The sequence below is a fragment of the Cypionkella sp. genome, assembly GCF_034376685.1.
GTDB lineage: Bacteria > Pseudomonadota > Alphaproteobacteria > Rhodobacterales > Rhodobacteraceae > Cypionkella.
On sequence record NZ_JAXMJJ010000005.1, the window covers coordinates 1 to 56,176 of the forward strand.

At 60.7% G+C, this 56,176-nt stretch carries 54 protein-coding genes and 3 tRNA genes (1 of these 57 cut by a window edge); 29 read left to right on the top strand and 28 right to left on the bottom strand.

Going from position 1 to position 56,176, the window contains the following annotated elements; translation table 11 throughout:
• The first annotated feature begins 2 nt into the window (after positions 1–2).
• The 3 genes from cobT to U1A24_RS01965 are packed head-to-tail and all read left to right on the top strand — an operon-like array spanning position 3 to position 4,116.
• Complete coding sequence (gene cobT / locus U1A24_RS01955; protein WP_322320312.1) at positions 3–1,874, top strand: cobaltochelatase subunit CobT; 1,872 nt, start codon at positions 3–5, stop codon at positions 1,872–1,874.
• Between the two features lie 45 nt (positions 1,875–1,919).
• Positions 1,920–3,725, top strand: coding sequence for an aminopeptidase P family protein (locus tag U1A24_RS01960; RefSeq protein WP_322320313.1), 1,806 nt, complete (start codon positions 1,920–1,922; stop codon positions 3,723–3,725).
• 43 nt (positions 3,726–3,768) lie between these two features.
• Positions 3,769–4,116, top strand: coding sequence for a DUF427 domain-containing protein (locus U1A24_RS01965; protein ID WP_322320314.1), 348 nt, complete (start codon positions 3,769–3,771; stop codon positions 4,114–4,116).
• Here the strand turns inward: U1A24_RS01965 and U1A24_RS01970 are convergent.
• Positions 4,113–4,520, bottom strand: coding sequence for a SufE family protein (locus U1A24_RS01970; protein WP_322320315.1), 408 nt, complete (start codon positions 4,518–4,520; stop codon positions 4,113–4,115). The genes U1A24_RS01965 and U1A24_RS01970 overlap by 4 nt on opposite strands.
• Positions 4,521–4,638: 118 nt before the next feature.
• On the opposite strand from U1A24_RS01970, the gene U1A24_RS01975 reads away from it, so the two are divergent.
• The gene (locus tag U1A24_RS01975; protein ID WP_322320316.1) at positions 4,639–5,088 is read left to right on the top strand and encodes a hypothetical protein; all 450 of its coding nucleotides are present in this window, start codon (positions 4,639–4,641) and stop codon (positions 5,086–5,088) included.
• A 38-nt stretch (positions 5,089–5,126) separates the two neighbouring features.
• Here U1A24_RS01975 and rnd read toward each other — a convergent pair whose 3' ends face one another.
• The 3 genes from rnd to purM all read right to left on the bottom strand — a co-directional run bounded on the left by rnd (position 5,127) and on the right by purM (position 8,237).
• Positions 5,127–6,284, bottom strand: coding sequence for a ribonuclease D (gene rnd / locus U1A24_RS01980; protein WP_322320317.1), 1,158 nt, complete (start codon positions 6,282–6,284; stop codon positions 5,127–5,129).
• Between the two features lie 322 nt (positions 6,285–6,606).
• Positions 6,607–7,194, bottom strand: coding sequence for a phosphoribosylglycinamide formyltransferase (gene purN, locus U1A24_RS01985; protein WP_322320318.1), 588 nt, complete (start codon positions 7,192–7,194; stop codon positions 6,607–6,609).
• Positions 7,191–8,237 carry a phosphoribosylformylglycinamidine cyclo-ligase gene (gene purM, locus U1A24_RS01990; protein WP_322320319.1) on the bottom strand — a complete coding sequence of 349 codons (1,047 nt, stop codon included), beginning with the start codon at positions 8,235–8,237 and terminating at the stop codon, positions 7,191–7,193. The genes purN and purM overlap by 4 nt, the downstream gene beginning before the upstream one ends.
• 143 nt (positions 8,238–8,380) lie before the next feature.
• Between purM and U1A24_RS01995 the strand changes: the two genes are divergently transcribed.
• Positions 8,381–8,456: transfer RNA gene (locus U1A24_RS01995), tRNA-Ile, on the top strand.
• 30 nt (positions 8,457–8,486) lie between these two features.
• Here the strand turns inward: U1A24_RS01995 and U1A24_RS02000 are convergent.
• From U1A24_RS02000 to U1A24_RS02040, 9 genes are all read right to left on the bottom strand, one after another.
• Positions 8,487–8,705 carry a hypothetical protein gene (locus U1A24_RS02000; protein ID WP_322320320.1) on the bottom strand — a complete coding sequence of 73 codons (219 nt, stop codon included), beginning with the start codon at positions 8,703–8,705 and terminating at the stop codon, positions 8,487–8,489.
• Between the two features lie 12 nt (positions 8,706–8,717).
• Positions 8,718–10,712 (bottom strand): RNA polymerase sigma factor RpoD, encoded by a 1,995-nt coding sequence (gene rpoD / locus U1A24_RS02005; RefSeq protein WP_322320321.1) that lies wholly within the window; start codon positions 10,710–10,712, stop codon positions 8,718–8,720.
• A gap of 117 nt (positions 10,713–10,829) precedes the next feature.
• Positions 10,830–12,812, bottom strand: coding sequence for a DNA primase (gene dnaG, locus U1A24_RS02010; protein ID WP_322320322.1), 1,983 nt, complete (start codon positions 12,810–12,812; stop codon positions 10,830–10,832).
• Between the two features lie 183 nt (positions 12,813–12,995).
• Positions 12,996–14,144 carry an amidohydrolase gene (locus tag U1A24_RS02015; RefSeq protein ID WP_322320368.1) on the bottom strand — a complete coding sequence of 383 codons (1,149 nt, stop codon included), beginning with the start codon at positions 14,142–14,144 and terminating at the stop codon, positions 12,996–12,998.
• On the bottom strand, positions 14,144–14,686 hold the full coding sequence (locus tag U1A24_RS02020; RefSeq protein WP_322320323.1) for a sarcosine oxidase subunit gamma: 543 nt from the start codon (positions 14,684–14,686) through the stop codon (positions 14,144–14,146). The genes U1A24_RS02015 and U1A24_RS02020 overlap by 1 nt, the downstream gene beginning before the upstream one ends.
• Positions 14,679–17,600: a sarcosine oxidase subunit alpha family protein gene (locus U1A24_RS02025; protein ID WP_322320324.1), complete on the bottom strand. Its 2,922-nt coding sequence runs from the start codon at positions 17,598–17,600 to the stop codon at positions 14,679–14,681. The genes U1A24_RS02020 and U1A24_RS02025 overlap by 8 nt, the downstream gene beginning before the upstream one ends.
• 1 nt (position 17,601) lies before the next feature.
• Positions 17,602–17,871 (bottom strand): sarcosine oxidase subunit delta, encoded by a 270-nt coding sequence (locus U1A24_RS02030; protein ID WP_322320325.1) that lies wholly within the window; start codon positions 17,869–17,871, stop codon positions 17,602–17,604.
• Positions 17,872–17,883: 12 nt separating this feature from the next.
• Positions 17,884–19,134 (bottom strand): sarcosine oxidase subunit beta family protein, encoded by a 1,251-nt coding sequence (locus U1A24_RS02035; RefSeq protein WP_322320326.1) that lies wholly within the window; start codon positions 19,132–19,134, stop codon positions 17,884–17,886.
• A gap of 212 nt (positions 19,135–19,346) precedes the next feature.
• Entirely contained in the window at positions 19,347–20,780 is a 1,434-nt protein-coding gene (locus U1A24_RS02040) for a Glu/Leu/Phe/Val dehydrogenase (protein WP_322320327.1), read from the bottom strand.
• Positions 20,781–21,145: 365 nt separating this feature from the next.
• Here U1A24_RS02040 and U1A24_RS02045 point away from each other — a divergent pair, with 365 nt between their 5' ends.
• The 5 genes from U1A24_RS02045 to U1A24_RS02065 all read left to right on the top strand — a co-directional run bounded on the left by U1A24_RS02045 (position 21,146) and on the right by U1A24_RS02065 (position 27,021).
• Positions 21,146–22,774 carry a pilus assembly protein TadG-related protein gene (locus U1A24_RS02045; RefSeq protein WP_322320328.1) on the top strand — a complete coding sequence of 543 codons (1,629 nt, stop codon included), beginning with the start codon at positions 21,146–21,148 and terminating at the stop codon, positions 22,772–22,774.
• A gap of 437 nt (positions 22,775–23,211) precedes the next feature.
• The gene (locus tag U1A24_RS02050) at positions 23,212–24,837 is read left to right on the top strand and encodes a pilus assembly protein TadG-related protein (protein WP_322320329.1); all 1,626 of its coding nucleotides are present in this window, start codon (positions 23,212–23,214) and stop codon (positions 24,835–24,837) included.
• Complete coding sequence (locus U1A24_RS02055) at positions 24,834–25,367, top strand: TadE family protein (RefSeq protein ID WP_322320330.1); 534 nt, start codon at positions 24,834–24,836, stop codon at positions 25,365–25,367. The genes U1A24_RS02050 and U1A24_RS02055 overlap by 4 nt, the downstream gene beginning before the upstream one ends.
• A gap of 10 nt (positions 25,368–25,377) precedes the next feature.
• Positions 25,378–25,938, top strand: coding sequence for a TadE/TadG family type IV pilus assembly protein (locus U1A24_RS02060; RefSeq protein ID WP_322320331.1), 561 nt, complete (start codon positions 25,378–25,380; stop codon positions 25,936–25,938).
• A 171-nt stretch (positions 25,939–26,109) separates the two neighbouring features.
• On the top strand, positions 26,110–27,021 hold the full coding sequence (locus tag U1A24_RS02065) for a pirin family protein (protein ID WP_322320332.1): 912 nt from the start codon (positions 26,110–26,112) through the stop codon (positions 27,019–27,021).
• On the opposite strand, the gene U1A24_RS02070 is transcribed toward U1A24_RS02065, so the two are convergent.
• Entirely contained in the window at positions 27,005–27,340 is a 336-nt protein-coding gene (locus U1A24_RS02070; RefSeq protein WP_322320333.1) for a hypothetical protein, read from the bottom strand. The genes U1A24_RS02065 and U1A24_RS02070 overlap by 17 nt on opposite strands.
• A 23-nt stretch (positions 27,341–27,363) precedes the next feature.
• On the opposite strand from U1A24_RS02070, the gene U1A24_RS02075 reads away from it, so the two are divergent.
• The 10 genes from U1A24_RS02075 (at position 27,364) to U1A24_RS02120 (ending at position 36,134) form a co-directional block, all read left to right on the top strand.
• Positions 27,364–28,653, top strand: coding sequence for a homoserine dehydrogenase (locus U1A24_RS02075; protein ID WP_322320334.1), 1,290 nt, complete (start codon positions 27,364–27,366; stop codon positions 28,651–28,653).
• A gap of 222 nt (positions 28,654–28,875) precedes the next feature.
• On the top strand, positions 28,876–29,841 hold the full coding sequence (glpX, locus tag U1A24_RS02080; protein ID WP_054007969.1) for a class II fructose-bisphosphatase: 966 nt from the start codon (positions 28,876–28,878) through the stop codon (positions 29,839–29,841).
• Between the two features lie 89 nt (positions 29,842–29,930).
• Entirely contained in the window at positions 29,931–31,673 is a 1,743-nt protein-coding gene (recJ, locus tag U1A24_RS02085) for a single-stranded-DNA-specific exonuclease RecJ (protein ID WP_322320335.1), read from the top strand.
• 54 nt (positions 31,674–31,727) lie between these two features.
• Positions 31,728–31,802: transfer RNA gene (locus U1A24_RS02090), tRNA-Glu, on the top strand.
• Between the two features lie 102 nt (positions 31,803–31,904).
• Positions 31,905–32,711 carry a lytic murein transglycosylase gene (locus U1A24_RS02095; RefSeq protein WP_322320336.1) on the top strand — a complete coding sequence of 269 codons (807 nt, stop codon included), beginning with the start codon at positions 31,905–31,907 and terminating at the stop codon, positions 32,709–32,711.
• Between the two features lie 54 nt (positions 32,712–32,765).
• A tRNA-Glu gene (locus U1A24_RS02100) sits at positions 32,766–32,840 on the top strand.
• Between the two features lie 121 nt (positions 32,841–32,961).
• On the top strand, positions 32,962–33,852 hold the full coding sequence (locus U1A24_RS02105; protein WP_322320337.1) for a LysR family transcriptional regulator: 891 nt from the start codon (positions 32,962–32,964) through the stop codon (positions 33,850–33,852).
• 90 nt (positions 33,853–33,942) lie between these two features.
• The gene (locus U1A24_RS02110; protein ID WP_322320338.1) at positions 33,943–34,359 is read left to right on the top strand and encodes a DoxX family protein; all 417 of its coding nucleotides are present in this window, start codon (positions 33,943–33,945) and stop codon (positions 34,357–34,359) included.
• Between the two features lie 22 nt (positions 34,360–34,381).
• On the top strand, positions 34,382–35,191 hold the full coding sequence (locus tag U1A24_RS02115; RefSeq protein ID WP_322320339.1) for a VOC family protein: 810 nt from the start codon (positions 34,382–34,384) through the stop codon (positions 35,189–35,191).
• 1 nt (position 35,192) lies between these two features.
• Positions 35,193–36,134, top strand: a complete 942-nt coding sequence (locus U1A24_RS02120) for a glutathione S-transferase family protein (RefSeq protein ID WP_322320340.1) — start codon at positions 35,193–35,195, stop codon at positions 36,132–36,134.
• 36 nt (positions 36,135–36,170) lie between these two features.
• On the opposite strand, the gene U1A24_RS02125 is transcribed toward U1A24_RS02120, so the two are convergent.
• Positions 36,171–36,644 (bottom strand): Lrp/AsnC family transcriptional regulator, encoded by a 474-nt coding sequence (locus tag U1A24_RS02125; RefSeq protein WP_322320341.1) that lies wholly within the window; start codon positions 36,642–36,644, stop codon positions 36,171–36,173.
• 276 nt (positions 36,645–36,920) lie between these two features.
• Between U1A24_RS02125 and U1A24_RS02130 the strand changes: the two genes are divergently transcribed.
• The 5 genes from U1A24_RS02130 to U1A24_RS02150 are packed head-to-tail and all read left to right on the top strand — an operon-like array spanning position 36,921 to position 40,814.
• Complete coding sequence (locus U1A24_RS02130) at positions 36,921–37,145, top strand: hypothetical protein (RefSeq protein WP_322320342.1); 225 nt, start codon at positions 36,921–36,923, stop codon at positions 37,143–37,145.
• Positions 37,142–38,359 (top strand): sulfate ABC transporter substrate-binding protein, encoded by a 1,218-nt coding sequence (locus U1A24_RS02135; RefSeq protein WP_416173447.1) that lies wholly within the window; start codon positions 37,142–37,144, stop codon positions 38,357–38,359. Before U1A24_RS02130 ends, U1A24_RS02135 begins: the two co-directional genes overlap by 4 nt.
• 4 nt (positions 38,360–38,363) lie before the next feature.
• On the top strand, positions 38,364–39,200 hold the full coding sequence (gene cysT, locus U1A24_RS02140) for a sulfate ABC transporter permease subunit CysT (RefSeq protein WP_322320343.1): 837 nt from the start codon (positions 38,364–38,366) through the stop codon (positions 39,198–39,200).
• Positions 39,193–40,083 (top strand): sulfate ABC transporter permease subunit CysW, encoded by an 891-nt coding sequence (gene cysW, locus U1A24_RS02145; protein ID WP_322320344.1) that lies wholly within the window; start codon positions 39,193–39,195, stop codon positions 40,081–40,083. Before cysT ends, cysW begins: the two co-directional genes overlap by 8 nt.
• A gap of 11 nt (positions 40,084–40,094) precedes the next feature.
• The gene (locus U1A24_RS02150) at positions 40,095–40,814 is read left to right on the top strand and encodes a sulfate/molybdate ABC transporter ATP-binding protein (RefSeq protein WP_322320345.1); all 720 of its coding nucleotides are present in this window, start codon (positions 40,095–40,097) and stop codon (positions 40,812–40,814) included.
• 101 nt (positions 40,815–40,915) lie between these two features.
• On the opposite strand, the gene U1A24_RS02155 is transcribed toward U1A24_RS02150, so the two are convergent.
• From U1A24_RS02155 to U1A24_RS02175, 5 genes are all read right to left on the bottom strand, one after another.
• The gene (locus tag U1A24_RS02155; protein WP_322320346.1) at positions 40,916–41,866 is read right to left on the bottom strand and encodes a GGDEF domain-containing protein; all 951 of its coding nucleotides are present in this window, start codon (positions 41,864–41,866) and stop codon (positions 40,916–40,918) included.
• Positions 41,867–41,909: 43 nt separating this feature from the next.
• Positions 41,910–42,497, bottom strand: coding sequence for a heme NO-binding domain-containing protein (locus tag U1A24_RS02160; RefSeq protein WP_322320347.1), 588 nt, complete (start codon positions 42,495–42,497; stop codon positions 41,910–41,912).
• 171 nt (positions 42,498–42,668) lie between these two features.
• Positions 42,669–44,228 (bottom strand): trimethylamine methyltransferase family protein, encoded by a 1,560-nt coding sequence (locus U1A24_RS02165; RefSeq protein ID WP_322320348.1) that lies wholly within the window; start codon positions 44,226–44,228, stop codon positions 42,669–42,671.
• A gap of 122 nt (positions 44,229–44,350) precedes the next feature.
• Positions 44,351–45,037 carry an HAD family hydrolase gene (locus tag U1A24_RS02170; protein ID WP_322320349.1) on the bottom strand — a complete coding sequence of 229 codons (687 nt, stop codon included), beginning with the start codon at positions 45,035–45,037 and terminating at the stop codon, positions 44,351–44,353.
• 75 nt (positions 45,038–45,112) lie between these two features.
• Positions 45,113–45,394 (bottom strand): DUF3572 domain-containing protein, encoded by a 282-nt coding sequence (locus tag U1A24_RS02175; protein WP_322320350.1) that lies wholly within the window; start codon positions 45,392–45,394, stop codon positions 45,113–45,115.
• Between the two features lie 133 nt (positions 45,395–45,527).
• On the opposite strand from U1A24_RS02175, the gene U1A24_RS02180 reads away from it, so the two are divergent.
• A complete protein-coding gene (locus U1A24_RS02180) occupies positions 45,528–46,919 on the top strand; it encodes a diguanylate cyclase (RefSeq protein WP_322320351.1) in 1,392 nt (463 codons plus the stop codon).
• Positions 46,920–46,979: 60 nt separating this feature from the next.
• Here U1A24_RS02180 and U1A24_RS02185 read toward each other — a convergent pair whose 3' ends face one another.
• The 4 genes from U1A24_RS02185 to U1A24_RS02200 all read right to left on the bottom strand — a co-directional run bounded on the left by U1A24_RS02185 (position 46,980) and on the right by U1A24_RS02200 (position 49,163).
• Positions 46,980–47,498, bottom strand: coding sequence for a periplasmic heavy metal sensor (locus U1A24_RS02185; protein WP_322320352.1), 519 nt, complete (start codon positions 47,496–47,498; stop codon positions 46,980–46,982).
• 3 nt (positions 47,499–47,501) lie between these two features.
• Positions 47,502–47,840 carry a dihydroorotate dehydrogenase gene (locus U1A24_RS02190; RefSeq protein ID WP_322320353.1) on the bottom strand — a complete coding sequence of 113 codons (339 nt, stop codon included), beginning with the start codon at positions 47,838–47,840 and terminating at the stop codon, positions 47,502–47,504.
• Positions 47,840–48,436 carry an RNA polymerase sigma factor gene (locus tag U1A24_RS02195; RefSeq protein WP_322320354.1) on the bottom strand — a complete coding sequence of 199 codons (597 nt, stop codon included), beginning with the start codon at positions 48,434–48,436 and terminating at the stop codon, positions 47,840–47,842. The genes U1A24_RS02190 and U1A24_RS02195 overlap by 1 nt, the downstream gene beginning before the upstream one ends.
• 163 nt (positions 48,437–48,599) lie before the next feature.
• On the bottom strand, positions 48,600–49,163 hold the full coding sequence (locus U1A24_RS02200; protein ID WP_322320355.1) for an EF-hand domain-containing protein: 564 nt from the start codon (positions 49,161–49,163) through the stop codon (positions 48,600–48,602).
• A 183-nt stretch (positions 49,164–49,346) separates the two neighbouring features.
• On the opposite strand from U1A24_RS02200, the gene U1A24_RS02205 reads away from it, so the two are divergent.
• Both U1A24_RS02205 and U1A24_RS02210 read left to right on the top strand, forming a co-directional pair.
• Positions 49,347–49,802: a DUF983 domain-containing protein gene (locus U1A24_RS02205; protein ID WP_322320356.1), complete on the top strand. Its 456-nt coding sequence runs from the start codon at positions 49,347–49,349 to the stop codon at positions 49,800–49,802.
• Positions 49,796–50,413: an NUDIX hydrolase gene (locus tag U1A24_RS02210; protein ID WP_322320370.1), complete on the top strand. Its 618-nt coding sequence runs from the start codon at positions 49,796–49,798 to the stop codon at positions 50,411–50,413. Before U1A24_RS02205 ends, U1A24_RS02210 begins: the two co-directional genes overlap by 7 nt.
• A 197-nt stretch (positions 50,414–50,610) precedes the next feature.
• Here U1A24_RS02210 and murD read toward each other — a convergent pair whose 3' ends face one another.
• The 3 genes from murD to U1A24_RS02225 all read right to left on the bottom strand — a co-directional run bounded on the left by murD (position 50,611) and on the right by U1A24_RS02225 (position 54,092).
• Positions 50,611–52,011, bottom strand: a complete 1,401-nt coding sequence (gene murD, locus U1A24_RS02215; protein ID WP_322320357.1) for a UDP-N-acetylmuramoyl-L-alanine--D-glutamate ligase — start codon at positions 52,009–52,011, stop codon at positions 50,611–50,613.
• A gap of 188 nt (positions 52,012–52,199) precedes the next feature.
• The gene (locus U1A24_RS02220; RefSeq protein WP_322320358.1) at positions 52,200–52,559 is read right to left on the bottom strand and encodes a hypothetical protein; all 360 of its coding nucleotides are present in this window, start codon (positions 52,557–52,559) and stop codon (positions 52,200–52,202) included.
• Between the two features lie 75 nt (positions 52,560–52,634).
• Positions 52,635–54,092, bottom strand: coding sequence for a P-loop NTPase fold protein (locus U1A24_RS02225; protein ID WP_322320359.1), 1,458 nt, complete (start codon positions 54,090–54,092; stop codon positions 52,635–52,637).
• A gap of 224 nt (positions 54,093–54,316) precedes the next feature.
• On the opposite strand from U1A24_RS02225, the gene U1A24_RS02230 reads away from it, so the two are divergent.
• On the top strand, positions 54,317–55,015 hold the full coding sequence (locus tag U1A24_RS02230; protein ID WP_322320360.1) for a hypothetical protein: 699 nt from the start codon (positions 54,317–54,319) through the stop codon (positions 55,013–55,015).
• 161 nt (positions 55,016–55,176) lie between these two features.
• On the opposite strand, the gene mraY is transcribed toward U1A24_RS02230, so the two are convergent.
• Positions 55,177–56,176 carry the 3' portion of a phospho-N-acetylmuramoyl-pentapeptide-transferase gene (gene mraY / locus U1A24_RS02235; protein WP_322320361.1) on the bottom strand. It continues 83 nt past the right edge of the window, so the window shows 1,000 of its 1,083 coding nt (coding positions 84–1,083); its start codon lies beyond the right edge, outside the window — the gene reads right to left on this strand; its stop codon occupies positions 55,177–55,179.

The window sequence follows — 56,176 nt, forward strand, 5'->3', positions numbered from 1 at the left end:
TCATGACCAAACCCACTGACAACCCCGCCGATCCGTTCAAAAAGGCCTTGGCTGAGGCCACCAAGACCATGGCAAATGACCCCGAAATGACGGTGACCTATTCGGTCGACCCGGCGGGGATGAACAAAGAAGGCATCCGCCTGCCGCAGGTCAGCCGCCGGATGACGCGGGATGAGGTTTTGCTTGCCCGTGGCACCGCTGACGCTTTCGCGCTGCGCCGCAAATTCCACAACGAATCCACCGCGACCAAATACGCCCCCACCGGACCTTTGGCGCGGGAAATCTACGATGCGATGGAAACCGCGCGCTGCGAAGCCGTCGGGGCCCGCGCCATGCCCGGCACAGCCGGCAATATCGATGCCAAGATTGCCTATGAGGCGGATCGCAAAGGCTATTCCAGCATCACCAAACGTGAGGATGCGCCGCTGTCGGTTGCCGCAGGCTATCTGGTGCGCCATCTGGCGACAGGCCGCCCGATGCCGAAAGGCGCCGCCAATGTCATGGAGATGTGGCGCGATTTCATCGAAGGTCAGGCCTCGGGCACGCTGAACACGCTCGACGATGTGCTGGACAACCAAGCCGCCTTCGCCCGCCTGACCCGCAAGGTGATCTCTGATCTCGGCTATGGCGACCAGTTGGGCGACGACCCCGACCAGCCCGACGAGGACGACAGCGGCGACGAGGCACAAGAAGATCAGGACGCGCCCGACAGCGAAGGCTCGGATGAGCAGGATTCGGAAGACTCTGAAGCCTCGCCCGAGCAATCCCAAGAAGATCAGCAAGACCAATCCCAAGCCCAAGTCACCATGGAAGACTCGGCGGATATGGAGCAAGGCGACGAGGCTGAACTGCCGGAAGGCGAAGCCCCGCTGGATCCGCCACCACCCGCGCCCTACTCCGACGCAGATCCGAACTATACCGTCTACACCACGGATTTTGATGAAGAAATCAAGGCCGAAGATCTGGCCGAACCTGCCGAACTCGAACGCTTGCGGGCCTATCTTGATCAGCAGTTGGAACCACTGAAAGGCGCTGTCAGCCGCCTTGCTAACAAACTGCAACGCCGTTTGCAGGCGCAGCAGAACCGCTCTTGGTTGTTCGATCTGGAGGAAGGCACGCTGGATGCGGGCCGTCTGGCACGGGTCATCGCCAACCCGACGACGCCGCTCAGCTTCAAGCAAGAAAAAGACACCGAGTTCCGCGACACCTGCGTGACATTGCTGCTGGACAACTCTGGCTCGATGCGCGGTCGGCCAATTTCCATCGCCGCGATCTGCGCCGATGTGCTGGCGCGCACGCTGGAACGCTGCTCGGTCAAGGTCGAAATCCTTGGCTTCACCACCCGTGCGTGGAAGGGCGGCCAGTCGCGCGAACGTTGGCTGGCCCAAGGCCGCGCCCAACAACCCGGCCGCCTGAATGATCTGCGCCACATCATCTACAAATCCGCCGATGCCCCGTGGCGTCGCGTGCGGCCCAATCTGGGCCTGATGATGAAAGAGGGCCTCTTGAAAGAAAACATCGACGGCGAAGCCTTGGAATGGGCGCACCGCCGCATGATGGCCCGCCCCGAAGCCCGTCGCATCCTGATGGTGATTTCAGACGGTGCCCCCGTCGATGACAGCACACTGTCGGTCAACCCTGCCAATTTCCTTGAAAAGCACCTGCGCGACGTCATCGCCATGGTCGAGCGCAAAAAGGCCGTCGAACTGATCGCTATCGGTATCGGCCATGACGTGACCCGCTATTATCAGCGCGCGGTGACGATCACCGATGTCGAGCAACTCGCCGGGGCGATGACAGAGCAACTGGCCGGGCTGTTCGAGGTTGATCCCCGCAAACGCGCCAAGGCGTTGGGAATGCGCCGCGCCGGGTAAATCCGCGCGCGCGTATCTGCGGATATTTGAGCACAGAGGACCACGATGTTTCAAAGCTTTGACACCCATGCCTCGCCTGCTCAGGGCCCCGCGCGTCTGGCCGCATTGCGTCAGGTTCTGGCGGCTGAGGGGTTGTCCGGCTTTCTTGTTCCCCGCGCCGATGTGCATCAGGGAGAATACGTCGCACCGCGCGATGAGCGGTTGCAATGGCTGACCGGGTTTACCGGATCGGCGGGGTTTTGCATCGTTCTGCCAAACATTGCGGGGGTGTTCATCGACGGGCGCTATCGCACGCAGGTCAAGGGTCAGGTTGACCTTGCGCATTTCACTCCAGTTCCGTGGCCCGAAATCAGCGCCGGGGCGTGGCTGAAGCAGAATCTGCCCGAGGGCGTGGTGGGCTTTGACCCCTGGCTGCACACAGCTGATGAGATCGCCAAGATTGAGGCCGCTTTGGACGGCACAGGCGTGACACTGCGCGCCTGCGCCAATCAGATCGACCAGATCTGGCCTGATCAACCCCCAGCTCCGCTTGGGCGCGCCTTCGCGCATCCCGACAACCTTGCCGGGGAAACCAGTGGCCAGAAGCGCTCGCGGCTGGCTGACAGCGTGCAAACGGCAGGCCAGACCGCAGCGGTGATCACGCTACCAGACTCGCTGTGTTGGCTGTTGAATATTCGCGGCGCAGATGTGCCGCGCAACCCGGTGCTGCACGGCTTTGCCATCCTGCACGAAAATGCCCATGTGACGCTGTTCGCCGATGCCGCGAAATTTGACGACGCCACCCGCGCGCATCTGGGCAATGAGGTGCTGCTGCGCCCGATTTCAGACTTCGTGCCCGCCCTGCGCACATTGCACGGCACCGTCCGTGTCGACCGTGGCACCGCCCCGCTGGCGGTGTCGACCGAACTGACCGCCTCAGGCATCACGGTCGCGTGGGGCGACGACCCCTGTCGTTTGCCGAAAGCCAAGAAAACCGCAGCCGAGATCCAAGGCATGCGCGAGGCGCATCTGCGCGATGGTGCCGCCGTAGTCGAATTCCTCTACTGGCTGGATCAGCAAGCCCCTAACGGCAGTTTGTCCGAGATCGACGTGGTGCGCGCGCTGGAAGGTTTCCGCCGCGCCACCAACGTGCTGCACGACATCAGTTTTGACACCATCTGCGGCTCTGGCCCGAATGGTGCGATCATGCATTACCGCGTCACGGAAGAGTCGAACCGTGCGATTGGCCGCAATGAGTTGTTGCTGGTGGACAGCGGCGCGCAGTATCTCGACGGCACCACCGACATCACCCGCACGATTGCGGTCGGCGATCCGGGCGATTACGCCCGCGCCTGCTTTACCCGCGTCCTGCAAGGCACCATCGCGATCAGCCGGGTGCGCTGGCCCGCTGGCTATACTGGCCGCGACCTTGATCCGCTGGCGCGCTATGCGTTGTGGCTGGCGGGACAGGATTTCAATCATGGCACTGGCCACGGTGTCGGCGCTTTCTTGTCGGTGCATGAAGGCCCACAACGGCTGTCACGCATCTCGGAAGTGCCACTGGAACCCGGTATGATCCTGTCAAACGAGCCCGGCTATTACCGCGAGGGAGAATTCGGCATCCGGCTGGAGAACCTGATCGTGGTGCAGCCCGCGCCCGCCCTGCCCGGTGGCGATGATGAGCGCAACCAGCTCAGCTTTGAAACCCTGACCTTCGTGCCGTTTGACCGCCGCCTGATCCTGACAGCGCAGCTTTCCGCCGGGGATCGCGATTGGCTCAACACCTATCACGCCGAAGTGCTGGCCAAGCTGACGCCCCGCCTGTCTGCCGAGGCCCTTGCGTGGTGCGAGGCGGCCTGCGCAGGATTGTAATGGCGGCAAACGGCACTATCCTGAACGGATGCAGGAGGCGCGCATGGACTACATCACCATAACTCGGCTGGAACACCGGCTGAACATCACGGCGGGCGAGACCCGATTGGGGGAAACCCAAGCCGCGCTGGAACTTAAAGAAGGCCGCTACCCGCCCGTGCTCTATGTGCCGCGCGCCGATGTCGATATGAGCCTGCTGGTGAAAACTGCGCACCAAACCACCTGCCCGCATAAGGGCCTGTGCAGCTATTATTCGGTCAAAACCCCGCAAGGCCTGCTGGAAAACGCCGTCTGGTCCTACGAGGCCCCGATTCCCGGCATGGAACGCATCGCGAGCCACCTCGCCTTCTATCCCGACAAGGTCACTCTCAGCGATGCCAGCTGGCGCTAAGCCTCTGCCGCGACTTTCCTGATCCGCTCCACCATCGCCCGCACGCCGTTCGAGCGTTGCGACGACAGATGCTCATTCAACCCGAGCCGCCCAAACTCGGCATGGGCATCGACCTGCGCCACCTCGGCCAGCGGTAGACCGGCATAAAGCGCGTGCAGCACCGCAATCAGCCCACGCACGATCATCGCATCCGACTCGCCCTGAAACTCAAACCGCCCCTCGGCAATCATCGGTCGTAACCAGACCTGACTGGCACAACCATCGACCTTCAGCGCGGGCACCTTGAAGCTGTCGTCCAACGGCGGCATGGCTTTGCCCAGATCAATGACATGGCGATAGCGATCCTCCCAGTCATCAAGGAACTCAAAGGTCTCGGCGATCTCTTCAAAGGCGGGCGTGGCCATAGGTCTCTCCATCTCTCTCACTGAGCTAGTGCTTCAGCGGTTAAACGTCCAGCCCAAGCGGGCTTTTCAAACCGCCCTCAATCGGCTACCGATCTTACAACGCCAAAGGGATGCCCATATGCGCTTTCGCCTGCCCATCGCCATTCTTGCTTTGACTGCCATGACCGCCTGCGGTGGCTTCTCCAGCCGCCTGAACCCGTTCAAATGGTTCAAACGCTCGACCCCGGTTGAAGTTGTCACCACCGAGACGCCTGCCGACCCGCGCCCGCTGGTCGCCAACGTGTTGTCGATGCAGATCGATTCCTACCCCGGCGGGGCGATCGTCCGCGCCACCGGCTTGCCGCCAACCCAAGGCTATTGGAGCGCCGAACTGGTGCCGCAGCCCTTGGATGAAAATGGCACGCTGGTGCTGCAATTCCACGTCTTCCCACCCGAAGCTGCCACCGCCGTGGTCAACCAGCAATCGCGTGAGATTACGGTGGCGTACAATCTGTCCGACATCAAACTGCAACAGATCAATCAGATCGTCGTGCAAGGTGCCAGCAACGCCCGCGCCAGCAGCAGATAAGCTGCCAGCGCGGTGCGCAGAATTAAGGGTGTGCGGGGTTAAATCCGCACCACCCGCACATCATTGCCCTTCGCCGACAGCGCAATCTCACCCCGGCAAAGCCGCATTGCATCATCGCCAAACGCCTCAGCCCGCCAGCCCTTCAAGGTCTCCAGATTGCGCTCGCCCGCCGCAATCGCATCAAGATCCGACGCCGAGGCAATCAGACGCGGTGCCACGCCCAAACTTTCCGATTTCGCCTTCAAAAGCACGCGCAACAAGTCCGCCAAGGCCGGATTGACCTGCATCTGATCTTTCGACAAATCCGGTTTCGGCAAATCTTCCTGCCGCATCTCCATCCCCGCCTTGATCGCAGCCAGTATACCCTCGGCAATCTCGGTCTTGCGCCCCTCGCGCAACAGCAAGCGCGATCGCCCCAATTCTTCAACGTTGGTCGGCCGGGTTGAGGCCAGCTCCAGCAACGCATCGTCCTTCATCACCCGGCTGCGCGGCACATTGTTGCCCTGCGCATATTCCTCGCGAAACCGCGCCAATTCTTTGACAACGCCCAGGAAGCGGCCAGAGGTGGTGCGCGTCTTCACCCGCAACCAAGCCTCATCGGGATGCACGGTATAGGTCGCCGGATCGGTCAGAACCGACAACTCTTCCTCCACCCAAGCCTGCCGCCCGTTCTTCGCCAGTTGTGCTGCCAGAAACTCATAAATCACCCGCAGATGCGTCACATCCGCCAAAGCATACTCGCTCTGCGCGGTGGATAGCGGACGGCGCGACCAATCGGTAAAGCGCGAGGTCTTGTCGAGGTTTTCCTTGGCGATCTTTTTTACCAAAGTCTCGTAACCGACCTGCTCGCCGAAGCCGCAGACCATCGCGGCCACTTGCGTGTCAAACAGCGGTTTCGGGAACACCCTGCCCTCGACGAAAAAGATTTCCAGATCCTGCCGCGCGGCATGGAACACCTTGACCGTCGCCTCATGGCGGAACAGGTCATACAAAGGCTCCATCGACATCGCAGACCCCTCAATCGGGTCAATCAACACCGCATCGCCATCCTTGCCCGGCAGCGCCATCTGGATCAGGCACAGCTTTGACCAATAGGTCCGCTCGCGTAGAAATTCGGTATCAATGGTGACGAAGGGTTTCGACTTCGCGGCAGCACAAAAAGCGGCAAGGTCTTCGGTGGTGGTAATCGTGCGCATGGGCGTCTTTCGCAAAGGGCTTACGGGGGCATCCCGCCCTTCCGCTATAGGCAGCATTGTTGCCTAAGAAAAGCCCAAGCGCTTGCCCTTTGCCAAATAGCTTTGGCTTGTGGCTTCGCCGTGCCAAACGCCGCCAGAGACTGCTTGCAGCGACGCTTGGCGCGCAAATCTCGAAAGGCCCAAGCATTTGCTCTTTTCGAAATACTCCCGCCGGAGGCTCCGGCGCCACGAGCCCGCACACCGTCACCGCCTCGACAATCACGCTGCAACCCAGACCAAAGCCTTCGAGTGGTGGCTCGATGCCACCCGAGAAGGCCCCCGTTTACAGGTCCAGCCGTGTGCGATCACCCACCGCAAACCGCCGCAGCACCGCCGGATACAGCCGATGCTCTTGCACCAACACCCGTGCTGACAGATCATCCGCCGTATCGCCCGGCAAAATCGGCACCCGCGCTTGGCCCAAAATCGGCCCGGCGTCGAGTTCCGCAGTCACCTCATGCACCGAACAGCCCGCCTCGGCATCCCCCGCCGCCAGTGCCCGCGCGTGGGTGTGCAGCCCCGGATACTTCGGCAAAAGCGACGGATGAATGTTCAGCATCCGCCCCTCAAACCGGCGCACAAACTCTGGCGTCAACACCCGCATGAAGCCCGCGAGACACAGAATATCGGGTTCCGACGCCAAAATCGGCTCCAGCAAAGCCTCTTCAAAGGCGGCACGATCCCGCCCAAAAGGCCGATGATCCACCGCCGCCACCGCGACCCCCATCTCGGCCGCACGCAGCAAGCCCGGCGCGGTTGGGTCGTTAGAGCCCACAAACACCGCGCGCGCAGGATGATCCCCAACCATATCGCGCAGCAATGCCAGCATGTTAGAACCGCCGCCCGAAATCAGGACGGCCACACGTTTCACAGCAGACGGCCCTTGTAGATTACGCCCTCGCCCGCCACGACGCGGCCCAACGGCACAACCGTCTCGCCTTCCGCCTGCAGCAATGCGCTCAAAGCTTCCGCCCGATCCGCCGCGACAACCGCAATCATCCCGATGCCGCAGTTGAAGGTTTTCAGCAGTTCCGGCTGGCTCATATTCGCGGTCGTGGCCAGCCACCGGAACACTCCCGGCAATTCCCAGGCCGACAGATCAATCTCACATGCCAGCCCCTCCGGGATTACCCGAGGCGGATTTTCCGTCAACCCGCCGCCAGTGATATGCGCCAACGCATGCACACCGCCTGCCCGCACCGCAGCCAAAGCCTGTTTCACATACAGCCGCGTCGGTGCCAGCAGTGCCGCGCCCAAAGTCCCGTCCGAGAACGGACAATCCGCATCCCAGCCCAGACCCGACAGTTCCACCACCTTGCGCACAAAGGAATAGCCGTTGGAATGCACCCCGTTTGAGGCCAAGCCCAGCAGAATATCGCCCTCGACGACGCCCGCCGGCAAATCCGCCCCGCGCTCCATCGCGCCCACCGCAAAACCGGCCAGATCGAAATCACCCTTGTGATACATCCCCGGCATCTCGGCGGTCTCGCCCCCGATCAAGGCACAGCCCGAGGCCTCACAGCCCGCCGCAATGCCGTTGATGATCCGGGTGGCTTCCTCGACATCCAGCTTGCCAGTGGCGAAATAATCAAGGAACAACAACGGCTCGGCCCCCTGACAGACCAGATCATTGACGCACATCGCCACCAGATCGATGCCAATAGTGTCGACATTGCCTGTATCAATCGCAATCCGCAGCTTGGTGCCAACGCCATCGGTGGCCGCCACCAGTATCGGGTCCTGATAGCCCGCCGCTTTCAAGTCAAACAGCGCGCCAAACCCGCCCAGACCCGACATCACCCCAGATCGCTGCGTGCGCTTGGCCGCAGGTTTGATCCGCTCGACCAGCGCGTTGCCCGCATCAATATCCACGCCCGCATCGGCATAGGTCAGGCCATTGTGTCCGGTACTCATGCGCAGATTCCCCAAGCTGAAAGGCAGTTGCCGCCCCCATAAGCCATCCCGCGCCTTGGCGCAACGCAGGGGCCGCATTCGGACGTGGTTTTGTAACCGCAAACCTTGACCCCGCCCCCGCATCTGATAGGCAAAGGCAGGATGGGACTGTAGCTCAATGGTTAGAGCCGGGCGCTCATAACGCCTTGGTTGGGGGTTCGAGTCCCTCCGGTCCTACCACTCCTCAAGCATTTCAACGCCCCGGCAATTTCAACCCGACGGCCCCGCGCCAAGCGAAGCTCCAGTGCCGTAAACCATTGCGGTGATCGCCAATGAGATGATCGCCCTGCCCATCCAGCCAATGCGCCCGATCAGCGGAATAAACCGCGAGATCAACACCATCGCGGCGGCAAAGGGCAAAATCAACCATGCCGGAGCCTGCATGAACCCCAGCAGCCCCAGCACGAAAAGAAAAAACGCGCCGATCATGGCGCGCTTTCCTTACTGATCCAGGAAACTCCGCAATTTGCGCGAACGGCTCGGATGTTTCAGCTTCCGCAATGCCTTCGCTTCGATCTGCCGGATCCGTTCGCGGGTCACGCTGAACTGCTGCCCGACTTCTTCCAGCGTGTGATCGGTGTTCATGCCGATGCCAAACCGCATCCGCAGCACCCGTTCTTCCCGCGGCGTCAGCGAGGCCAGAACCCGAGTCGTCGTCTCTTTCAGGTTTTCCTGAATCGCCGAATCCAGCGGCAGGATGGCATTCTTGTCTTCGATGAAGTCGCCCAGCTGGCTGTCTTCTTCGTCGCCAATCGGGGTTTCCAAGGAAATCGGCTCTTTGGCGATCTTCATCACCTTGCGGACTTTTTCCAACGGCATCTGCAGCTTTTCAGCCAGTTCTTCCGGCGTCGGCTCGCGGCCAATCTCGTGCAGCATCTGCCGGCCCGTGCGGACCAGCTTGTTGATCGTCTCGATCATATGCACCGGAATACGGATCGTGCGGGCTTGGTCGGCAATCGAGCGCGTGATCGCCTGACGGATCCACCAGGTCGCATAGGTCGAGAACTTATAACCCCGGCGATATTCGAACTTATCGACGGCTTTCATCAGGCCAATATTGCCTTCCTGAATCAAATCCAAGAATTGCAAACCGCGGTTGGTATACTTTTTCGCAATCGAGATCACCAAACGCAGGTTGGCCTCGACCATTTCCTTCTTGGCCTGGCGGGCTTCTTTCTCGCCCTTCTGCACTTGGTTCACGATGCGGCGGAACTCGGAAATATCCACGCCAATATAGGTGCCGACCTGCGCCATCTCGGCGCGCAAATCTTCCACCTTGTCGCGGCTTTTCTCGATCAGCGCCTGCCAGCCACGACCCGCCTTGGCGGCCATCTTGTCCAGCCAGTTCGGGTCCAGCTCGTAGCCTTGGTATTCGTCGATGAACTCGCGGCGGTTGATCCTAGCTGCATCGGCCAGCTTCACCATGCCGGAATTGATCGCCATGATCTTGCGGTTGATGCCGTAAAGCTGGTCAATCAGCGCTTCGATCCGGTTGTTGTGCAGATGAAGTTCGTTCACCAACACCACGATTTCGCTACGCAATTTCTGATAGGCAGTTTCCTCGGTGGCCGAGAAACGCGATTTTTCCGACAGGGTCGCAGACATCCGCAGATCCTGCATTTCCGCCAGCTTGGTGTAGTCGCGCGCAATCAGGTCGAGGGTTTCCAGCACCTTCGGCTTCAGCGCAGCTTCCATCGCCGCCAGCGACATCGAGGTGCCATCGTCCTCGTCGTCATCGTCATCCGAGCGCATCAGCGGGTTGCCGTCAGCGTCCAGTTCCGGCTCGTCCCCACCAGCCCGACGCGGCGCAGCCTCGACATCAACGCCTTCCAGATCCGCGCCAACCAGACCATCCTCGCCATCCAGAGACCGCCCAAAGGTGGCCTCCAGATCAATCACGTCGCGCAGCAGAATGTCTTCCGACAAAAGTTCGTCGCGCCAGATGATAATGGCCTGAAACGTCAGCGGGCTTTCACAAAGCCCGGCGATCATCGTGTTGCGGCCCGCCTCGATACGCTTGGCAATCGCAATCTCGCCTTCGCGCGACAGCAGTTCCACCGAGCCCATTTCGCGCAGATACATCCGCACCGGATCATCGGTGCGGTCCAGCGCTTCGGTGGTGGTGGTGACAACAGCCACATCGCGCGCGCCCGACCCGGTTTCCACCAGATCGCCGCCAACCACGGCCTCGCCCTCTTCCACGTCTTCGTCTTCAATGACGTTGATGCCCATTTCCGACAGCATCGACATCACGTCTTCGATTTGCTCCGACGAGACCTGCTCGGGCGGCATCACATGATTAAGCTGCTCATAGGTGATGTAGCCCCGCTCGCGCGCGTCAGCGATCATTTTCTTGACGGCCGCTTGGCTCATATCAAGGGAAACATCCGCTTCATCGGCTTCTGGTTTGCCGTCGTCGGTGTCTTTCGAGGCCATGAGCGCTCCTAGGTCAAAACGGGTGGTCGGGTCGTATCTGCGAATCAGAGTCAGTCAAATCGAATCAATAACGCGAATCACGGCAGGGGAAAGCCGAATCAGTGAATTCCCCGTGATCTAACGCTTCGGGCCGTCCTTAGAGAACTGGATGCTGTCCCACAAGCTGCGGGCACCCTCCAATTCGTCCTTGTCCATCTGCACACCGTTCGAGGCCAACACCGCCTCGGCGGTTTTGCCTTTGGGGCCTGCCAAAGCGCTGAACCGCGCCACATTGGCTTGCGACAGCCGCCATGTCAGGCCTTCATCAGCCAGGCCTTCGATGTCTTCCATTGCCTCAGCGATCTCGCGCTGCGCCCCCCGGCTGGCTTCCAGATGCGCCAATCCCTCGGCAATACAGAACTCTGCAAGGTCGGCATTGGCCCGGTTGCGAACCGGTGGCGCGATCTGAACATGGGGGCGCGCCATCAGCGCATCAAGGGCAGCGGGCGCAGCCTGTTGGATTTGGTCAAAAAGCGCATCTGCTTCCGCATCATGCCACGTCAACAACAACCCGCGTAGGTCATGGTGGCCTTCGCCGATCAATTCCATGCGTTCCAGCACCGCTTCAAAGCGGCGGATCAGCGTGGGGTGAAAGATCAGCGTGGCCAGTATCACCGCCTCGCGCAGCACTTCCTCAACCCGTTCGGGGGCTGTGGCCAGCAGCGATCCCTTGGTGGACGGCATCGGCGTGACCGGCCCGTCATTGCCAAAGCGTGCATTGCGCCCCCCCGCTGCGCGCGCGCCCGGTTGATAAGCCGGCTTGGCGCTGCGGGGGCGCTGACCAAACAACTCCCAACGCAACTGCTTGATATCTTCGCCGTAATGGCTGCGGATCGACGGATCGACGATGCGTTTCAGATGCGCGCGCAGCGATTTGTCCAACGCCGCCTTGCGTTCCGGGCTGTCAAACTGCTTGCCCTCAATCTCGCGCTGCCACAGCAGTTTGACCATCGGCACCGCCTGATCCAACACCGACTTCATCGCCCCTGCACCCTGCGCCTTGATCAGATCATCCGGGTCCATCCCGCCCGGCAGCACCGCAAAGCGCAGGCCCTTGCCCGCCTCCAGCAGCGGCAGGGCTAGGTCAATCACCCGCAACGCGGCCCTGATCCCCGCCGTATCGCCATCCAAAGCAATGATCGGCTCATCCGAAATCCGCCACATCAACCGCAGCTGATCTTCCGTCACCGCCGTGCCCAAAGGGGCAACCGAGGCCTTGAACCCGGCTTCGGACAGCGCGATCACGTCCATATAGCCTTCGGCCACCACCAAAGCAGCACCCTTGCCCGACGCCTCCCGCGCCGGGGCATGGTTGAACAGGTTGCGACCCTTGTCGAACAGCTCCGTCTCTGGCCCGTTCAGATATTTCGCCCGCGCATTCGGGTCCATCGCCCGCCCGCCCAAGGAAATCGCCCTGCCCCGCCCATCCCGGATCGGAAAAATGATCCGCCCCCGGAACCGATCATACGGCGCGCCGCCATCATCGGGCTTGGCGCAAACCCCTGATGCCACGATCAAATCATCCGCGACGCCTTTTTGCCGCAGTGCCAGATACAGCCCCTGCCGCGCGTCCGGCGCGAACCCAATCTCCCAGCGGTCCTGCGCCTCAACCGACAACCCGCGCTTGGCCAGATACGCCCGCGCCTCAGAGGCCGCAGAGGTGCGGAGTTGCAGCCGGAACCACTTCACCGCCTCTTCCATCACCTCGACCAGTTGCGTCCGCCGGTCCGCCACTTGTGCCGCACGCGGGTCGCGCGCAGGCATTGGCATCCCAGCCTCACGCGCCAAAACCTCCACCGCCTCCATGAAGCTGAGGTTGTCGGTTTCCTTGATAAACGTCACCGCATCGCCTTTGGCATGGCAGCCAAAGCAATAATAAAACCCTTTGCGGTCATCGACGTGGAAGCTGGCGGATTTTTCCTGATGGAACGGGCAAGGCGCCCACATGTCGCCCTTGCCCTGATTCGACTTGCGCTGATCCCATGTGACTTTCCTGCCCACAACCGAGGACAGCGAGACGCGGGTGCGCAGTTCGTCAAGGAAACCGGGTGGCAGACTCATGCCCTGTTATATCAGGGCTGATGGGACTTGTGCCAGTGCAAGGCGCCGCATTCGCAAAAGTTTGACGGGCACGGCGTGGCGCGGGCAGGTTTTTGCGGGCAAAGCTTAAGAAAGTCTGAACGAGCCCCTGATAACCCCTTGATTCATATAAAGCAGACCCGCTGTCCACACGTGGACACAGGCCTAGCCCAGCAGATCGCGCATCACCCGATGGAAAATCTGCACCCCCAGCGGGATCAGCGTATCCGGGAAATCATAATCCGGGTTATGCAGCGCCGGATGCCCCTCACCCACCCCCAGAAACAGCATCGCTGATCGTGTGCCACCCTGCCCAAATCGCCCGAAATCTTCCGAGGCCCGCATCGGCAGATCGCCCTCATTATGGGGCATTCCCAAAGCATCCAGCGCGCGGGCCAGATGGGCGGTGGCATCGGCATCATTCACCGAAGCGGCAAAATCATCGTGATAGCTGAAACGGATGCCAAGCCCCTGCGCCGCAGCTTCCGCCCGCGCCAGATCCATCGCCGCCGCGCGCAGTGCCGCCATCTGACTATCCGCCATCGTGCGTAGCGTCGCCCAAAGCTCTGCTTCTCCGGGGGCAATCCCGAAAGCAGCCTCGCCCAGTCGCGCATGGGTGATCGTGACCAAACGGTAGTCAGGCCCCAACACCCCACCCGACCCCAAGCCACCAATCGCCGGGATCAGCCGCGCCAAGGCCAGCGCGGGCGACACCCCGGTTTCCGGTAAAGACGCATGCGCGGTCTTGCCCGTCAGCGTGATTTTCAGCCCCAGCGACGCACAGTTCACCGCACCCGCCTTCAACGTCGAATGCCCGAACGGCAGCCCCGGCATGTTGTGGATCGAAAACGCCCAGTCCGGGCGCAGCGCTTCAAAACGCGGGGCCGCCACCACCGCAGCCGCACCCGAGCCATCTTCCTCGGCAGGCTGGAACATCAAAACCACCCGCCCCCGCGCAGGCCGCGCCCGCGCCATCAACCGCCCCAACCCCATCAGCAATGTCATATGCCCATCGTGACCGCAAAGATGCCCCTTGCCGGGGATGGTCGAGCGATGGGCAGCCTCAGACAATTCTTCGATCGGCAGCGCGTCCAATTCGGCGCGGAACATCACCGTCGGCCCATCCGCCAGGCCATTGAACACCGCCGCCACGCCATGCCCGCCAAGCCCCGTCACAATCTGATCGGGGCCAAGCAGCTGCAAAGCCTGCTCAATTCGCCCCGCCGTCGCCGCTTCCATGCGCGACACTTCGGGGTAGCGATGCAGGTCTTGCCGAAAGGCCGTCAGATCGCGCAGATCATCCGCCGTCAGCATCATGCAGCCCGCGCGGCCAAGGTTTTCAGCGCCACCTCAATCTCGTGCCACGCCGTCCGCGCCATCGAGCGGAACAGCATCAGCCGGAAGCCATCCTCGGCCACCCGCAGCAGCACCATAGACATGTGATAAAGTGGCGTCCGCGCCGCCATCCCCACCGGGAAAGCGCCAAGCCGCAGATCCATCGGCACATAGCGCGCCAAGGCGTCAACCGCCAAGGGCCCCTGCAATGACAAGCTGACCCAACCGCCAGATTGATCGGTGACCGCTGCCAAACCGCTGAGATCCGGGCACTCTGCACCAATCAGAAACGCCTGTTCACGCCCCGACCAGACGATCATCGCCGCACCTTGCACGGCAAAGCTGTTAACCAGCGGAAAGCCAAATCCCAACGGTTCCAACGCCTGGCTCACCGCATTCACCTGCCCCGGATAGGGCGCTATGGAACTGACCACGCCATGATCCAGTTCGGCCAGCGTGGTCCCCGCCGCCACCAGCGGCTTCTTCCCCGCCAAAGCGGTCTTTGCGATCAATTCAGGCACGCAGTTTCTCCCCGTCTTTGTCGTGGAACACCGGATCACAGACTTCTGCCAGCACATCAATGTCGCGCAGGCGGTCCACCACGCGCACCGTCTCACCGACCCGCGCCCGGCCGTTCAGCAGGAAGCCCAAGCCCAACTCTCGATCAAACATTGGCGAATAGCCCACCGAAGTCAGATAGCCTTGGCTGTTCACCCGGTTCATATCCGCCCCCGGAATAAACAGATGCGCGCCCGAGGTGATCTTTTCCGGCCCCAAAGGCTTCAATCCCACCATCTGCTCACGCGCCTCTCCCAACAGACCGGGTCGCATCGCCGCCAGCTTGCCGATGCAATCTTTCTTCGCCGAGATCATCTTCTGCGCACCAATATCAAAGGCTGTTACCCGTCCGTGAATCTCGGCATGGGTGATCAGGCCCTTTTCGATCCGCAATACGTTCAGCGCTTCCATGCCGTAAGGCCCGCCGCCCATGGTCTCGGCCCGCGCCACAAGATCGCGGAACAAAGCCTCGCCATAACGTGTCGGCACCGCAATCTCATAGCCTTCTTCACCCGAAAAGCTGATGCGGAACAGCCGCGCTTGCACGCCGCCCACCGTCACAGTCCCCGTCGCCATGAAGGGAAAATCTCCCAAGGGCTGATCGAGATAGCCGTTCAGTAAAGCCCGCGCCATCGGCCCCGCCACGGCAAACTGCGCCCAGCTTTCGGTGACCGAGATAAACCGCACATCCCAATCTGCGCATTCGCTTTGGTGCACGAAATCCAGATGCCGCATCACCAGACCCGCCGCCGCCGTGGTGGTGGTCATCAGGTAGTGATTTTCACCCAGCCGCGCCGAAGTGCCATCATCCAGCACATAACCATCCGCCCGCAACATCAGTCCGTAACGCACGCGACCGACAGCCAAAGTACTGAAGGTGTTGGAATATACCAAGTCAAGGAAACGCCCCGCATCGCGCCCCTGAATGTCGATCTTGCCCAGCGTTGAGACATCACAGACCCCGACTGCGCCGCGCACATAGCCAATCTCACGGTCACAAGACTCGCGCCACGTCGTCTCGTTGGGTTTCGGGAAATAGCTGGGTCGATACCACAACCCCGCCTCGATCATCGGCGCGCCGCGGTCCCGGCTGGCTTGATCCGAGGTCAAGAACCGCTGCGGCGCAAAGCCATTGCCGCGCCCGCCCGCCCCCATCGCCGCAATCGAGGTTGGAATGAACGGCGGACGGAACGTCGTCGTCCCGGTTTCAGGAATCCCCCGCCCCGTGGTATCCGCCAGCACCGCCAGCGCCGCCACATTCGAGTTTTTGCCCTGATCCGGCGCCATGCCCTGGGTGGTATAGCGCTTCATATGCTCGGCGGAAGAATACCCTTCTTGCGCCGCCAGCTTCACATCCTTCGTCGTCACGTCATTGGCAAAATCAAGCCAAGCCCGCCCTTTGCCCGCCACCTGCCACAGCGGCGCGATCACATAGGGCAAACCTTCGGCCTTGGGTAGTGCTGCATCAGCAGCCGCCATGTTCAAGCCGCGCAAAGCGGCACGCGCCGCAGCCTGGCCCTCGCTCAGACAGCCCAGCGTATCAAACACGCCATTGCACGCGCCAGCCGCTTGCAAATGCGGCACCGCATCAGCCAGTGGCACAAAGGCCGCCAAAGACGGCTCCCACCGAGGCCGACCGTTCAGATGGCAGGTGATATGCAGCGTCGGATTCCACCCGCCCGAGACCGCCAACAGATCGGTCTCAATCATGAATTCGCCGCCGACATGGCTGCCCGAGATCGCCCGAAGACCCAGACGGCCTTTGGTGTCAGTCACTTGCGCGCCCAGATAGACCGGGCAATCCTCGACAGCACTGGCATCCGCACGGCTGTCCAAAATCGCTGCCACCGAGACCCCGGCCGCCATCAACTGCCGCGCCACCGCCCGCGCGCCGTCGTTGTTGGCAAACAGCGTGACCCGTTTGCCGGGCACCACGCCGAACTTGTTCAGATAGGTCTGCACGGCACTCGCCAGCATGATCCCCGGCCGATCGTTCATCGGAAATGCGATAGACCGCTCCAACGCCCCCGCCGCCAGCACCGTGCGCGCAGCCGTGATCCGCCAGAAACACTCGCGCGGCAGATCCGGGCGCGGGCCTTTGTGCAAGCCCACCCGTTCCAGCGCGGAGTACTGCCCGCCGTCATAGGCCCCCGTCACCGTGGTGCGCGGCATGATCCGCACATTCGGCAGAGCCTTCAACTCGGCCTCAACCGCAGTCACCCATTCCCCCGCAGGCTTGCCGTCCAGAAGCGCATCATCGGCCAGCAGACGACCGCCTAAGCTGCGATCCTCCTCGCACAAGATCACATCGGCACCCGCGCGCCCAGCCTCCAGCGCCGCCATCAGACCCGTTGGACCCGCACCAATCACCAGCAGATCGCAGAACGCAAAGGCCTTTTCGTAATGCCCCTCATCGTGCTTGCCCGACAGGCTGCCCAGCCCCGCGGCACGGCGGATGATCGGCTCATAAAGCCCTTCCCAAAACGCGCGCGGCCACATGAAGGTTTTGTAGTAGAACCCTGCTGACAGGAACGGCGAGACCATGTCGTTCACCGCCATCACGTCAAACCGCAAAGACGGCCAGCGGTTCTGGCTGCGCGTGTTCAACCCCTCAAAAATCTCTTGTACCGTGGCGCGCACGTTGGGCGTCTGGTTCGACGCCCCAACCACTTCGATCAGCGCGTTCGGCTCCTCCGATCCCGCCGTCAAAACCCCACGCGGGCGGTGATACTTGAACGACCGCCCGACCAGCTTGACGCCATTGGCCAGCAGCGCAGAGGCCACCGTATCGCCCTTGAAGCCCTGGTAGGTCTTGCCATCAAACTTGAAATTCACCGGTTTTGTCCGGTCAATCAGCCCCTTGCCTTCGATCCGCATCTCAGGCCCCCTTCTTTATGGCAGCGACGAGTTCCGATCCCAGAACCTCATGGCTGACGGTATTGCGCGTCACCACCAACCAAGCCCCGCAGCCCGCCTCGTGATACCAGACATCCCGCGTCACCCCCGCCGGATTATCTCGCAGAAACAGATGGTTGTCTAATTCCTCGACCGTGCCCTGATCGGTGGGCCGCTTCAGATAATCTTCCGTGCCATAGTAATAAAACTCGCGGCGATCACGGGTGCCACAAAGGGGGCAAGCTATACGCATCTCTCTACTCCCTCAGTGCAGGTTATGTTGGCTGCCGGTGCCTTCTTCGTCCATCACATGGCCGGTGCGGAACCGGTCCAGACGGAAGCGCTTGGCCACCTCATGAGATTCTCCGGTGGCCATCAGATGCGCCATGCACCAGCCACTCGCAGGTGCCGCTTTGAAGCCGCCATAGTTCCATCCGGCATCGACAAACAGCCCCTCGATATGCGTCCTGTCGATGATCGGCGATCCATCCGGCGTCATATCCATGATCCCGCCCCAAGACCGCAGCACCTTGGCGCGCCCGATCATCGGCATCAGCGTCATCGCGGCTTCCATCACATGCTCGACCATCGGCAGATTGCCCCGCGCGGCATAGGAGGAGTAGAAATCCAGATCGCCGCCGAACACCAAACCGCCCTTGTCGGATTGGCTGATATAGAAATGCCCCATCCCAAAGCTGATCACAGAATCAATGATCGGCTTCAGCCCTTCGGTCACAAATGCCTGCAACACATGGCTTTCGACCGGCAAGCGCATCCCCGCCATCGCCGCGACCTGAGACGACCGCCCCGCCACCACCATGCCAACCTTCTTCGCCCGGATTGCCCCGCGCGTGGTCTGCACGCCCTGCACAACCCCGTTCACAATATCAATCCCGGTGACTTCGCAGTTCTGGATCAAATCCACCCCGCGCCGATCCGCGCCGCGCGCATAGCCCCAAGCCACCGCATCATGCCGCGCCGTGCCGCCGCGCTTGTGCATCAACCCGCCATAAATCGGGAACCGGGTCTGCGCGAAATCCAAGTAAGGCGCGAAATCTTTGACCTGATCCAAGGTCCACAACTCGGCATCGTCGCCCTGATTGATCATCGCATTGCCGCGCCGCGCCAAGGTGTCGCGCTGCCCATCCGAATGCGCCAGGATCAACTGACCGCGCTGCGAGTGCATGACGTTATAGTTCAGTTCCGCCTCAAGCCCTTCCCACAGCTTCAGCGAATGCGAGTAGAACTCGGAATTCCCCGGCATGTAGTAGTTCGCCCGCACAATCGTGGTATTCCGCCCGATGTTGCCGCCGCCGAGATAGCCCTTTTCCAACACCGCAATATTGGTCAGCCCATGGTTTTTCGCGAGGTAATAGGCCGTCGCCAGCCCGTGCCCGCCACCACCGATGATGATCGCATCATATTCTGCCTTGGGTGCCGGATTGCGCCACGCAGGCCCCCAACCCTTGTTGCCGAACAACCCTTCGGTGATCACCTTCAACCCAGAATAACGCATGGGGTGGCTCCTTGCCTGCTTGCGGGCAAGTGAACCCGCTTTGCACGGGTTATTCAACAGTCAAAGCCGAATAACTGTGCCATCCGCGACAAATCGTGTCGCAAGCCTGTCAAGCCCGCAGCGTTTCACATTGGCTCAAATACTCCCGCCGCAGGCCGCTGCCTTAGACATCGGTGCCTCCGGCGGGAGTATTTAGACCAGTCTGAAAGACGTTACAGACCCTTTGACTTATAGGTCGCAGCGATCCGCCCGATCGACACGATATAGGCCGCAACCCGCAGATCGCCGACCTCGGGCCTTCCGTGCCAGACCTCGCGCATCGCCTGATAGGCCGTACGCATGGTGTCATCCAACCCCGAGCGCACCAGCGCCAATTCATCCGAGCCTTGCAGGAACTTCTTCTTGAAATCCGGCGTCAACTGCCAGCCCAGATGCTGATCGTTCGACAGCCGCTCCAACTCTTCGACCAACACTCGCGAGCGCGACTCTTCTGCCCGCCGTTGCATCCGGCCAAAGCGGATATGGCTGAGGTTCTTCACCCATTCGAAATACGACACCGTCACCCCGCCCGCGTTGGCATACATGTCCGGGATGATCACGCAGCCCTTGGCGCGCAAAACCTCATCCGCGCCATAGGTGATCGGGCCGTTGGCGGCCTCGATGATCAACGGCGCTTGAATCCGCGCCGCATTGCCAAGATTGATCACGCCCTCCAAAGCCGCCGGGATCAGGATATCGCTTGCCATCTCCAGCACCTTGGCACCGTCAACGACATGTCTGGCCTTGGGATATGCCGCGAGCAAACCATCGTTGCGATTCATCCACTGCCGCACGTCTTCCACGTCGATACCGTCTTCGTTCACCAAGGCTCCGTCGCGCTCGATGATCGCGATCACCTTGGCGCCGTCTTCTTCCGACAAGAACTTCGCCGCGTGATAGCCCACGTTGCCCAAGCCCTGAACCACAACCCGCTTGCCATCCAGATCGCCCGACAGCCCTGCCGCCGCCGCATCTTCGGGATGACGGAAGAACTCTTGCAGCGCATATTGCACGCCGCGCCCGGTCGCCTCGACCCGGCCCTGAATGCCGCCTGCATGCGGCGGCTTGCCGGTCACACAGGCCTTGGCGTTGATATCGGTGGTGTTCATCCGCGCATATTGGTCGGCGATCCACGCCATCTCGCGCTCGCCGGTGCCCATATCCGGGGCGGGCACGTTCTGCGCCGGATTGATCAGATCGCGCTTGATCAGCTCATAGGCAAAGCGCCGGGTGATCTGCTCCAGCTCATGCTCGTCCCACTGACGCGGATCAATGCACAGCCCGCCCTTTGATCCGCCAAACGGCGTTTCCACCAGCGCGCATTTATAGGTCATCAGCGCCGCCAGCGCCTCGACCTCATCCTGATTGACCCCCAGCGAATAGCGGATGCCGCCTTTCACCGGTTCCATATGTTCAGAATGCACCGAGCGATAGCCGACAAACGTCTCAATCTTGCCGCGCAACCGCACGCCAAACCGCACCGTATAGGTCGAATTGCAGACCCGGATCTTTTCCTGAAGACCGGGGCCAAGGTCCATCAGCGCGGTCGCGCGCCGAAACATCATATCTACGGATTCGCGAAAACTCGGCTCGCCTGCAACGCTCATGGTCATCCTCCCTGAATGCCGTCTCTCAACCCGGCAGAGCGCATGTTACGCTCCCCCAACACCTACCGCCGTTTGCTTAATAAACCAGCAAACATTGTAAGCAGATTTGAGCCGCTTTTGACCAAAAGTGATTCGGGATTATACAATATGGGCGATAGTGTGGCACCACATACAACCTATGCGGAAGTAGACTGTCGTCAACTTCGCCACAGTTAAACGCCTGCATTGCCAGTGTTTCCGGCACGGTCAACAATGCCCCCTACTTGTCAATGTTGCCACAATTTTGCCACAACTTCTGGGCAGCAAAGTGGCGAAAGGATGTGCTTGCGGGGGCATATCCAAGTCGCCGAGTTAAGGAACATACAGTGGTTTTTGCTCTCTCCCCCCGCGCCCTGACGCGCAATCTGGTTATTCACAGCCAAAAATTTCGTCGTGATGAAGACGGCGCTTTGATCATTTTCGCCCTCGTGCTGTTCTTGCTAATGGCAATGATGGGCGGTGTCGCCATCGACATCATGCGCTACGAGACCGTGCGCACAGATCTGCAAAACACACTTGACCGCTGCACCTTGATGGCCGCAAGCCTTGACCAACGGCTCGATCCGCAATCGGTAGTAGATGATTGCGTCGATAAATCCGGGTTTGGAGAAAACCTTCAGGGCGTGCAGGTCACACAGTCGCTGAATTCGCGCAGCGTGCTATCTAACGGCCGCGTCGGTACCAAACCGTTCTTTCTGCACTTGATCGGCATCGACAAATTTGACGCGCTTGGCGCGTCCGGAGCTGTGCAAGCCATTACCAATGTCGAAATCGCGCTGGTGCTGGACGTATCCGGCTCGATGAGCGGCGCCAAACTCGCAAATCTCAAGGTCGCGGCAGCCGAGTTTGTCGACAACATGTTGGCCAACGATCCCAATCACCGCATTTCGATCTCAATCGTGCCATACAATGCGCAAGTGAACCTCGGCTCCGTGCTGCGCGCCAAATATCAAGCCGTCAATTTGCATGGCGTGACCGATGTGAACTGCCTCGAATTGCCAGCTTCGGTGTTCAACACCCCCGGCATATCTCGCACCCTTAATCTGCCAATGATGGCCTATGCTGACTACAACTATGGCACCAGCAAAACTGACGCCTATGTCGCACCGACCAACACCAGCTACGCTGTTCCGAACTACAGCAACGTCTATTGCACAAAAGCTGCAACAAACATTGTCAGGCTGCCCAGCCAGAACGCGACAACACTGAAATCGCAGATCAATGGTCTTGTCGCAGGCGGCAACACCTCGATCACTTTGGGGATGAAATGGGGTCTGTCGCTCCTCGATCCCTCAGCCCGCGGCATGTACAACGAGTTGATCGGCGCAGGCCAGATGGGCGCGAATCTTGCGGGCCGACCGTTCGACTATGCGGATCCCGAGTCGATGAAGGTCATCGTGCTGATGACGGATGGGGAGCATGTTGCCCACAATCGCGTCACCGATGGCTATAAAACCGGCCCTTCGCCGATCTACAAAAGCACAGACGGTCGGTATTCGGTCTACCACGCGGCCCACGCTGGCGACAAATACTGGGTGCCGCATCTGAACAGTTGGTCAGCGGGCCCATACAACAGTGGCGTGCAGCAACAGTGGCAAGACGTCTGGGCCAATCTGAAGGTCAGCTATGTCGCATGGCAGTTCTACGCGCGCGCGCATGGCGCCGGCTCGGGGGGGCGCACCTCGGTCTACAACACGATGATGAATGATATGGTGCAGACCTATGACTCGGTCGGCGGCATGAACGCCTCGCTGCAACAAAGCTGTGCCTTGGCCAAACAAAGCGACGTGCTCGTCTATGGCATCGCGTTCGAGGCTCCCAGCAACGGTCAGGCGCAAATCTCGCAATGCGCCACGTCATCCGCGCACTACTATGATGCCCAGAGCGGGGCCGAGATTCGGGCAGCTTTCCGCGCCATCGCCTCAAATCTGACCCAGCTGAAGCTGACGCAGTAGCTCAACTCAGGCACTCTGCCCCCCAATCCTTGCATCCGGGGGCAACTCCCCTCCTCTGCGTCGGCCAGAACCAATGATCCAGCGCTTCACAACACCTGATTCGCAGCAATCATCAATGCATTCAGATCCTGCCCACATAGCCAAACTGCGCCGGAGCAGAGCCCCGTCAAATTGTGCCTTTCAGTGCAATAATTCCGACGTTCAGGGCAATTTATTCAAAACAAAATGGTTTTCGACACAAGCCGCCCACAATCTGAAACACCAACGCCATAGTTTTGCCCAAGGCTACGCGCTTTATGCCGCTTCAAGGTGTGTTTCCATGCCTCGTCGTCAGGTGCCCCGCACCGTCAGCTGTGAGCAGGAGTTGGGATATGTCCATGTTCAATGCGAACGTTGGAGATCAGCGCGATTGCAAAAGAAAACCGCCGTGTGCGGTGTTGAAACGCTTTTACGAGACGCAAGATGGATCACTTTCCGTCCTAGCGCTCTGCCTGTTTTTGCTGATGGTGATGATGGGGGGCCTCGCGGTTGACCTGATGCGCTACGAACAGACCCGAACCACGCTACAAAATACACTGGACCGCGCCACGCTGGCCTCGGCATCGCTGACCCAAACGCTGGATCCGGCAGAAGTGGTGGCGGATTACTTCACCAAGGCCGGAATGGAAAAATACCTTGAGGGTGTCACGGTCACCGAAGGTCTGAACTACCGCAACGTCACCGCCGATGCGTCTGCTGCAACCGATCCCTTTTTCATGCATTTAATCGGACACAGCAAGATGGATGCCAAAGGGCATTCGATGGCCGAACAACGCGTCACCAATGTCGAAATCATGCTGGTTCTTGACGTGTCGGGCTCAATGGCGTCGAACAGCAAACTGGCGAACCTGAAGACAGCCGCCAAAGAATTCGTTGACACCGTGCTGTCCAGCGATCCCGAGCACAAAATCTCGATCGGCATCGTGCCGTTTAACGGTCAGGTCAATATCGGCCCCGATCTTCGCGCCAAATACACCGCACTGACCGACGATCCGGGGGTGACCAACGTGCAATGCGTTGATTTGCCTAGTACGGTCTACAACTCGACGGCTCTGCCGACGAACACTGTGATGTCGATGACTGCACATGCAGACACCTATTCTGGCACCAACCAGACCAACTCCTATGTTTCCTACACCAACACGAGCTATGCCATCGGGTATGATGCCACCAACAACTCCGGCAACGTCTGGTGCCCGCCGATTGCAGGCAACATCATTCGGCTACCATCTCAATCAATCTCCTCCCTGCAGGGCCAGATCAACGGGCTGGTGGCGGTTGGTGCCACCTCGATCAATGCCGGGCTGAAATGGGGGCTGGCCCTGATGGATCCCTCTGCCGAGAATATGTACGATCAGTTGATTTCGGCAGGCAAAATGACTGGCGATCTCAGCGGGCGCCCGTTCAGCTTTACCGACCCCGAGGCCATGAAGGTGATCGTGCTGATGACCGATGGCGAGCATTTCGCCGAAGAGCGGGTCAATTCCGATGGCGCTCCCAACTATAAATCTGGCAACTCCCCGATCTATAAAAGTGTCAACGACGGCAACTATTCGATCTACCACGCGGGCGTCAGCGGAAACAAATACTGGGTGCCTCATCTCAGCCGGTTTCAGGCCCTGCCTTGGACCAACTCGAACAACACCGGCACCTATAGTGTGCAAACCTGGCCTCGGGTTTGGGAGGAAATGCGACTGAGCTATGTTGCGTGGCAGTTCTACGCCCGCGCTCTGGGTAGCACGAACTCAGCACGCAATATCGAATATGCGAACCGAATAGCCGCCTTCCGCAGCCAAACCCCAACCACCTCCATGGACAGTCAGCTGCAGCAGATTTGCGGGTTGGCGAAAGGCCAGGGCGTGATCGTCTATGGCATCGCGTTTGAGGCCCCCACCCTTGGTCAAACCCAGATCCGCAACTGCTCGACCTCTTCGGCGCATTACTTCAACGCCGCCGGTCTGCAAATTCGCACCGCCTTCCGCTCTATTGCCAGCAACATCAGCCAGTTGAGGCTGACGCAATGATCGGCAGATTCAAACGTTTATTCCACGCATTGCGGCGTGAGGATGGCACAGCGGCGGTAGAGTTCGTCGTCGCCGTGCCGCTGTTGATCACCATTTTCATGGCGTCGTTTGAAAGCGGCCTGCTGATGATCCGCTCGATCATGCTAGAGCAGTCCGTTGACAAGACCATGCGCGAGTTGCGCTTGGGCCATTACCCGCTGCCCGACGCCGAATTGCTGAAAGACGAAATCTGCACGCGTACCGTGATCTTCAAGGATTGCGCGGCAAACATCACCATCGAAATGACCCGGATCAGCACCGCAAATTGGGCGCTGCCGACCACTGGGGTGGCCTGCATCGACCGTTCCGAAGAAATCCAACCCGTCGTCTCGCTACAAATCGGCCAGCAGAATGATATTATGCTGGTGCGGGTTTGCGTCGTGCAAGATGCGCTGTTCCCCACAACCGGCATCGGCCTCGGCCTGCCAAAAGACGGCCACGGCGGATATGGCGTGATTACGACATCGGCCTTTGTGACTGAACCGACGTGAGAGTACCGAAATGAAATCGCTTCGTAAAATGTACAGCCGTTTTGGTCGCGACGAAAGCGGTGTGCTAATGGCCGAGGCCATTATCGTGCTGCCTTTCATGTTGTGGTCTTACCTTGCTCTGTTCGTCTATTGGGACGCCTTCCGCTCGGTCAACACCGTGCAGAAAGCCGCTTACACCATTTCCGACATGATCTCGCGTGAGATGGTGACACTGCCAACCAACTATGTCACCGGCATGCGCGATCTGATGCGCTATCTGATTGACGGTGATCAAACCGTAAAAATCCGCGTCACTTCGGTCACTTGGTCGGACGACAACAGCCGGTTTGAGGTCGACTGGTCGCGCTCGCCCGACAACGCCATGGTACAACTGACCACCACGACCATCGACAATTTCGCCTACCGCATCCCCAAGATGGCAGACGGCGACCGCGTCATAATCGTGGAAACCGAGGTCAGCTATCACCCCGCCTTCAATGTCGGCATGGATGACGAAGTGATTAAGCAATTCGTGGTCACCCGCCCCCGCTTCATCCCCAAACTCTGCATGACGGGCGTCACCTGCTCCTGATCATCCGAACCATTCACAGTCAAGCGATCCACGCAAATATGCACATCAGACCTGTGCATTCACGCCTTGCTGCAAATCCGCACCGGACCTACCTTTGTGACCAAGCGGATTGCGTCTCATCTCTCTAGGCTGGGACGCAACTCCTCCCTTCGCACTCAAAGGAGCAAGCCCATGTCACTCCGCCCCGTTCTGAACCAATCCACCGCCCAACCGCATGTCGAAGGTGCTGGCGTGCATCTGCACCGCGCCTTTGGCTTTGGCGATCCGACCCAGTTCGACCCCTTCCTGCTGTTCGATGATTTCCGCGGTGAAACCCCGCGTGATTACATGGCGGGCTTCCCGTGGCATCCCCATCGCGGCATCGAAACCATCACCTATGTGCTGGCGGGCGCCGTCGAGCATGGCGACAGCCTTGGCAATCGCGGCACGCTGAAACGCGGCGACGTGCAGTGGATGACCGCAGGCTCTGGCATCCTGCATCAGGAAATGCCGAAGGGCAACGCCAAGGGCCAGATGCACGGCTTCCAGCTTTGGGCCAACCTGCCGAAAGCGCTCAAGATGACCAAACCGCGCTATCAGGATGTCAAATCCAACGACATTCCCGAAATCATGGATGACGATGGCTCCATCGTGAAGGTGATTGTGGGCAGCTTCTGGGGCAAAACCGGCCCGGTTGATGGCATTGCTGCCGATCCGCAATACCTTGACGTCTATGTGCCGCCAGAAAAGAAAAAGACTTTCAAGATCGACACCCGCCGCCACGCCTTCGCCTATATCTTTGAAGGCGCAGGCAAATTCGCCGACAGCTCGCGCCCACGCGGTGTCCTGCTGGAGAAAGAATACAAGGGTGAAGAGCTGAATATCCGCGATCTATCCGGCAACCGCACCCTGATCGAGTTTGGCAAGGGCGATGAAATCACCGTGCAAGCTGGCCCGAACGGCATCCGCTTTCTGCTGGTCTCGGGTGCGCCGATCCAGGAACCTGTCGCATGGCACGGTCCCATCGTGATGAACACCAAAGCCGAGCTGCAACAAGCCATGACCGAGTTGCGCAACGGCACCTTTATCAAACCTGCGCACTAGCGGCGACGCCTGCGCATTGAACCTGAACCAACCGCGCGTTATGCTCCGCAGCATGACGCGCGCCCTTCTCCTGATCCTCGCCCTCTCGGCCTGCGCCCAATTCCCGGAAGTGGATGCGGGCAGCCGCACAAACCTGCCCACGCCCAGCCTGCTTCCCACCGATCAACTGATCGCTGGCGTCGATCAGACCGCCCCCGCCGACCCGCTGGCTGGCCCAGTCGCGGCCCTGAATGCCCGTGCCGCTGCTTTGCGCGCCCAAGCGGCCATCCAATAACCGCGCGTTGCACAGCGCCACGCCATCGGCTAACACCCGGCGCAAGCAATCTGAAACGGAGTCCCCCCATGTCTGCCAAACCCCTGCGCATTGGTCTCGCTGGTCTTGGCACCGTGGGGATTGGTGTGGTGAAGATCGTGCAGCAACATGCTGATCTGATCGCCAAACGCACCGGGCGCACCGTGCAGATCACCGCCGTCTCCGCGCGCGATCAATCCAAGAACCGCGATGCGGATTTGTCCGGCTATGCTTGGGAAACCGACCCGGTGGCACTCGCCCAACGCGATGACATCGATGTGTTTGTCGAAGTCATGGGCGGTCATGAAGGCCCCGCCAAACTGGCCACCGAAGCCGCCATCGCCGCAGGCAAGGACGTGGTTTCCGCCAACAAAGCCCTGCTCGCGCATCACGGCCAAGCCCTTGCCCTGGCCGCCGAAGCCGCAGGCCACGTCATCCGCTTTGAAGCCGCCGTTGCAGGCGGCATCCCGGTGATCAAGGCGCTGACCGAAGGCCTCGCTGGCAACCAGATCAAACGCGTGATGGGCGTGATGAACGGCTCGTGCAACTACATCCTGACCCGGATGCAGAACGAGGGCCTCTCCTACGCCGAAGTCTTCGACGCCGCCCAGCAACTCGGCTACCTCGAAGCCGACCCGAACCTCGACGTCGGCGGCATCGACGCAGGCCACAAACTGGCGCTGCTCGCCTCTATCGCCTTTGGCACCAAAGTCAGCTTTGACGCCGTCGAGCTTGAAGGCATCGGCGCGATCTCCATCGACGATATCAAACTCGCCGCCGACATGGGCTACCGCATCAAACTTCTGGGTGTGGCGCAAATGACCGGACGCGGGCTAGAGCAACGCATGACCCCCTGCCTTGTCCCCGCCGACAGCCCGCTCGGACAGTTGCAAGGCGGCACCAATATGGTTGTCCTCGAAGGAGATTCCGTCGGCCAGATCGTCCTGCGCGGCCCCGGCGCGGGCATGGGGCCAACCGCAAGCGCCGTGATGTCCGATGTGCTCGACATCGCGCGCGGCCTGCGCCTGCCAACCTTCGGCCAACCCGCTACCAGCCTCGCCACCCCGCAAGCCGCAAAATCCGCCACCCCGGCCAGCTATTACCTGCGCATGACGCTTCTGGACAAACCCGGCGCTTTGGCCAAAATCGCCACCTGTCTGGGTGATGCAGGCGTCTCCATCGACCAGATGCGGCAATATGACCACGAAGGCGACAAAGCCACCGTGCTGATCGTCACCCACAAAGCCACCCGCGCCGATATCGACCACGCAACCGGGCGCTTTGCAGGCACTGGCGTGATGGTGGGCGCGCCCGTGGCGTTGCGGATCGAAGAAGTCTGACCGCGATTCGTAGGGTTTGGGTAACGCAAGTTTCCCTGCCTGCGCGTCAACACGCAAAAAGCACAGGCGAAGCTCGGCGAAAGCACAGCGACAACGCGCCGCAAAACCCTGCAACTCGGCAGATTACCTCAGCGCCCTGAAACTGTTAGCGCCACCATCCTTGCCGCCTCGCCCTGCCCCGGCTAGACGAGGGAAAACCCCATTTTCCCGCAAGGATATCTCATGGCCGACGTCACCGAATTCCAAGACCGCCTGCTTTCCCTCGGCCTCGCCCGCGTGTCCGAGGCCGCAGCTCTTGCCTCCGCCAAGCTGATCGGGCGCGGTGATGAGAAAGCGGCGGATCAGGCAGCGGTCAACGCCATGCGCGACCAGTTGAATTTGCTGGATATTGCCGGCGTCGTGGTAATCGGTGAAGGCGAGCGCGACGAGGCGCCGATGCTGTATATCGGTGAAGAGGTCGGCACCGGCAATGGCCCCGCTGTCGACATCGCGCTCGACCCGCTGGAAGGCACCACGCTGACCGCCAAAGACATGCCGAACGCCCTGACCGTGATCGCGATGGCCCCGCGCGGCACGCTGCTGCACGCCCCCGATGTCTATATGGAAAAACTCGCCATCGGCCCCGGCTACGCCCCAGACACCGTCACCCTCGACATGCCCCCCGCTGCCCGCGTTCGCGCATTGGCCCGCGCCAAAGGGGTCGCCGCCGACGAGATCACCGTCTGCATCCTGGAACGACCCCGACATGAGGCCTTGATCGCCGAAGTCCGCTCCACAGGTGCTGCCATCCGCCTGATCACCGATGGCGATGTGGCAGGCGTCATCCATTGTGCGGAAAGCGAAATCACTGGCATCGACATGTATATGGGCTCCGGCGGCGCACCCGAAGGCGTGCTCGCGGCCTCTGCGTTGAAATGCATGGGCGGCCAGATCTACGGCAAGCTCTTGTTCCGCAATGACGATGAAAAAGCCCGCGCTTACAAAGCGGGCATCACCGATCTGAACCGCATCTACACCCGCGACGAAATGGTCACCGCCGACGTGATTTTCGCGGCCACTGGTGTGACCCAAGGCTCGATCCTGCAAGGCATCAAGATCGAACCCGGCTGGGTCACCACCGAAACCATCCTGATGCGCTCGAAAACCGGTTCGGTGCGCCGGATGCTCTATAAAAGCCCAATGAAATAAGCCGCAGACCGATTTCCGCCCCGGAAATCGTGCCGGAATTTCTCAAATTTCGCCTTGCTCCAGGCCGCTCTGTCAGGCACACCCCAAGCATGACAGAGCGCGCCTTCCTCTCGGTTGACCATTCGCTGACCCAACGCCGCTGGATTGGCCCCGGTGACGAGGCCGAACGTCTGGCCGAGGCGATGGCCCAGATCACCCGCCTGCCCCTCGCGCTCTGCGCGACCCTCGTCGCCCGCGGGATAACCCCGCAAGACGCCCCGGCCTTCCTTGCCCCGCAACTGCGCGATCTGCTGCCCGATCCCTTGAAACTGCGCGACATGGCCAAGGCTGCCGCCCGCTTTCTGCACGCCCTGAAAACCCGCCAACGCATTGCAATCTTTGCGGATTATGACGTTGATGGCGGATCCTCAGCCGCCCTTCTCATCATCTGGCTACGGGCGATGGGTGCGCAAGCCACGCTCTACATCCCCGACCGCATTGACGAAGGCTATGGCCCCAACGTGCCCGCAATGGCCGAACTCGGACGCCAGCACGACCTGATTCTATGCGTCGATTGCGGCACGCTCAGCCATGATCCAATCGCCGCCGCCAATTGCGACGTCGTCGTGCTGGATCACCACCTCGGCGCTGAAACCCTCCCCCCCGCTTTCGCCGTGGTAAACCCCAACCGGCAGGATGAAGACGGCGATCTCGGCCATCTTTGTGCGGCGTCCGTGGTGTTCCTGATGCTGGTCGAGGCCAATCGTCAACTGCGCGCCGACGGCAGCCAAGGCCCTGATCTGATGGCGCTTCTCGATCTCGTCGCCCTCGCCACGGTGGCGGATGTCGCCCCCCTGATCGGCGTCAACCGCGCCTTCGTGCGCCAAGGTCTCAAGGTCATGGCGCGCCGCGAACGTGCAGGCCTGCGCGCCCTTGCCGACATCGCCCGCATGGACCAAGCCCCCACGCCCTACGCCCTCGGCTTCCTGCTTGGCCCCCGCGTCAACGCAGGTGGTCGCATCGGCCAAGCCGACCTCGGCGCGCGGCTGCTGTCCACCGATAGCCCAACCGAAGCAACCGCTTTGGCCGAGAAGCTTGACCTTTTGAACACCGAGCGCCGCGACATCGAAGCCCGCGTCCGCGAAGAGGCCCTCTCCCAAGCCGAGATGCGCGGCATGGACGGCCCCCTCGTCTGGGCCGCAGGCGACGGCTGGCACCCCGGCGTCGTTGGCATCGTCGCGGCCCGGCTGAAAGAGGCCAGCCACCGCCCCTCCGTGGTGATCGGCTTTGATGGCAACGAAGGCAAAGGCTCCGCCCGTTCCGTCAGCGGCGTCGATCTCGGTGCCGCGATCCACCGCCTGACCACCGAAGGCCTGCTGCTAAAGGGCGGCGGTCACAAAATGGCCGCAGGCCTCACCGTCGCGCGCGATAAACTCGAAGCTGCGATGGAGCGCCTGTCAGACCTGCTCGCCAAACAAGGCGCAGGCGCAGGCGGGCGCGAAGACCTGCGCATCGACAGCCTGCTGATGCCCACCGCCGCAACCCCCGGATTTGTCGAACAAATCGAATCCGCAGGCCCCTTCGGTGCCGCTGCCCCCGCCCCCAGATTTGCCTTTGCTGATACCAACGTCACCACCCGCCGCGTCGGTGAAAAACACCTGAAACTGTCCTTCGGTGACAGCATGGGCGCGCGCATCGAAGGCATCGCTTTCGGCGCTTTCGACACCGATCTTGGCCCGGCTTTGGAAAATGCCGGCCATCAACGCTTTCACCTTGCAGGGCGGTTGGAGCTGAACACATGGGGCGGCAGGACCCGCGTGCAATTTCGTCTGGAAGATGCGGCAAAAGCGTGATTTTTCCTCTTGCGAAGCGTGCTTTCTGCCCTTAAACACCGCCCGACCAACAGTGGCCCGTTCGTCTATCGGTTAGGACATCTGGTTTTCAACCAGGCAAGAGGGGTTCGACTCCCCTACGGGCTGCCACTTTTCCCAGAGCATCGCAATAGCATGATCTTGCTGAATAATTTCAGCCCCCTTGCGCCGCACGAATCCCCGGCTATGCTGCCTGCCATATTTCCTTGTTGGATGCAGACCGTGTTGACCAAATCTTTGACCGCATTGCTTTTTTCGCTGACTTTCACCGCCCCCGCTCTGGCCGCCCCTTGCAGCAATACCTCCGCCGGGTTTGATGCTTGGAAAACCGAGATGCTGCGCGAGGCCAAGGCCGAAGGTGTCGGTGAGGCTGGGCGCGCGGCCCTGATGGGGGCCAGCTATTCCAAGGCCACGATATCGGCGGATCGCAATCAGAAAAGCTTCAAATACACCCTGCAAAAGTTCCTGTCGGTGCGCGGTGCGGATGCGATCATCTCGCAAGGCAAGTCGCGCAAAAAGAAGAATCCTGATTTCTACGCGGGGTTAGAGGCACAGTATGGTGTGCCCGCTGGCGTGCTGCTGGCCATTCATGGCATGGAAACCGGCTTTGGCAATTTCATGGGCGACACCAATGTCATCTCGGCCATCGCCACCCTGACCTTTGATTGCCGCCGCTCGGATTTCTTCCGCCCACATCTGCTCGGCGCGTTGATTCTGGTGGACCACGGTTCGATCAGCGCGAAATCGGTCGGCGCGAAGCATGGCGAGCTTGGCCACACCCAGTTTCTGCCCGGCAATGCGCTGGCCTATGGTCAGGACGGCAACGGCGACGGTCGGATTGATCTGAGCAACCTGACCGATGCGATGGCAACCACCGCCAACTATCTGCGCCAGAAAGGCTGGCAGCCCGGCAAGGGCTATCAGGAAGGTGAGCCGAACTTCGCAGCGATCAAGGAATGGAACGCCGCCAAGGTCTATCAGCAGGCCATCGCGCTGATGGGCGCAAAAATCGACGGATAAATCTGTTTTCCCCTCTTGCAGCCCGCGCGCCAACCGCTTAGGAAACGCCGCAGTGGCCCGTTCGTCTATCGGTTAGGACACCAGGTTTTCAACCTGGTAAGAGGGGTTCGACTCCCCTACGGGCTGCCACTTCCCGCAGATTTATCAATCATCCCTGTGGCTTGGGCCAATGCTTGCCTCCGCAGGCTTTACTTCCAAATAAGCAGCAATCCGGCTAGTCTTCGCTATATTCCCCATCAGGGCGGCGCAGATGGACAGGTTGATCAGCGAACGTATGTTCGTCACCGTGCTGGAAACCGGCAGCTTTGCAGCCGCCGCACAGCGCTTGGGCACCAGTTCCGGCCAAGCCTCCAAGCTGGTCTCAAGGCTTGAAGCCGAGCTTGGCGTGCGGCTGTTGCACCGCACCACCCGCGCGCTGGCCGCGACCGAGGCCGGGCAGGCCTATTTCGACCGGTTGCGCAGCTTGTTGGAAGAATTTGACGCGCTTGATACCCAAACCCGCAACGCAGCGCTACTGCCGCGCGGCAAGATCAGGCTCAGTGCACCGCTCAGCTTTGGCACCATTCGCCTCGCGCCCTGCCTTGCCGATTTCGCCAAAGCCTACCCCGAGATCGCGCTGGATGTGCATTTCTCTGACCGCCTTGTGAACCTTGTGGATGAGGGGTTTGACATGGCGGTGCGGGTCGGCAAACCCCGTGACACCACGCTGATTGCCCGCAAGCTGTGCAGCTCGCAACTGATCGTCGCAGCGGCCCCTGGCTATCTGGCGGCGCGCGGTGCGCCCAAAACGCCGCAAGATCTCAGCCAGCACGACTGTCTGATCGACACCAATTACCGCGACCCGCACCGTTGGATGTTCTCTCAGAATCAACGCATTGCGGTGGATGGGCGTTTGACCTTCTCGAATGCCTCTGCCTGCGTCATTGCGGCCGAAGCGGGGCTTGGCATCGCCTCCTCGCCAGATTTCGTCATGGCAGAAAGCCTTGCCTCAGGTCGACTGATCCGCCTGCTGCAAGAGTATGAAGAGCCGCCGATGGGCGTATTCGCGCTTTACCCCTCGGGGCGGCATCTGGCGCTGAAGATGCGGGTGCTGATTGATTATCTGGCACAAAACCTGCCGCACCCCATTCCTTCCATTTAGGATGCAATGATCTTCCAATCGGCATGATTATCGCCAACCCAACAATGAGTCATAGTGCGACCATCCCTCCAAACCCAAAGGATAGCCGCAATGACCGCCCTTCCCACCCAATCCACCTCCCAAGCTGATCTCGCCGCCCTGATCCTGCGGGTCAGCCTTGGCGCTTTGTTCCTCGCCCACGCTGGCCTGAAACTCTTCGTCTTCACCCCCGCTGGCACCGCCGGCTTCTTCCAAAGCATCGGCTTGCCCGGCCCGCTCGCCTATCTGGTGATCGCCGTCGAAGTGCTGGGCGGCCTTGCCCTGATCGCAGGCTACCGCACCCGCATCGTCTCGCTCGCACTGATTCCCGTGCTGCTTGGAGCCATCGTCACCGTGCATTTCGCCGCCGGTTTCTTCTTTTCCAACGCGAATGGCGGCTGGGAATATCCCGCGTTCTGGATCGTCGCCCTTGTGGTGCAGGCCCTGTTGGGTGACGGTGCTGCATCGCTTGGCCGCCGCATCCGCTAACCCTGATCCCCGGAGAACCGACATGTCCACTGCATCTGCCCCCTTGGAAATCGGCCGCGTCGCCCTGACGGTGAATGACATCGGGCGTGTCGGTTCGTTTTATAAACAAGCGCTTGGCTTGGCTGAACTCAGCAATGATGGCGAAACTCTGCGGCTGGGCGCGGGCAACACAACCCTGCTGGAACTGCGCTCTGACAAAGCCGCCCGCCGTCGCAGCCCAAAGGAAGCGGGCCTGTTTCACACCGCTTTTCTGTTGCCATCCCGCGCCGATCTTGGCGCGTGGCTGCTGCACGCCTCTGACAGCCAACTGCCGCTGGAGGGCGCTTCCGACCACCTCGTCAGCGAGGCGATCTATCTGTCTGACCCCGAAGGCAACGGCATCGAGATCTATATCGACCGCCCCCGCTCTGCGTGGAAAACCCAAGACGGCCAGATTCAAATGGCCACCAACGGGCTTGATCTGAACAACCTCGCCGCATCGGCCAAGGCCCCCTTCACCCAAGCCCCCGCAGGCACGGTGATCGGTCACGTCCACCTGCAAGCCGGATCGGTCCCAGAGGCCGAGGCCTTCTACAGCGGTGAACTTGGCTTTGCGATCACCACGCATTACCCCGGTGCGGCCTTCTACGGATCCGGCGGCTACCACCACCACCTCGCCACCAACACTTGGAACAGCCGGGGCGCTGGCCCGCGCAACTTCCCCTCCACCGGCCTCGCCGATCTGGAGATTCTGGCGGATTCCGCCCCCCTCGCCGCCCTGCGCGCCAACCTGCCCACCACGCTGACCGATCCGTGGGGCACCCCGATCACCCTGTCGCCGAAGGTCGTGTAACATGCTGGTGGATGGTAAATGGGTCGCCAACTGGCAGCCGGTGCAGGCGAAAGACGCCGAAGGCGGCTTTGTGCGTCAGCAATCGACGTTCCGCAACTGGATCACCCCCGACGGCGCATCCGGCTTCAAAGCCGAAGCCGGGCGCTATCACCTCTACGTCGCCTTGATCTGCCCTTGGGCCTCTCGCACACTGATTGCACGCAAGCTCAAAGGCTTGGAGCAGGCAATATCGGTCTCTGTCGTCAATCCCGCCCTGACCGACCAAGGCTGGCGCTTTGGCGGCTATCCCGGCAGCACGCCCGACCACTTGCACAACGCCACCTATATGCACGAGATCTACACCCGCGCCGACCCGCATATGTCGGGCCGCGCCACCGTGCCGGTGCTGTGGGACAAACACACCGACACGCTGGTCAACAACGAATCGGCTGACATTGTGCGGATGCTCAACTCTGGTTTCGGCAACCTCGCCTTTGGCCCCGATCTTTACCCCGAAGCGCTGCGCCCCGAGATCGACGCGCTGAACGATGCGATCTATCCCGCCCTGAACAACGGCGTCTACCGCGCGGGCTTTGCCACCACGCAAACCGCCTACGAATCCGCCTTCGCCGATGTCTTCACCACGCTCGACAGCTTAGAGCAGCGCCTGTCCGACAACCGCCCCTACCTGCATGGTGACCAGTTCACCGAAACCGATATCCGCGCCTTCGTCACCTTGATCCGCTTTGACGCTGCCTATCACGGCTTGTTCAAAACCAACCTTCGCCGCATCGCCGATTACCCAAACCTGCAAGCCTATATGCTGCGCATCCTGAACCTGCCCGGCATCCGCGACACCGTCAGCATCGATCATATCAAACGCGGTTATTACTCGATCAAAACCCTGAACCCGCTGGGCCTTGTGCCCGTGGGCCCCGCCCTTGAGTGGGACAAGCGGGACTGATCAGGTCGGGCCGCGCGAAAACCGCGGCCCCAGCCCCTAACGCCGCTGGGTATCCACCGGATAGGCGGTGCCAAATTTCATCCGCTCCATCACGAAATGCGAGGTGAAATTCTTGATCGCCACCGCATCAGTGAGTCGCTTGTAAAGCCCGTCAAAATCCGCCGTATCGCTCACGGAAACCCGCAGCAGATAATCCATTTCTCCGGCCATCCGGTAGACTTCCATGATCTCAGGGATCGACTCGGTCGCCTTCATGAAGGCCTCGCGCCACTCAGCTGAGTGATCCACCGCCTCGACCTCGACAAACACCGTCAGCCCAAAGCCCAGCCGCGCAGGGTCCACCATCGCCACCCGTCCGGTGACGATGCCGGTGGCCTCAAGCCGTTGAATCCGCTTCCAGCACGGCGTCTGTGACAGCCCCACCCGGTCGGCAATCTGCGCCACAGGCAGCGTCGCATCGCGCATCAACTCGGCGATAATCTTGCGATCAATCTGATCAAGTTCGGCCATAGCCGTTCCCCTTCTGGTTCTGCCCTAAGGATGAGGCAAAAATTCTAAATGTCTACCGTCTTTATCGTGATATATTCTAAGAATCCGATAAGATATTGTTTTCACTTAACTATATGTGAACAAAGTTAGCTCTGCGGCCCTCAACCCCTTGAAAATCAAGCAGAGAGAATTTTCTTCTATAATCACGACAAAAAAGAGCGTTATTTTTCCGTTGCTAAACTCGACTAACTCTGTCGTTATTAAGGCATCGACATAATCGATCTTGAGGAGACCAACATGTTCGCAGCTTCCCCATCAAACTTCAGCCGTCCGGCACCGATGTCCTGCGCCTATCAAGTCTCGCTGATCGACCGCCGCACCGGGCGCGCGCATCGCGTCTCGGGCAGCCCGTTGGTCCGCTTCACCCATGATCCGCAATCCGCCGTGCGGGAATTGCTCGATGGCCGCGACAGCCGCCTGTGGGAAACCCGCATCGAGCCTTTGGACCCCTACGCCAGATGACCGCCCCCATTCTCGGGTTGATCCCCGCCCTCCCCTTCCCGGCGAAACGCCAATCCCTTCCGCAGGAGAACCCAATGCTGACCACCATCACCCTTGCTGGCCCGATCTCGGCTTCTGACAAGCCGACCGCCCAAGGCACGCTCACCCAGCGCCATCCCGATGGCCGCGTGACCATCACCACGGGCGAGCGTGATTTCACAGGCTTCCCGGTGCGCGAAAACTGGTTGGGCAGGGCCGCGCTGATCGTATTCTCTGCGCTGTATCTCAGCATCTCGGCAGCCCAAGAGCTGCGCGCTGAAACCCTGCTGAACGTCAGCTACGACCCAACGCGCGAGCTTTACAAAGACCTGAACGCCGCTTTCATCGAAAGCTACACCGCCGCAGGCAACCCGGCCCCAACCATCGAGTCCAGCCACGGCGGTTCCGGCGCACAAGCCCGCGCGGTGATCGAAGGCCTTGATGCGCAGGTGGTGACGCTGGCGCTGGCCGCCGACATCGACAAGATCGCCTCCGAGGGCAAATTGCCCGCCGACTGGCAGTCAAAACTGCCGCACAACTCGTCGCCCTATACCTCGACCATCGTGTTCCTGGTGCGTGAAGGCAATCCGAAGGGCATCAAGGACTGGGGCGATCTGATCGCTGATGACATTGAAGTCATCACGCCAAATCCGAAAACCTCGGGCGGCGCGCGCTGGAACTATCTGGCTGGCTGGGCTTGGGCAGAAAAGAACGGCCAGGATCCGCAGGCCTATGTCAAAGCCCTGTTTGAACATGTGCCCGTGCTCGACAAAGGTGCGCGCGACTCCACCACCACCTTCGCGCAGCGCGGCATCGGCGATGTGCTGCTGGCTTGGGAAAACGAGGCTTATCTGGCGCAGAAGGAGCTGGGTGAAGATCAGTTCGACATCGTCGTGCCCTCGGTTTCCATCCTCGCCGAACCCCCTGTCGCCTTGGTGGAAGCCAACATCCACAATGACGAGCAGCGCAAACTGGCCGAAGCTTATCTGAACTTCCTCTACACCCCCGAAGCGCAAGCCATTATTTTCAAAGACTTCTATCGTGGCTGGGATACTTCGAAAGCCGATCCGGCTGACGTCGCCCGCTTCCCCGCGCTTGAATTGGTCGACATCAGCCATTTCGGCGGCTGGGCCAAGGCGCAGAAGGATCACTTCGGCGATGGCGGCATCTTCGACCAGATCTACACCGCGAAGTGACGCCATGAGCAGATCCCTGATCAACAGATCCCCGCTTCCCGGCATGGCACTCAGTGCCGGGATCACCCTCACCATGCTGTCGCTTGTGGTCTTGCTGCCAATCGGCGCCCTTCTTCTGAAGGGCGCCAGCGCCGGTTTGCCAACCCTCTGGGCCGAGGTGAACACCCCCCGGATCTGGGGCGCCTTGTTTCTGTCCTTCAAACTGTCGCTCTATGCCGCCCTGATCAATCTGGTGTTCGGCGTGGCCCTCGCTTGGGTTCTGGTGCGCTACCGCTTCCCCGGTCGCCGCCTGCTGGACGCCGCCGTTGACCTCCCCTTCGCGCTGCCAACGGCCGTTGCAGGCATCGCCTTGACCGCACTTTACGCCCCGAACGGCGTTTTCGGGGCCATCGCCCGCGACCTTGGCTTCAAGATTGCCTATACCCAATGGGGCATTCTGCTGGCGCTGATTTTCGTCGGCCTGCCCTTCGTCACCCGCACCGTGCAGCCGGTAATCGAGGAAATCGAGCGCGAGGTCGAAGAAGCCTCCGCCACCCTCGGGGCCACCCGCGCCTACACCCTGCGCCGCGTGGTGCTGCCAATGCTCGCCCCCGCCGCGCTCACCGGCTTTGCCCTGTCGCTGGCCCGCGCGGTTGGCGAATACGGCTCGGTGATCTTCATCGCAGGCAACATCCCGTTGAAAACCGAGATCGCCCCCCTGCTGATCGTCATCAAACTGGAAGAATTCAACTACACCGGTGCCACCGCCATCGGCATCGCCATGCTGTTGATTTCCTTCGCCATGCTCTTGCTGATCAACGCGATCCAAGTGCTCAGCCGCCGGAGGATTGGCTATGTCTGACACCCCCCTGACCCATTGGCCGAAACCAGCAGCCCCGCAAGCGCACCGCCCCGTCACCACCGAATCCCCCGGCTTCCGGCTGGGCCTGATCGCCGTGGTCGTCGTGTTCCTCGCCTTCCTGCTGTTCGCCCCGCTCGTCGCCGTCTTCGCCGAGGCTCTGTCGAAAGGCGCGGTTGAGGCCGTCAAATCCCTCGCCAACCCCGAGGCCTCATCCGCGATCAAGCTGACCCTGATCGTCGCCGCCGTGGCAGTCCCGCTCAACGCCGTCTTCGGCATCGCCGCCGCTTGGTTCATCACCAAATACGATTTTCGCGGCAAAGCCCTGCTGATCACCCTGATCGACCTGCCGTTTTCGGTTTCTCCGGTCGTCGCGGGCCTCTGCCTTGTGCTCACCTTTGGGGCCAACACCGCTATCGGCGGCTGGCTGGTCGCCCAAGGCTACCCGATCGTCTTCGCCCTGCCCTCGATCATCCTCGCCTCGATGTTCGTGACCTTCCCCTTCGTCGCGCGCGAGCTAATCCCGGTGATGATCGAGCAAGGCCGCGCCGAAGAAGAAGCCGCCCTCACTCTCGGGGCCTCCGGCTGGCGCATTTTCTTCACCGTCACCCTGCCCAACATCCGTTGGGCGCTGCTCTACGGAGTCCTCCTCTGTAACGCCCGCGCGATGGGGGAATTCGGTGCCGTTGCAGTGGTCTCCGGCAAAATCCGCGGCCAAACCGCCACCATGCCGATCACCATTGAGATGCTTTACAACGAATACCTCTCGGTGTCCGCCTTCAGCCTCGCCGCCGTTCTGGCTCTGCTGGCCCTGCTGACGCTCACCCTGAAAACCCTGCTGGAATGGCGCTTTGCCGATCAGCTTGCCGCCGCACACCGTCATTGAAAGGCCAGCCCATGCAAATCGAAATTGATCATATTTCCAAAGAGTTCGGCACGACGGCAGCCCTGCATCCGGTCTCGCTGTCGATCCCATCGGGCGCTCTGGTGGCGCTGCTTGGTCCCTCAGGGTCCGGCAAAACCACCCTGCTGCGCATCCTCGGTGGCCTCGAATTTCCCACCGCGGGCCGGGTGTTGTTCGATGCCTCCGACGCCACCAACATGACGGTGCAAGACCGCCGTGCAGGCTTCGTGTTTCAGTCCTACGCTTTGTTCCGCCATATGACAGTGTTTGAAAACATCGCCTACGGCCTGCGCGCGCGCCCTCGCGCCCAGCGCCCTGCCAAGGCTGAAATCGCCCGCCGCGTCACCAAACTGCTGGAACTGATCCAGCTGCCCGACATCGGTGCGCGCTACCCAAGCCAGCTTTCCGGCGGCCAGCGCCAGCGCGTCGCGCTCGCGCGCGCCTTGGCGATTGAACCCCGGATGCTGCTGCTGGATGAGCCTTTCGGCGCATTGGACGCCCGTGTGCGCAAAGAACTCCGCGCCGGTCTGCGTGAAATTCACGACACCACGGGCCTCACCACGGTGTTCGTGACGCACGACCAAGATGAGGCAATGGAGCTTGCCGATCTGGTCGTCGTCATGTCGATGGGCCGCATCGAGCAAATCGGCCGCCCGCAAGACATCCGCGCCCGCCCCGCCACCGCTTTCGTCAAAGAGTTTCTGGCGGTCTAGCGCAGTTGTCGCTTCATTGGGCACAACAGCCTCACCATGCGCCCAAGTCTTCGGGCGCATGGTGAGGCAAGATAGGCCAGATCGCCTGACCGCCAGAAACCTTACGCCGAAAGCGTGCCTTCCCGCGCGGGCTGATGAAACCGCGCCTGCGCCCTCCCCGCGCGCTTGGATGCATAAAGCGCGGCATCGGCATCGCTGAGCATCCGTTCGCCATCTGGCTGATCATACAGCGTCGAGATCGTCAGACCGATAGACGCAGAAATCCGGCAGGGCACGCCTTCAAAATCAATCGGTTGCGTCAAGCGATCAATCATGCGCCGCGCGATCTGCTTCAGCCGCGCCGCATCCGACAGCCCCGGCAGCAGCACGACAAATTCATCACCGCCCACCCGTGCCACCATGTCCGAGGCGCGGGTTTCCTCGACCAAAGCCTTTGCCACTTCGCGCAGCACGACGTCCCCTGCCGCATGGCCCAACGTGTCGTTGACCTGCTTGAAATAATCCAGATCAATATGCATCAGCCCGAACGCCAGACCTTGCCCGATCAGCGCAGGCAGCGACACCTCCAGCGCCCGCCGATTGCGCAGCCCCGTCAGTGTGTCAGTCAAAGCCTGTTCCTCTGCCGTGGTCTTCGCCCCCAGCAAACTGAGGTTCAACCGCCGCAGCTCGGTCATCACCGCTTGCTTGACCTCCACCAGATACAGCATTTCCACCGCCATATCGGTGGCGGCAAAATCCGCATCGGTCAGCGCATGTTGCCGCACGGCGTCGATCAGCCGGATGCCAAACGACAGGTTCAGCAAAATCCCGCCGCCGCTTGACGGCACCGCCAGCCCACGAAACGCGTCACCCTTACCGCGCAGATTGAGATGCAGACGCGCCCCGGCCCGCACCCGCAACGCCTCCATCGAGGTGATCCCTGCTGGCCTTCGCACCTCAAAAACCTTCAGGAACGGCACCTTGAACGGGATAGGCCCTTCGATCAACTTGGCCAAGGTTGGCCCGACCGAGGTGATCAGCCCCGCCGCATCCAGGCCCACATGCATCGGCATCAACCGTGACAGCGCCGCTTTGCTTAAACTCGCACCCGGCATCTCAGACCTCTGGCAGAGCGAGTTCAAATCGCCGCCCCTCTGCATAAGCGTGATCCAGCAGATGCACCGCAATCACCTCACGCCCGCCTTCAATCCCGATATGGTCCAGCACCACCAGCGCGCCATAGTCATCCGCCATCGCCCGCAGCAACCCCACGGTGACATGCCCCACGCCATCAAGCAGACGCGAGACATGCAGCAAAAACCGCCCCTCGCCCTGATCCACCAGCGTGAATTCAGGAACTTCCAGATCGGGCAGCCCCAACCGGCCATGCTCGGGCAGATCCTCCATCGAATGCAGAAAATCCAGAAAGCTCACGCCGCCAAAGCGCAACAGCCGCCGCAGCGCCTCAAGATTGGGATGCGACACCAGATAGGTGCCCAGATCCTCCAGCACGCCTTCGCGCGGGCGCTGCAAATGCCGCGCGGCGGCGTCGATCACGCCTTCGGTCAGGACGATGTCATAACTCAGCAGCGGTTCAAAATTGTCAAAACCAAGCCCCGCCTCACCCGCAATCGCAGACCAGGTCGCGCCACCATAGGTGTCGCGCAGAAAACACTGGATCGAGCGGTTGATCAGGCCGTGCATGGAGACACTCGCAAAATGATTCTCCCCAAGCTTAGGCGCAGGGTATTAACAATTCCCAAACCGAACACCGCCAAGCCGCCGCGATTTCGCAATTTAGAACAGGCCGCTTCGCAGAATGCAAAAAGGCCCGTGCGAAAACCGCACAGGCCCTGCCTCAGCTTCCGCCACTCCTTAGAAATCGGTCGGCGCGCCACCCTCTTGTTTACGCTTGGCCACGAACTGCCGCAGCTGTTCCTGATGATCGCCATTCATCTCGGGCGCCTCAAATTCCGCGATGATCTGCTTGTAGATCCGGTGCGCCCGCTCCACCGTCCAGATTGATCCATCCTGCTGCCAGGCCTCATAGTTCCGCCAATCCGACACGATCGGCGCATAGAACGCGGTAGCGTAGCGGTCTTGCGTGTGCTGGCAGCCAAAATAGTGCCCGCCCGGCCCCACGCCCTTAATCGCCTCAAACGCCAGATCATCCGGGGTGACAGCCACCACGGAATCCTCAAAATAGCGCTGAATCATCTGCAAAACTTCGCAGTCCATGATGAATTTTTCGGGGCTGGCGATCAGCCCGCCCTCCAGCCAACCCGCCGCGTGATAGACCATATTGGTGCGCGACTGCACCGCCGCCCACAGGCTGTTGGAAGTCTCCCACATCGCCTGCCCATCCGGCACGTTCGCCGCACAGGTGCCCGAAGACCGCAGCGGCAGCCCATAAAACCGCACCAACTGCCCGGTCATCTGGGTCGCGCGCATATATTCCGGCGTGCCAAACGCCGGCGCACCCGACTTCATATCGACGTTCGAGGTAAACGTCCCCAAAGCCACCGGACAACCCGGATTGATATATTGCAGCAGGGCCACGCCCGCCAAACCTTCCGCCAAAGACAGCGACACCGCCCCCGACATCGTCACCGGCGCCATCGCCCCCGCCAAGGTAAACGGCGTGATCACCACCGGTTGCCCACGCTTGGCCAACCGCATCGCGCCATCCAGCATCGGATAATCGTGCTGCAACGGCGAGACCGAGTTGATGTTGGTATACATCCGGGGCTTCGCGTCAAACTCCTCCTGTGAAAGACCGCCCGCAATGCGGACCATCTCCATCACATCCTCGACCCGCTCGGCCCCCAGCGAATACGCGTGCACCACCTTGTCCGTCAGCGTCAGCTTTTCATACAGACAATCCAGATGCCGCACGCTCGCGTGAATATCCACCGGCTCCACCGGATAGCCGCCCGCGATATGGATACAGTTGAAATACTGCGTCAGTTTCATGAATTCTTTGAAGGTTTCAAAGTCTCCAGTGCGCTTGCCACGCTCCAGATCCCAGGCATTGGGCGGAGAGGATACATTGACGAACAGCATATGCTTGCCGCCCATGATCAACTCACGCTCGGGGTTACGCGGCGTGATGGTGAACGATTCAGGCGCGTGGCCCAGCATCTCCATCACGAAATCTTCGTCCATCTTGACGTTGGTGCCGTTCACCACGCAACCGGCCTGCTTCAGATAAGCCACCGCTTCGGGGTTCAGAAACTCGATGCCGATTTCCTTCAAAATCCGCATCGTCGCCTTGTGCACCGCCTGCACGCCATCGGCATCCAAAGGTTCAATCGGCCGGTCATTATTGACTGGAATCCGCCACGGCATCTGATCAATGATCGCCGAGCCTGCGCGGCTTTTGTTGCCCGCACGGCCCCCGGCACGGATGCGTTTGCGGCTTGCGTCATCGCTCATCTGGCGTCTCCATTCCTGTAGCCAGAACCGTGGCCACTGCTGGTTGCCAAGATGAACGAAACCAGCCGCCTTAGCGCACCACGTTCCCGACGCAAATGTGTCGTTTTTATCTTCTGACCCGGTTAAGCGGCGGCCAAACCGTCAATCCAGGCCGCCAACTCGCTGATATTGGTCAGAACCACATCGGCATGCGCCTCAAGATCTGCCGCCACCGCGATGCCCGTCAGCACTGCCACGGCCTTCATCCCCGCCGCGCGACCCGCATCCAGATCATGCAAGCTATCGCCCACCATGGCAACCCGGCCCGGCGTCAAGCCGCAGTGCTGCACAAAGGCCAACAACTGCCCCGGCGCAGGCTTGCCGCCAAAACCGGAATCGCAGCCCGCGACGAAATCGAACAACCCCAGCACCCCTGCTCCGTCCAGATGCCGCCGCGCAGGCACCTCGGTATCATTGGTCGCCAACCCCAGCTTCAACCCGCGCGCGCGCAGCGCCCCCAGCACCGCAGGCAGATCAACCGCCGGCACCATCGGCGCATCCGCAGCAAGCTGGTTCATCATCGCCAGCAGCTCTTCCAGCCGCATCCCCGGCAGATGTGGCAACAGAATATCGGCGATCTCGGGCGTGGTCATCGCGATCACCGGACTGTCCGGCGCGAAATCATTGCGCAGCGCATCATAGCCCAGCACCGAAGCCAGCAGCCCATCGGCATCGCCAAGCTCGGACAGCAGCCCCTTGGTCCATGCCCCCCAGCTCAGGCGGAAATCAAACAGCGTGCCGTCTTTGTCGAAAATCAGCGCCTCAATCATCGCGTCCCCCACTTGTGCTGGTAGACTGCTCCAGCGCTTTCAGCGCACCCTGCCGCGCCAATTTGGAAAACGCAATCAGGTCCAGTTCGGCAATTCGCCGCCGGGCAAGGCCGCCCGCGCCTGCATCACCGCCGTATAGGGCAGCGTTGCATCGTCGCAGAACCCGATCACCCGCGCATCATCCTCCATCAGGAAATCCAGCACCGCACCCAGAAACACTGGATCGCCCGCAAGGGCGGCAAGTTCGCCCTGCCCGGCCCCGGTCGCGTTAAGGAATACGCCCACCAAATCGTCCTGCGCCAAAAGCCAAGCAAAGGCCTGCAAAGCCAGAGTTTCAGCAGATTCCCGCCTATTCATGCCGTATTTCCTAGGTTTTTCTCGGATTTCGTCGAAATTATGCATCTGAGATATTGGTTTTAGAAAGGATTTATTAACCCTTTCGGCGGACACTGGAGCCACAACCTTAACACTCAAATCAGGCGTCTCGGCAATGGCTGGCAAGATTCTCATTGTAGACGATGTTGCGACAAATCGCATCGTCATGAAGGTCAAGCTGGCTGCGGCGGGCTACACACCGCTGTTGGCGGCAAATGGGGCGGCCTGTCTCGAACTCGCTTTGCAACAAGCGCCCGATCTGATCCTGCTGGATCTGACGCTGCCAGACATGTCCGGCTTGCAGCTGCTGGAGCGATTGCGCGCAGAACCCACGCTGCGGCATGTGCCGGTGGTGATGTTCTCGACGGTTCAGGACAGTGCCGCGCGCTGTGCCGCCTTTCGCTGCGGTGCCGATGATTTCTTGCAAAAGCCGCTGGATGATCAAATCCTGCTGGCGCGCATCCGCAGTTTCATGCGCGCGCGGGACGATGTGGAAGGCTTCTCGCCGCATCATGACGGGATCGCCATGCTGGGTCTGGCCGAAGCTCCGGCGACGTTTTATCAGCCCGGCGTGATCGCCATCATCGCCGCGCGCAGTGATGTCGCCCTGAAGCTGCGCCGCGACATGGCCCCGCACCTGGCCGACCGCGTGCTTGCCATGACGCCGGAAGAGGCGATGACCGAAGGTCTGCATCCGGGTGCCTCCCCCGATGTGTTTCTGATCGAATCCGATGTCAACGGTCCGGGTTCTGGTCTGCGGTTGATGTCGGAACTGCGCAGCCGCACCCACACCCGCCACGCCGCTTTTTGCGTGCAATCCAGCCTTGGCAGCGGCATCGGCGCGGCTGTGGCGTTTGATCTGGGTGCACATGATCTGGTGCCACATGGCATTTTGGCCGAAGAACTGGCATTGCGTCTGGTCCGCCTGCTCGCCCGCAAACGCGAAGCCGATGCTCTGCGCGCCTCCGTGCAAGACGGCCTGCGGCTGGCGATGATTGACAGCCTGACAGGGCTGCACAACCGGCGCTACTGCATGGCGCAGTTGGCCGCCATTGCCGATATCTCGCGCCGCTCGGGACAGGAATTCGCCGTGATGGTGGTCGATCTGGATCGCTTCAAATCGGTGAATGACCGCTGGGGCCATGCCGCAGGCGACGCGGTGCTGATCGACGTGGCAGACAGGCTTGGCCGCAATCTGCGCAGCGGCGATCTGCTGGCCCGCATTGGTGGCGAAGAATTCCTGATCGCCCTGCCGGAAACCTCACTGCCAGAGGCGCGCGGTATTGCCGAACGGCTGTGCCATGCGATTGAAGAAACCCCGGTGCGCGTCGGCACTCTCACCACCCTGCACGTCACTGTTTCGATCGGCCTTGCGACCTCTGCCGATATCGCCGCCGCCGACATCCGCGATACCCTGTCCGACCTCATCGACCGCGCCGACCACGCGCTGCTGTACGCCAAATCGGCGGGCCGCAACCGGGTCACCATCAGCTGCAACGCCGCCTGACGTAGGCATTGAAAAGGCCGGGCCACTGCCATGCCCCGGCCCAAACGCAATCCTGAAACCCTAGGGCTTCGGTGGCGGCCCGTCAGTCTCCGGCTTGTCCCCCCGCCCCTTGCCGCCATGCTGCAAGCGCTGCTCCAGCCGATCCGCAAAGGCCAGCCGCGCCTCGGGGGTCATCGCCACCAGCAGATCGCGCATCACCTCCTGTCCCACCTCAAACCGCCCCGCCATCCGCACCCGCTGCGCCTCCAACAGCGCCGCAAGCTGTGCCGGATCAAACGGCTCGGCCCGCAGCACGCCCAGCAGATTGCGCGCGTCCTGCCCGGCTTCCTGCCGCGCCTGCCGTATCCCCGGCATCCGCGCCAGCACCGCCTTGCGCAGCGCCTTGCGATCTTCGCGGCTTAACGCTTCGGTAAACGGGCCAAAGCCGATTTCGCGCACCCCGCGCGGACCACCCTCTTCATGGTCTTTCAGGAACGAGCCCGCAAACACCCCCACCACGGCCAGGTTCAGCGCCACCGAGACCGCCAGCGCAATCCGCAACCCCTTGCCGGGCAGTTTCCCCACAGCCGTCTCGCCCATCACCTATTCCTCTGCCAAAAGCACATCGAGCTGCGGCATCAGCTCAACCTGATCCACCGAAGCCTGCGCCCACAAATCCGTCACCGATCCCAGACCCTCTGGCTGCACAAAGCCGAAAAACAACCCCGCAACCGCAGCCGAACCCACACCCACCAAAGACCCCGCACCGCCAAACAGCGCAGCCAGTCCGGCAAACCACCCCAGCCGCGCCGGAGCCACCTGCACGCGCTCGGGCGCATCCTGCATCCGCGCCGCATCCGTCAAAACCCGCGCCATCAGCGCCTCGGAAGGCTGCACCCCGGTCCGGGCCGCGCTGGCAAACAGATCGTCAAGATCATCCATCATTCCGCCTCCTCATAGCCTAAAGCCGCCCGCTGGCCCGACAAGACTGCCGCCAATGCCCGCTTGCCCCGCGCCGTCAAACTTTCCACCGCTTCCACACCGATCTGCAAGATCTCGGCAATCTCGGGATTGCTGAACCCCTCGATGTGCCGCAACACCACCGCTTCGCGCTGCCGCTCGGGCAGCTGCGCCAAAGCCGCGTCCAAAGCCGCCATCCGGTCAGCCTCGATCATCCCGGCCACAACGCTCGCCGCGCCATCCGCAGGCTCGGCCACATCATCCAGTGCCTCGGCCCGCCTGCGCCTGCGGGCCCGCAAACGATCGGTGCACAGGTTGGCCACCACCCGGTAGATCCAGGTTGAGACCTTGGCCTCCCCCTGCCGCCACTCTGGCGCCACTTTCCACAGCCTCAGCATCGCCTCTTGGGCCACATCCTCGGCCTCGGCACGATCCGACAGCATCCGCCCGGCATAACCCAGAACCCGTGGCAACAGACGCCGCGCCAACAGACGCGCCGCATCGGGGTCTCCATTGGCATAAAGCACCACCAGTGCCTCATCGGCCAATTCTGCAAGAGTATCACGCGGCATTGTCATCCTGACATCAGGCTTACCCGGCTTGCTCCGGCCTCGCAACGTTTGAAGGCGGATCGGGATTTGCAGCCTGTGCCACAAACCCCGACCCTTGACGCCCCGATCCCGGCCACCGGCGCTGGGGATCATTGCCTGACCCGGATCAGGACGTCAGATCAGGCTTTGATCAGTTCGCCGGATCATCGCCCGTTTCAGGACCACCCATGTCATCCATCATCGGAGGACGATGTTTGCCGCCCTTGCCGTGGCCATCTTTGCCGTGCCCGCGCTTGCCGTGCTTTTCATGCATGGCTTGGCGCGCCGCATCGATTTCTTCCTGCGTCACAGCGCCGTCCTTGTCGGCGTCGATCCGGTCAAACATCATCTCAGGCCCCGGACGCGTTGCCAGTTCAGCGGCGCTCAACATGCCGTCGCCATCGCTGTCCATCTTCGCGACCATATCCGCCGACCGGGCGTTGATCTTGGCAGTAGCCGCCGCAATCCGCGGGGCCGCAAGTTCTTCAGCCGAGATCTTGCCATCGTTGTTGGCGTCCATCGCGGTCACCTTGGCGGCGCGGAAGGCCTCGACTTCGGCCTTGGTCACTTTGCCATCCTTGTCGGCATCCAAGGTCGCGAAATCAAACGGCCCATGTCCGGGCTTTCCCGGCATGGCATCCTGTGCAAAGGCCGCAGCCCCCATCAAAGCCGCCACCACGAACAAGGCCGAACCTGCCAATTTTTCTTTGCTCATTTTCTTCTCCTCAAGCTCGCCACAACCTCTGCTCTGGCGTTCATGCAAGATAAACGCCGCAGCTTTGGCTTTCCGTCGCAGAGTTTTCTGCCGTCTTGCGACAAAGCACCGCCCCCCTGTGGAAGCACTCAACTTTCATTCCCAGATCGGTTAGAACATGCACTTAGCATTCAGGATTCACCGATGACCGACGCTGCCCTGCTCACCGCCCCCGATCTTGCCAACCCCGACCACACCCACGATCACGACGCCTTTGCCGAACGCCCGACCTGGCCCGCGTTGCGGCGCGGCTGGGCGCGGCGTTGTCCGAACTGTGGCGCGGGGCCGCTTTTGAAGGGCTATCTCAAGGTGCGGGAAAACTGCCCGGTCTGTGCCGAAGATTTCACCCCGCAGCGCGCCGATGATGGCCCGGCCTACATGACCATTCTCATCGTCGGCCACCTGCTCGCGCCGATCCTGATGTTCGTGTTCGTGAAATACCGCCCCGAGCCGATCACGCTGGTCACCATCTTCTCGATTGGCACGGTCGCGCTGTCGCTGTACCTGCTGCCCCGGCTGAAAGGCGCAATGGTTGGGCTGCAATGGGCCAAGCGCATGCATGGCTTTGGTCGCCGTACCGCCACACCCGAGCAATTGTGAGCAGCGCTGCCCCCGATACGATCCGCCCCGCCGCCACCATCGTGCTGTGGCGGCCCGCAGCCGTGGGGTTTGAGGTGCTGATGGGCCAGCGCGGCCATGCCGCCGCCTTCATGCCGTCGAAATATGTCTTCCCCGGTGGCGGCGTCGATGCCGAGGATGCCACCGATACGCTGCCCGGCCTGACCGCCGATTGCGCCCATCGTCTGACGCTGAACTGCCCCACCGACGCGCCCGCGCCGGGCACGCTTGCGACCGCCGCCCTGCGCGAGTTGACCGAGGAAACCGGGCTGTCGCTGCCAGATCCTGCCCCCGGAGCCTTGCGCTTCATGTTCCGCGCCATCACCCCACCGGGCCGCCCGCGCCGCTTTGATGCCCGCTTCTTTCTCACCTCCGCCGCAGGCGTGGAGGGCGATACCGAAACCTTCGCCGACACCCTGACCGAGCTGTCGCACCTGCACTGGATCGGCCTGACCCAAGCCCGCGCGCTCGATCTGCCCTTCATCACCGAGGTCGTCTTGGCCGAAGTCACCGCCCTGCTGAACGGCCAAGCCCAACCCGGCGTGCCATTCTTCGACAACTCCGGCCCGGTGCCGACGTTTCGCAGGCTGTAAGCAAACCGCCCCCTTAAAGTCATCCTCTCTGCTCAAATATCCCCGCCGGAGGCTTCTTCGGCATGCGGCGGACGCCTCCGGCGGGAGTATTTCAAAAAGAGCAAATCCGCAGAAAGGTTAAGATTTCCTTAAAGTGATGCAATCAAGTCATTGAAAAACAACACATAAAAACGGTCCCGAGTTGGGACCACCCGGAATCACCCCACCAAAGCCTTCACCCGCGCGGCAAAATCATCGCCCCGCACCTCAAAATTCGGATACTGATCAAACGAGGCCGCCGCCGGGGCCAGCAACACCACCTCCCCCGCCACCGCCTCCTCAGCCGCCCGAGAAACCGCCCGCTCCATCGTCTCACAAATCTCATAGGCCGTGTCGCCCAGCTCCAGCGCAAAATCGCGCGCCGAATGCCCGATCAGATAGGCCTTCACCACCGATCCCAGATGCGGCACCAGCCCCGCAATCCCGCCCTCCTTGCCCATCCCACCGGCAATCCAGCGGATCTTCGGAAACGCCTGCAATGCCTTCGCGGCGGCATCGACATTGGTGGCCTTGCTGTCATTGATAAACCGCACCCCGGCCTTTTCCCCCACCAACTGGCTGCGATGCGGCAGCCCCGCAAAGCTATGAAACGCCGTCTCAATCAGCTTCGGCCCGATCCCCAAGCTGCGACAGGCCGCATAGGCCGCACAAGCATTCTGATGATTATGCGCCCCCGGCAGCCCCGCCACCTCGCGCAGATCCACCGAGGCCACCTGCTTGCCCCGCCGCCATTCCGCCAGAAACCCCTTGCGGGCAAAGACGGACCAGCCGAAGCCCTCCAGCTTTTGCCCCGAGGAAATTCGGATCACCCGATCATCCTGCGGCCCCTCGGCCATCTGATTGGCCAGAAACCGCCCCTCCACCTCATCCACCCCGATCACCGCGCGATCCGGGCCACCTTCCGAGAACAGCCGCCGCTTCGCCGCGAAATACCCCCCCATGCCGCCATGACGGTCCAGATGATCCGGCGAGAGATTGGTGAACACCGCGACATCCGGGGTCAGGCTGCGGGCGAGGTCGGTCTGATAGCTGGACAGCTCCAGCACCACGACCTCACCATCCTGCGCGGGCTCGATATCCAGCGCACCGCGGCCGATATTCCCGGCCATCTGCGTCGCCCGTCCCGCCACATCAAGAATATGGTGGATCAGCGCGGTGGTGGTGGATTTGCCGTTCGATCCGGTCACGCAGATCACGCGGGGGGTGAGGTCGAAGTCGTCCCATTCCGGCCCGGCAAAGCTGCGGAAAAACAGGCCGATATCATTGTCGAGCGGCACCCCGGCCTCTAAAGCGCGGGCGATGACTTTGTTCGGGGTGGGATAAAGATGCGGGATGCCGGGCGAGGTGATCAGGGCCACCACGCCTTCAAAAGCCCCGGCGCGGGTCAGGTCAGTGCAGGGGAAACCCTCGGCCTCGGCTTTCGCGCGGGCCTCTGGGCTGTCATCCCAGATCAGGGCTTCGGCACCGCCTGCGATCAGGGCGCGGGTGGTGGCGAGGCCAGAGCGGCCCAGACCCAGCACGGCCACTTTTTGGCCCTCGTAGCCTTTTACGGGAATCATCGCAGCCTCCGGTTTTATTTGGGCCAGACAATGCCCCGAGCAGGGGTAGCGGGGCAAGGCGGCATATGTCCGCGCGTGGACAGGGTGGTGATGTATGATTTGTCAAGGGGTTAGGGGTGGGGTGTTAAGAGGTTGTTAACACATTGAATATCGCAAGCGGCGTAGGCAAGCGAATGGCAAGTGCCAGACTAGTTCTCGACATCCAAAAAACCTAACCGACCTTCCAGCACCCAAGTCATTTGTGCTTTGCGTATCGGCGTCGCTGCGTTCGCAATCTCTGTCGCCGCACTTCGGAACGCCCTAAACCACTCCCTCTCTGAGATGGGACTATCGTTGCCTTTTGGAGAAAACCGCTCCTGCCCTTCAACTCTTTCTTTAATCGGCGAAAGGAATGAAGACCATTTTGCGACTGGCAAAGCAAAAACTTCCTTCGCAACTTCGGCCGGATCACCTGCCAAAAAGATTGGATCTTGTGAAAGATCAGGGATTCCACTCACCAAATTTGCACCAAGAACTGCACGCCAGTAACCGTCGGAGTCATCACGCATCATGTCAAGCAATAGACGCAGTCTTTGAACACGGGTATTTTCTTGAACTCGGTTCAAACAAGAAACCAATAGATCTCATATACTTACAAACGCCTCACTATCTCTGGACGAATATCCAAGTCCAGCCGAGTTATCATCATGCAACCATTGTCGAACCCGATCTGGTGAACCACTGGCGCTAATTTTCCCGCTGTTTTCAAGCGAACTAACATATGCTTGCGCTTGAGAAACAATCTCTGCTTCAGTCTGATCCAAAATTCCTGCGTGAGACAAACTTAAGTAGGTGGAGAAAACATGAAGAATCACATTCGGAAGCGTGAGTGTCTCTGCTTGCAGTTCAGCTTCAACCGCTTGGATCGCAGTTTTGACTTCAGCTTCGTCAATGCTTCGCCACCAATATAGGCTGCGCCAAGCTTCCTGCACAATCTGCTTAAACGCATCAGCTTGAGCGAAGCCCGCACCTATTTCTTGCTCTGTCGCATGGCCATCCACAATGATTTGCAGAGCAAGTTCGGTCGGCAGGTGCCTGCCATCAAGACCAACTCTATCAAAGCTAGAATACGCAATTTGCAGAACTTCCATATTCGATTTCTGCATCACTTTGCTGTTCACTTGCGCCACCGCACGCCTCATGCTGTTCGCTCGAAAGTTGAAATCCGAGCGCGTCAATCTATCGCCAGCGTGCCAAGCGACGGACAGTGCGAGAAAATCGGCGAGTAATCCCTCCATCGCTTTCGGTTGATTGCGGTAATTGTCAGGTATATCAAAGAAAAAACGCGTAAATTCGCCAAGTGACTGTCGAAGCAGACGCAAATTTCCAGTCCCTGAAAGTAGAAAAATCTGATGAATCATCGCGCGATGGGGCGGCAAGAATTTGTCTGGCCCCCCATCGGGCAAATTGCCGAGTATAGCGTCAAGTGCTAGGTCGACTTCGGGCTTTAGAGTTATCTTTCTGCCAACGACTTTTTCCCGCCATCGACTGTAATCACTTTTTTGAACAGAAAGGACCTCAGCACCAGCGTCATCTTTCTTTGTGATCAGCTCATCTTCATTAGCAATTAGGATAACTGATTTATTCTCATGTTCGACAAACCGATTAATGATAGAAAGAAGCTGTGGAGGTGAAAGTTGCGCGCGTTCCAGATCATCGAAGACAAGCAAATCAGGAGCCATAGATATAACCGATTTACGGTATACGCTTGATAAATCTATAGAAAAATTGGTGGCCTTACCAAATGCCCCGCTCAAAAGCTTAAGCGCAGTATCTGACGCTCGCGAGGAAAGTTTTGCGAGTTTTCCAGTTTCCTTACCGCCATCGCGGTCCAGCGCAGCTTGAAACAAGGCTTCCTCCACCGCCGCGGCACTATCTACGCCGAATAAGCTGATATAAAGATGCTGCTTTTCCGTCAGCCAAGCTTTCACGGCATGTGTTTTCCCGGCACCCCAAGGAGCATGAACCATGACGGCAAAGCCGGGGGATTTTTGCGTTACGAAATTGTCAAGTATTGGTGCCAAATGTGGGTTCGCCGTCATAAATGCCTCTCAATCAATCGAAAGCGATATTGGCGGATATGACAGAATCTGCAAGGGCGCTGGCAGTGAAAGTCGCTCTACATGGTTGCTCAGCCTGTACGAGCGTGAGTCTGCGGAGCAACAGTCGCAGGATGGCTCCAAGACTTAGGGTGTCGAGGCTGGTCGCCGCAAGACCCTGACGCTATGCTCCCGCCGAAGCAGTCAAAAATAAGAAAGTGACTATTATGCAGGTTTTCACCAAGCACGCCTTGGCCGCAGCTGGCCTTGTTCTGATCGCCTCGGCGGCGCAGGCTGAGATGACCGGTGGGCAACTCAAGCTGTCGCAATCGGGATTTACCGATGATTTTTCGGTCGCCAAGACCAATATCAGCGGCTCGGTTGAGCTGGCGTTTGGGCCGCAGTTCGGCATGCAGATGGATCTGGGCGTCAACCTGCTGAACTTCGCTGATGAGACGGCGACGAATTTCGTCACCCACGGTACTTACAAGCTGGGCGACAGCACGGCGATCGGGGCATTCTACGGCATCGACGCGGTGAATGGCGGAAGCACCGATTTCTACGGGGTTGAAGCGGCACAGAATTTTGGCACCGGCGGCGTACAGGGCTATGTCGCGCATGCCGAAGACAGTGGCAACAGCGGGACCGTAATGGGCATCAGCGGCGGCATGGTGATGGGCAATGGCGTGGGGATCGGCGGTTCGGTAGATCACGGCTCGTTTGATGGCACCTCGCTGACGCGCTATGGGGTGCGCGGCTCGTTCGGCTTGGGCGAAAGCTCGAAAATGTTCGCAGAGCTGGGTGCGCTGGACACGGATGCAGGCTCGGAAACCTATGCCAAGATCGGCGCGACCTATAACTTTGGCGAGAACTCTGGCCTGATGTTTGGCGACCGCAGCCTGTTTAACCTGCTGCCGGGCTCCTGATCTGACCAACGGCACGAATGAAAAAAACGCCTGACGATTGGATCGTCAGGCGTTTTTTTCTATGGGCTAGGGGTTTTATGGGTCATGGGCGGTGCGTCAACCCGCGCGAAGGGCGCGGAACGACGCACCCTACAGGGGACGTTATGGGGCGCGCTCGGGGCTTACCGCACCTTCAGCGTGGCCAGACCGATCATCGCGAGGATCAGGCTGATGATCCAGAACCGGATCACGATCTGCGGTTCGGCCCAGCCTTTTTTCTCAAAATGGTGGTGGATCGGGGCCATCAGGAACACCCGTTTGCCGGTTTTCTTGAAGTAGAGCACCTGAATGATCACCGACAAAGCCTCGACCACGAACAGACCGCCGACGATGGCAAGGACGATTTCGTGCTTGGTGCAGACTGCGATGGCACCGAGCGCACCGCCAAGGGCGAGCGACCCGGTGTCACCCATGAACACCGCCGCCGGCGGGGCGTTATACCACAAAAACCCCAAGCCGCCGCCGAACAAAGCCGCGGCGAACACCAACAGCTCGCCGGTGCCGGGCACGAAATGCACGCCGAGATATTCCGAGAAGTTGAAGTTACCGACGATGTAGGAAATCACCCCCAAAGTGCCGCCTGCAATCATCACCGGCATGATCGCAAGGCCATCAAGACCGTCGGTCAGGTTCACCGCATTGGCAGCGCCGACGATCACGATCATGCCGAAGGGGATGAAGAACACGCCGAAATCCAGCAGCACATTCTTGAACAGCGGCAGGGCCAGTTGGTTGGTCAGCTCTGGCGGATGGAAGTTTGACGCCGCATAGGTGGCCATCGCGGCGATGGCGAGGCCTGCCAGCATCCGCACCCGGCCCGAGACGCCCTTGGTGTTTTGCTTGGTCACCTTGGCGTAATCGTCGGCAAAACCGATCAGCCCGAAGGCCAAGGTGACCAGCACCACGATCCAGACATAAGGGTTGTCAAGCCGCGCCCACATCAGGGTGGAGACCATCAGCGCCGACAGGATCAGCAACCCCCCCATCGTGGGCGTGCCTGCCTTGATGAAATGGCTTTGCGGGCCATCGTCGCGGATCGGCTGGCCCTTGCCCTGCTTGCGGCGCAAAAGGTCGATCAGTGGGCGGCCAAAGATGAAGCCGAAGATCAGTGCAGTGGCAAAA

What these genes read in the sequence shown, in the direction of transcription:
- cobT (WP_322320312.1), top strand. Translation starts at nt 3, where the DNA reads ATGACCAAACCCACTGACAACCCCGCCGATCCGTTCAAAAAGGCCTTG.
- U1A24_RS01960 (WP_322320313.1), top strand. Translation starts at nt 1,920, where the DNA reads ATGTTTCAAAGCTTTGACACCCATGCCTCGCCTGCTCAGGGCCCCGCG.
- U1A24_RS01965 (WP_322320314.1), top strand. Translation starts at nt 3,769, where the DNA reads ATGGACTACATCACCATAACTCGGCTGGAACACCGGCTGAACATCACG.
- U1A24_RS01970 (WP_322320315.1), bottom strand. Translation starts at nt 4,520, where the DNA reads ATGGCCACGCCCGCCTTTGAAGAGATCGCCGAGACCTTTGAGTTCCTT.
- U1A24_RS01975 (WP_322320316.1), top strand. Translation starts at nt 4,639, where the DNA reads ATGCGCTTTCGCCTGCCCATCGCCATTCTTGCTTTGACTGCCATGACC.
- rnd (WP_322320317.1), bottom strand. Translation starts at nt 6,284, where the DNA reads ATGCGCACGATTACCACCACCGAAGACCTTGCCGCTTTTTGTGCTGCC.
- purM (WP_322320319.1), bottom strand. Translation starts at nt 8,237, where the DNA reads ATGAGTACCGGACACAATGGCCTGACCTATGCCGATGCGGGCGTGGAT.
- U1A24_RS02000 (WP_322320320.1), bottom strand. Translation starts at nt 8,705, where the DNA reads ATGATCGGCGCGTTTTTTCTTTTCGTGCTGGGGCTGCTGGGGTTCATG.
- rpoD (WP_322320321.1), bottom strand. Translation starts at nt 10,712, where the DNA reads ATGGCCTCGAAAGACACCGACGACGGCAAACCAGAAGCCGATGAAGCG.
- dnaG (WP_322320322.1), bottom strand. Translation starts at nt 12,812, where the DNA reads ATGAGTCTGCCACCCGGTTTCCTTGACGAACTGCGCACCCGCGTCTCG.
- U1A24_RS02015 (WP_322320368.1), bottom strand. Translation starts at nt 14,144, where the DNA reads ATGCTGACGGCGGATGATCTGCGCGATCTGACGGCCTTTCGGCAAGAC.
- U1A24_RS02025 (WP_322320324.1), bottom strand. Translation starts at nt 17,600, where the DNA reads ATGCGGATCGAAGGCAAGGGGCTGATTGACCGGACAAAACCGGTGAAT.
- U1A24_RS02030 (WP_322320325.1), bottom strand. Translation starts at nt 17,871, where the DNA reads ATGCGTATAGCTTGCCCCCTTTGTGGCACCCGTGATCGCCGCGAGTTT.
- U1A24_RS02035 (WP_322320326.1), bottom strand. Translation starts at nt 19,134, where the DNA reads ATGCGTTATTCTGGGTTGAAGGTGATCACCGAAGGGTTGTTCGGCAAC.
- U1A24_RS02040 (WP_322320327.1), bottom strand. Translation starts at nt 20,780, where the DNA reads ATGAGCGTTGCAGGCGAGCCGAGTTTTCGCGAATCCGTAGATATGATG.
- U1A24_RS02055 (WP_322320330.1), top strand. Translation starts at nt 24,834, where the DNA reads ATGATCGGCAGATTCAAACGTTTATTCCACGCATTGCGGCGTGAGGAT.
- U1A24_RS02060 (WP_322320331.1), top strand. Translation starts at nt 25,378, where the DNA reads ATGAAATCGCTTCGTAAAATGTACAGCCGTTTTGGTCGCGACGAAAGC.
- U1A24_RS02065 (WP_322320332.1), top strand. Translation starts at nt 26,110, where the DNA reads ATGTCACTCCGCCCCGTTCTGAACCAATCCACCGCCCAACCGCATGTC.
- U1A24_RS02075 (WP_322320334.1), top strand. Translation starts at nt 27,364, where the DNA reads ATGTCTGCCAAACCCCTGCGCATTGGTCTCGCTGGTCTTGGCACCGTG.
- glpX (WP_054007969.1), top strand. Translation starts at nt 28,876, where the DNA reads ATGGCCGACGTCACCGAATTCCAAGACCGCCTGCTTTCCCTCGGCCTC.
- recJ (WP_322320335.1), top strand. Translation starts at nt 29,931, where the DNA reads ATGACAGAGCGCGCCTTCCTCTCGGTTGACCATTCGCTGACCCAACGC.
- U1A24_RS02095 (WP_322320336.1), top strand. Translation starts at nt 31,905, where the DNA reads ATGCAGACCGTGTTGACCAAATCTTTGACCGCATTGCTTTTTTCGCTG.
- U1A24_RS02105 (WP_322320337.1), top strand. Translation starts at nt 32,962, where the DNA reads ATGGACAGGTTGATCAGCGAACGTATGTTCGTCACCGTGCTGGAAACC.
- U1A24_RS02110 (WP_322320338.1), top strand. Translation starts at nt 33,943, where the DNA reads ATGACCGCCCTTCCCACCCAATCCACCTCCCAAGCTGATCTCGCCGCC.
- U1A24_RS02115 (WP_322320339.1), top strand. Translation starts at nt 34,382, where the DNA reads ATGTCCACTGCATCTGCCCCCTTGGAAATCGGCCGCGTCGCCCTGACG.
- U1A24_RS02120 (WP_322320340.1), top strand. Translation starts at nt 35,193, where the DNA reads ATGCTGGTGGATGGTAAATGGGTCGCCAACTGGCAGCCGGTGCAGGCG.
- U1A24_RS02125 (WP_322320341.1), bottom strand. Translation starts at nt 36,644, where the DNA reads ATGGCCGAACTTGATCAGATTGATCGCAAGATTATCGCCGAGTTGATG.
- U1A24_RS02130 (WP_322320342.1), top strand. Translation starts at nt 36,921, where the DNA reads ATGTTCGCAGCTTCCCCATCAAACTTCAGCCGTCCGGCACCGATGTCC.
- U1A24_RS02135 (WP_416173447.1), top strand. Translation starts at nt 37,142, where the DNA reads ATGACCGCCCCCATTCTCGGGTTGATCCCCGCCCTCCCCTTCCCGGCG.
- cysT (WP_322320343.1), top strand. Translation starts at nt 38,364, where the DNA reads ATGAGCAGATCCCTGATCAACAGATCCCCGCTTCCCGGCATGGCACTC.
- cysW (WP_322320344.1), top strand. Translation starts at nt 39,193, where the DNA reads ATGTCTGACACCCCCCTGACCCATTGGCCGAAACCAGCAGCCCCGCAA.
- U1A24_RS02150 (WP_322320345.1), top strand. Translation starts at nt 40,095, where the DNA reads ATGCAAATCGAAATTGATCATATTTCCAAAGAGTTCGGCACGACGGCA.
- U1A24_RS02155 (WP_322320346.1), bottom strand. Translation starts at nt 41,866, where the DNA reads ATGCCGATGCATGTGGGCCTGGATGCGGCGGGGCTGATCACCTCGGTC.
- U1A24_RS02160 (WP_322320347.1), bottom strand. Translation starts at nt 42,497, where the DNA reads ATGCACGGCCTGATCAACCGCTCGATCCAGTGTTTTCTGCGCGACACC.
- U1A24_RS02165 (WP_322320348.1), bottom strand. Translation starts at nt 44,228, where the DNA reads ATGAGCGATGACGCAAGCCGCAAACGCATCCGTGCCGGGGGCCGTGCG.
- U1A24_RS02170 (WP_322320349.1), bottom strand. Translation starts at nt 45,037, where the DNA reads ATGATTGAGGCGCTGATTTTCGACAAAGACGGCACGCTGTTTGATTTC.
- U1A24_RS02175 (WP_322320350.1), bottom strand. Translation starts at nt 45,394, where the DNA reads ATGAATAGGCGGGAATCTGCTGAAACTCTGGCTTTGCAGGCCTTTGCT.
- U1A24_RS02180 (WP_322320351.1), top strand. Translation starts at nt 45,528, where the DNA reads ATGGCTGGCAAGATTCTCATTGTAGACGATGTTGCGACAAATCGCATC.
- U1A24_RS02185 (WP_322320352.1), bottom strand. Translation starts at nt 47,498, where the DNA reads ATGGGCGAGACGGCTGTGGGGAAACTGCCCGGCAAGGGGTTGCGGATT.
- U1A24_RS02190 (WP_322320353.1), bottom strand. Translation starts at nt 47,840, where the DNA reads ATGGATGATCTTGACGATCTGTTTGCCAGCGCGGCCCGGACCGGGGTG.
- U1A24_RS02195 (WP_322320354.1), bottom strand. Translation starts at nt 48,436, where the DNA reads ATGACAATGCCGCGTGATACTCTTGCAGAATTGGCCGATGAGGCACTG.
- U1A24_RS02200 (WP_322320355.1), bottom strand. Translation starts at nt 49,163, where the DNA reads ATGAGCAAAGAAAAATTGGCAGGTTCGGCCTTGTTCGTGGTGGCGGCT.
- U1A24_RS02205 (WP_322320356.1), top strand. Translation starts at nt 49,347, where the DNA reads ATGACCGACGCTGCCCTGCTCACCGCCCCCGATCTTGCCAACCCCGAC.
- murD (WP_322320357.1), bottom strand. Translation starts at nt 52,011, where the DNA reads ATGATTCCCGTAAAAGGCTACGAGGGCCAAAAAGTGGCCGTGCTGGGT.
- U1A24_RS02220 (WP_322320358.1), bottom strand. Translation starts at nt 52,559, where the DNA reads ATGCGTGATGACTCCGACGGTTACTGGCGTGCAGTTCTTGGTGCAAAT.
- U1A24_RS02225 (WP_322320359.1), bottom strand. Translation starts at nt 54,092, where the DNA reads ATGACGGCGAACCCACATTTGGCACCAATACTTGACAATTTCGTAACG.
- U1A24_RS02230 (WP_322320360.1), top strand. Translation starts at nt 54,317, where the DNA reads ATGCAGGTTTTCACCAAGCACGCCTTGGCCGCAGCTGGCCTTGTTCTG.